This window comes from Tunturiibacter gelidiferens, from assembly GCF_013410115.1.
Taxonomy (GTDB): Bacteria; Acidobacteriota; Terriglobia; order Terriglobales; family Acidobacteriaceae; genus Edaphobacter; species Edaphobacter gelidiferens.
This window is the reverse complement of the sequence record NZ_JACCCV010000002.1, coordinates 287784-345454: the sequence shown is the minus strand read 5'-3', so window position 1 is coordinate 345454 and position 57671 is coordinate 287784. Positions and strand designations below refer to the sequence as shown.

Genomic DNA, 57671 nt, shown 5'->3' with positions numbered 1-57671 from the left:
CTTCTTCACCACTCGCAGCACCGTGGGTACCGGCATTGGATTGTTTGTGGCTAAGCAGTTTGTCGAAGGTCACGGTGGTCAGATCGAGATCGAAAGCAGCGATGCCCCGGAGAACCACGGCACGACGATCCGTATCTTTCTGCCGAAGGTCACTGCCTACCAAGACTAGGGCCGATCATGCCCGGGCTTGCCGGTGTCACACATTCGGTCCGTAGTTCAAACCCGCTCAATCCATATCGACGAAAACGTATTCGGCTCCGTGTCCACCCCCCGATAGTCCGACACCACCCTGCGCAGAAACCCCTCGTCATAATGGCGAATCAGCGGAGCCGACAGCGTCACCGCAAACTGACTGCTTCCACACAGAAGCGCATGCAGCAGCATCGACTCGTTCCACCACATCGGCCACACACACTCATAGATCCAATACTCCGCCGGATGTGGTCCGTGGTAAGGAAAAGGAATGTCGTGAACGTGAATCACGGCTCCAGGAGCCATCGCAGGCAGCACCTCCAGAAACAAGAACGGCACATCTCCATCCAGCCGCACGATGTGGCTTGAGTCGATAAACAGCACGTCATTCCTGCCCAGCGACGTGAACAGCTCAACTCCCACATCCTGTACCTCCTGTTGCAGCACTCGGATCTCCGGTATCGCCCACAAAGCTTCAAACGGATAGGGTTCAACACATGTAATCCTCATCGGACTGCCTTCACGCTCATTTCGCTCCGCCGCGAGACTTGCGTAGTAGGTCGATAAACCAGACCCAACCTCGACATACCGCTTAGGTCTCTTCCAACGCAACATCGCATACAAAACCATCGCATCCACTCGTGGATAGCCGTGACCAAATCCGCGCTGCAACACCTCCTCATAGGGTGTCAGCTCAAGAAACTCCTCCTGATACAGAGCAAGCAGGTCGGCCAGCGTACCCTTCATCCCCGCCAGATCGTACTCAATCCCGCGCATGGCACTAGGCCTGTCCCACCGTTCCCGCGTTGTCTGCAATCTCCACCGCGAAGGCAGCGGTGAATAGTAGTCGCTCTTCCTCGCCACCACAAAACCGCACCGATCCATCGCCCACTGAAACGCGCGAACAGGAGACCTCTTCACGTTGCGAAGGGCCACATACACGTCAGGGGGCAATCTCCTTCGCAGCAGTGCTCTAACTGGCGTCTTTGTCGACATAAAGCAATACATTTCCCCCAGGATCCAGAGACCCAAGAGGAACCTATCACCCAGTCAGCTTCGGCCTTGTCATACCCTGGTCACTCAAAGGTCAAATCTTCGTTTGTACCCGAAACCCAAGGAAACCGATAACGCGCCGCGAGACGATCCACCGGCGACCTCAAGAAAAAATCAAATTTCCACAGAAAAGTTGAGTTATGGTGGCGCATTTTTCAGCTTCAAAAAACAGCCATCCAAAACACCACGTCCACCACGCAAAACACCACAGCTTCACCACCAAAAAACCACCATCAAACGCTGCTTTTCCCAAAACACCCCTCAAAACTCCAGCAAAAACAGCAAGGCCCCGGCTCTCACCGGGGCTCCACTTTTTTTCTTGAAACAACTTCTTAGTACATGCCGTCCATACCGCCGCCGCCATGCTGATGTCCGCCGCCCGCAGCTTCCTTCTTCTCCGGGATATCAGCGATCATCGCCTCGGTGGTCAGCATCAACCCAGCGATCGAAGCCGCGTTCTGCAGAGCAGTACGCGTCACCTTCGTAGGATCGATAACGCCAGCCTTCACCAGGTCCTCGTAGGCGCCTGTCGCGGCGTTGTAGCCGTAGTTCGCCTCCTTCGATTCATGGATCTTGCCGATCACAACCGCACCCTCTTCGCCGGCGTTCGAGACGATCATGCGCAAAGGCTCTTCAATCGCGCGACGAATGATCGTGGCGCCGATCTTCTCATCGCCTTCGAGGCTCTTGATCACTGCCTCAACCGCAGAGGTGCAGCGAACAAACGCCACACCGCCGCCCGGGACAATCCCTTCCTCAACAGCCGCACGCGTCGCATGCATCGCATCCTCAACACGAGCCTTCTTCTCCTTCATCTCGGTCTCGGTCGCCGCACCCACCTTGATCACTGCAACGCCGCCAACCAGCTTGGCCAAACGCTCCTGCAGCTTCTCACGGTCGTAGTCGGAGGTGGTCTTGTCGATCTGTGCGCGAATCTCCTTCACGCGTCCTTCGACATCGCCGTCCTTACCGCCGCCATCGACGATGGTGGTGTTGTCCTTGTCGATCGTCACGCGCTTCGCAGTGCCAAGGTCCTCGATCTTCACACCCTCAAGCTTGATGCCGAGGTCTTCCGTGATCGCCTTACCGCCAGTCAGAATCGCGATATCCTGCAGCATCGCCTTGCGACGATCGCCGAAGCCAGGAGCCTTCACGGCAGCGACATTTAGCGTCCCACGCAGCTTGTTCACCACGAGAGTCGCGAGCGCCTCACCATCCACATCCTCAGCAATGATGACTAGGGGCTTTGCGGTACGGGCAATTTGCTCGAGCAAGGGAAGCAGGTCCTTCATCGACGAGATCTTCTTCTCGTAAATAAGGATGTAAGGATTCTCAAGGGCAACTTCCATCCGCTCCGCATCGGTCACGAAGTAAGGCGAAAGATAACCGCGATCGAACTGCATGCCCTCAACGACATCCAGCTGCGTCTCCATCGTGCGAGACTCTTCAACCGTAATAACGCCGTCCTTGCCAACCTTCTTCATCGCTTCCGCGATGATTGTGCCGATCTGCGAATCCGAGTTGGCCGAGATCGTTCCAACCTGGGCAATCATATCGCCCGAAACCGGCTTAGAGAACGTCGACAAAGCACCGCCTACGGAAACACCGTTCTCATCGCGCTTGCCGATGATGGCCTCAACCGCCTTATCGATACCGCGCTTCAGAGCCATTGGATTTGCACCGGCAGCAACCGTCTTCACACCCTCGCGATAGATCGCCTGGGCCAGAACGGTAGCAGTGGTTGTACCGTCGCCGGCGACATCTGAGGTCTTCGAAGCCACTTCGCGAACCATCTGCGCGCCCATGTTCTCGAGCGAATTCGAAAGCTCAATCTCCTTGGCAACGGTCACGCCGTCCTTGGTGATCGTCGGCGAGCCAAACTTCTTCTCGATAACGACATTGCGACCTTTCGGTCCAAGCGTTACCTTCACTGCGTCGGCCAAAATATTGACGCCACGCAGGATAGCCTGACGTGAATCTTCTCCATGCAGAATCTGTTTTGCCATTGTCTTACTCCTGTTGCCAGCGGAATGCTGGTGAAAGTGTTTGTGTGAGGCGCCCGAAGCGCCGATTATGCGGCGAAGCCGCGGTATACGGCACGAAGTGCTACTTCTTGAGGATTCCGAGTACTTCTTCCTCACGCATGATCAAAAGCTCTTCGCCGTCGATCTTGATCTCGGTGCCCGAGTACTTGCCAAACAGAATGCTGTCGCCGGCCTTCACATCCAGCGGGAATACCTTGCCTTCGTCGTTCGACTTGCCCTTGCCGACGGAGATTACTTCGCCCTGCTGTGGCTTCTCTTTTGCTGAATCCGGGATGATGATCCCGCCACGAATGCTTTCGCCCTCTTCTATCCGCCGAACCAGAATCCGGTCATGCAGCGGTGTAAATGATGTTGTCGCCATTGCTTACATCTCCTTGGTGCAATTTTAGGCGAACGGGGAACCGTCCGCGTTGTTGAGCGCAGCCTCAGCCATCGACCGCCGGCCCTAGCTGCAAATAAAAGAGTGGAATAGGCCAAAAGACCCGGCTCACATCAAACTTGCGGACCGTTAGCACTCAAGCCTTCCGATTGCTAACGATAGTCAGCCCGCCTGCAGTTGTCAACTCGGCTGCGTGAAATGTGAGTGAAACTCGCGCAAGCATTTGGGGTTGCGGCAGCACACCAAATCCAACAACCAAACCTCAAAAGTCGTAGAATGAGGCCATGTCGTCACGCCGCACCGTCTGGTCGCTATCGTTTCTCGTTCTCCTCTTTGCTTTCGCATCCAGCCTTCCCGTCAAGGCCCAGGATCAGAGTGCCCCTGTAAAACGGGGCCGCAAGTACAAGTCGCCCCCGGCCACCTCCCACATCGAGGTTACGGTCGTCAAGAAGTTCAACGGCAAGCCCATCATGAACGCCGCTGTTATCTTCAACCCGTCGATGGACGGTAAAGACGAAGGCAACCTCGAGGTGAAGACCGATCCCGACGGCAAGGCCACTATCGACGTCATTCCTACGGGCAGTACTGTTCGCGTGCAGGTCATCGCGCAGGGATTCGCAACCTTTGCCGAAGAGTATGAAGTAACCGAACCGAACAAAGAGATCTCCGTCTCCATGATTCATCCCAGAGAGCAGGTCTCTTCCTACGAGAACAATGATGGCAAAGCCGCAACCAGGAAGCCCGGTGTCCAGGAGCCTGTAAGGCCGACTACGCCCGCCGCCAAACCTGCACCCAGCGCTCCGCCCGCAACTCCGCCGCAGCCTGCCGCTCCCAACTCGACACCCCAGCAATAACGGATAAGTAGCAATAAGGAATTTATGGACAGGCCGCTAACAGGGAAGACTGTGCTTGTAACCGGGGCGGCCAAGCGTATCGGCCGTTCTATCGCCCTGGCCCTCGCCGAGCGCGGAGCTGACGTAGCCATCACCTACCTCGCCTCCCAGGCCGAAGCAGAGCAGACAGTGCACGCACTCGCCGCGCACGACGTCGACGCTTTAGCCATTCGCTGCGACCTCCGCGATCCCGAAGACATCGAGCAGACCGTTGCCGCAGTCGTCAACGATCTGGGCCGCATAGACCTTCTCGTCAATAACGCGGGCATCTTCGCTTCAGAAGCACTCGAAGACATCTCGGTCGACCAATGGGACGCGATGTTCACGACCAACACTCGCGCTCCTTTTCTTATGGCCAAGGCAGCGCACCCGCATCTTCGCGCCGTCAAAGGACGCATCCTCAACATCGGCTCGCTCGGAGGCCTGCATCCCTGGGCCACTCACGCCCACTACTGCACCTCAAAGGCTGCGCTACATATGCTGTCCAAGACCATGGCAAAGGCCTGGGCGCCTGAGATCAGCGTCAACTGCATCGCACCTGGCATGATTGTCCAGGGCGAGGTCGATGAGGCTTACGAACATTTGGCCCGCAAAACACCCATGCAACGCAACGGCACCGCCGAAGATGTAGCCGCAGCAGCGGTCTTCTTCGCCACAGCGCCCCACTTCATAACCGGGCAGCTGATCGCCGTCGACGGCGGCCTCGGACTGTAAAAATATGTCCTGCCGGACGGGCCCACTGCGCGTGGGGCGGTCACTTCGTGACGCGTGTACCGCTTCGCCAGGCGCTCCCGATGGTCGCAAATGACGCTTATTCCGACCAACGGGAGGCTCACGCGAAGCTTTAAAAAGGCGTGCGAACGCCCGCCCCACGCGCAGTGGGCCCGTCCGGCAGGGCCTATCTTCCAAGCGAATCTACCGCCCCAGAAGTTTCCGCCACCAGCTCTTCTCCAGCAGCTCGTCGTAGAGATTCAGCGCTTCCAGCTGTGGCGGCATAGGCTTTCCCAAAAACACGGCCAGTGGGTTAGACACGCACAGCAGGTGCGCATAGTCCGGGCCATACTTCTTCGCCACCAGTTCGAACGCCTCCCGCATCTTCGGCGCGCGGGAGGTCGTATTGTGCGCATCGGTCGCTAAGAAATTTACCCAGCGATTCTCGAGCAGCTCATGTGCCATTCGTTCAGCGTGCTTGCCCATGCGTCCCAGCACAGACGCAGCTGTGACCTGGACCAGCACGCCGCGCTGCAGCCACTCTGCGATTCGATCCTGATCGTTCTGTAGTGTGGGATTCCTCTCCGGATGGGTCAGAATCGGCGTTAGCCCAGTAAGCTGCAGTTGATAGAAGATCTCCGTAAGCCCACGGGGCAGCCCATAGTCGGGAACCTCCACCAGCAAATAACCGAGCCCATTGATGCTGAACTTCTTCGGGTCTAATTTGGCTTCCTGGATATTTTCATACGACATGTGAAAGTCGCATCCCCGGCCCAACTTCACCCCGACCGAGTCGCGATCTAACCGTTCCTGCAACTCGACAATCTTCGCGTCGATGATTGGAGGGTCGTAGAAGTACTGCCCATTCGAATGAGGGGAGCACACGATGTGCGTGATCCCATCGTCCGCAGCCATCTTCGCCATGGCCACCGAGGTTTCAAGGCTCGAAGCACCATCGTCCATGCCCCACAGAAGGTGATGGTGAATGTCAATCATCGCGTGATCAGGTTACCACCGCGTTATTCGATTCGCAGCCCTACCGGGCCGAAGCCAACGACTCTGCCATTCCTTGAAACAGCAGCAAACCATCTGCGGATCCCAGCAGCGTCTCGCTCGATCGATCTGGATGGGGCATCAGACCGAGCACATTTCGACCTTCGCTGAGCACGCCAGCGATATTTTCCAGCGATCCATTGGGATTTGCTGCAGCCGTCACCACACCCTCGCGAGTTGCGTAGCGAAAGGCAATGCGATCTTCCTTCTTCAGTGTTTGCAGCGTCTCCGAATCGCAGAAGTAGTTGCCTTCCATATGCCCAATCGGCATCTGCAGCACGTGCCCGCGGGACAGTCCATGCGTGAAGGGAGAATTGTTTGTTTCGGTGCGTAGGAACGTCTGTTTGCAGATGTAGTGCTGGCTGGCGTTACGCATCAGCGCGCCGGGAAGGAGACCTGCTTCGCACAGAATCTGAAATCCGTTGCAGATTCCCATCACCAGTCCGCCGTCCTGAGCGAACTTCTTCACCGATTGCATTACTGGAGCAAAACGTGCAATGGCGCCGGTTCTGAGGTAGTCACCGTAGGCAAATCCGCCGGGGACGAGGATCGCGTCGCAACCCTGGAGGTCCTCTGAGGCGTGCCAGAGGTAGGTTACGGGCTGGTGTGCAATCGCGTCCACAACATGGTGGGTGTCATGGTCGCAGTTGGACCCGGGAAAGACCAGAACGCCAAATTTCATGGTTTAAGGATAGCATTCGTGTCTCGGGAGCTAGAAAACGGGTGGGAAACCTGGAAAAAAATCTGGTTGTGGTGGCGGGTGCGATTTTAGAGGGGGTTTGTGGTTTTCCACCATGCAAAATGATGGTTCTTTGCTGGTGAGAACGTGGTGATTTGCGTGGCTGACGTGGTGTTTTAGCACCATGTTTTTTACTCGCTAAAAATACGCCACGTTTTGGAACTTTATTTTGGGTAAAGGGTCCTGCCGGACGGGCGCCCTGCGCGGGCGGCGGTCACTTCGTGACTTGTATACCGCTTCGCGTGATGCTCCCGTTGGTCGCAGGCCGGAGCTGGTGCCGACCAACGGGAGGACCCGAGCATTCCTGGCGCCCCGACCGGTACACGTGTCACGAAGTGACCGCTGCCCGCGCAGGGCGCCCGTCCGGCAGGACACCTCTTACACCGGCGCGTAGATGGCAAAGCCGCGCGGAGGAGCAGGGAACTCAGAGCTGCCGTCCGCATCCGTGGTCCGTTCATCCGGGTGGGCGGTGTCGTGCCCGTCCCAGGCGATCGGGGCGAACTTCTGGTTGGCCCACTTCGTCTTGACCGATGTCCCCGACCACTTGTCGCCAAGATTGTTCAGCACGTAGATCAAACCCGGCTGATCGGCCTTGTCGTCCTTGTAGCCTATTCGCTGCATGATGTAGAGATCCGGATCGGCGTGGAGGATCTCCGAATCGCCACCTGCGTACTTGTGATGCGCAATGACCAGGGCGTCGATTCCATTTGGAGTCAGTGGACGCGCCAATCCGTTGTTGTAGTAGTCGTACCAGAAGATACTGGGATACCCCTCATGCACCATGATGAACGAGTAAGCCATCATCTTGTCGTTGATGATGGCGTTGTCGCCCATGTCGTGATTGTCGACGAAGGTAGCGGCGTGCATCGGCCGTTTCATCACCACAGCGCCGCCGTCGGTCAGGTTACGCAGGTCGTAGCTTGGCTTGTCGCAGACGTCCTTCAGCTTGTAGCGAAGAGGAAAGTCGAATGCGGCAATCTGCGTGTCCGTCAACTTGTTTACTTTGTCCAGCCACTGTTCGATATCTTCGCCGCCCGACCACATCTCACCAACAACGTAAGGTGTGAACTCGTTGCCATCTTTTACGTAGCGGTACTTCGCCAGCAGTCCGATGATCCAGGCGCCGAACCCTTTTACGAAGTCGAAGCGGAAGCCGTCGAATCCAAGCTCTTCGATGAGGAAGCGGGCGTACTCGAACATCGCGGTGTAGACGACGGGGTTGCGATGGCAGAGGTGGGGGAATCCCGCGAAGTTCTCGCCTTCCATCATGACCTGCTCATAGCGGCTGGGATGAAAGCAGTTCCAGTCGCGAGGAAACTTGCCGCTCTTGGGGTTGAACTTCGTCCAGCGCTTCTGCCCGTCGAGTGGATTGACCTCTTCTTCGTCAGCGCCAGAGTTGTGGTTGAGCACCATGTCCGCGTAGAGGCAGATTCCGTTGGCGTGTGCCTTCGCAATCAGGGCTTCCAACTCTGCGCGGTTGCCGTAGTAGGTTTTGGTGCCGCCCTTCTGGTCGAAGTCGCCTAGGTCAAAGTAGTCGTAGGGATCGTAGCCCATGGAACTGTGATCGGACGCCTTCGAAACCGGAGGAAGCCAGAGCGCATCGAAGCCGGCTTTACCAAGGTCTTCGACCTTTTCGGCGACGAAGTTCCACCACTCGCCCTCTTTTTTGTCGTGCTTCGGTGCATCCCAGTAAAACGCCTGCATCATGACAGCCATCTTGATCGTGCTCCATTCCAGTGCCGTTCGAGCGAGCGTCTCCATCGCAGCTGCAATGTTCGCATCGAATGAAAGTGGCTTGATTTATAGTTCTGCTTCAGCATGTCAGATGCGCGTGAGGACGGTCTGGTTGGCATGGACATCCGAAACACCAATACGAAGACACATCTCAAGACTGCTGGTGGTGCGCTGCTCAACTGGTGGCGTGCCGCTACGCTCGACGGCCTGATTGTCGGTGTTCTGTGGCTCATCGGGCTTGAACTGATCCGCGTTCCGTTCGCGCCATTCTGGGCGATCCTTGGAGGCATCCTCCAGATCGTCCCGACCTTCGGCGGCATGATTGCGCTCATCGGGCCAGTGCTGGCCGTTGCGTTCAGCGGCCATGACGAGTGGCGCCTCGGGCTTGTTCTCGGCCTCTACGGTCTGATTGTCATTCTTGAAGGTCTCGTCATTGGCCCTTACGTTCTACACCGCACCACCAAGGTGCCTTGGTGGGCCGCGTTCCTAGGCCCGATTGTGCTTGGCATCATTATCCCGTTCTGGGGAGTGTTGCTGGCTCCGCCGCTGCTGGCGATAATCTTTGCGTTTCGTAAAGCTCCGCCCCCGCCGCCTGCTCTGCCTGGGGCCTAGATGTCCTGCCGGACGGGCCCACTGCGCGTGGAGCGGTCACTTCGTGACTTGTGTACCTTGTCTTGGTGAAGTGAAGGGCGCTCGTCCTCCCGTTGGTCGGAAGTTTGGATTCGGGGGTTATCTACTAGCCGCCTAATTTGTAGCGCGTCTCGGCGAGCCTGTAGAGCGGCCGCCATACCAGCCGGTTGATCGTGACTACCATGAGCGCCATTACGATGGTGGCGAGAAGAAGAATCTGAAACTTTCCGCTGTCTGTCGCTGCACTGATCACCGCTCCAAGCCCGACTGTCTGGAGCGTCTGGTTCTTCAACCGAAAGTACTCCGCGATGATGCTTGCATTCCATGCGCCACCCGACGCCGTGACCAAGCCCGTGATCAGAAAGGGAAAGATTCCAGGCAGAATGACAGTCTTCCACTTCTGGATGGTGGTGAAGTGAAAGAGCGTCGCGACTTCCTTCAGATCGGAGGGGATCGCCATCGCTCCCGCGATCACGTTGAACAGGATGTACCACTGCGTTCCGAGCAGCATCAGCGCGATGGAGCCGATGCCCATTCCGCCACCAAACCTCACCAGAGCCAGCAGCAGAACAGGGAACAGCGCAGTGGCAGGCACAGAGGCTGCGATCTGCGCTATCGGCTGTGCGATACGAGCCAGTCGTGGATGAAATCCAATGGCAACACCTGCCGGAATCGTCCATGCGGCTGCGAGGATGAGCGCCACGTTCACTCTGAGGAAGGTAGCCATCGCACCCTTCAGAATCCCAACGAACTCGCCCCCTTGTACCTGCCGCAGAAGCGTCAACGCCTGCCAGGCTGCATAGAGAACCGCAACCGCCGCGATCACGATGACAAGCCCGCGCAGGACGGCAGACACAATGCCGTTTTTCGCCACCAGGCCTTCAGACTTCGCGGTCTTCGCTGCTGCTCCGACGACGCGTTGGTCTGCGAGTCGTCGATACAGGCCCTCCTCCAGAGGAACTACTGTGTGATGCCGCAGGGTTCGCAGTCCGCGAGAGTGCTGCAGAAGATGCAGCAGCGGTGAGCGAACCCGCGATCCGCTCTCTACCTGCTCGAATTTGAACTTGTCGCTCCAAGCGATGACAGGTCGCCAGACAAGCTGATCGGTCGCGACGATAATGGCAATCATGGTCAGCAGACCCCACGTGATGGCTGAGTAGTTTCCTGTGCCGGCTGCGGTCTGGAGATACGATCCCAGCCCCGGTAGCCTGAAATCGCGTGTTCCCAGGACGAACATCTCGCACGCCATCAGGAAGAACCATCCGCCCGCGACCGACACCATCGAGTTCCAGACAAGCCCGATCGCCGCATAGGGGAGCTCTAACTGGATCAGCTTTTGCAGCCGGGAAAACTTATAGATGCTTGCAGCTTCAGAGAGCTCTCGCGGGATGCTCTTGATAGAGGAGTAAAAGCTGAAGGCCATGTTCCAGACCTGGCCGGTGAAGATCAGCACGATCGCGCCCATCTCAACGCCTATCTGCCGTGTGGGAAAGAGCGCAACCATCGCCAGCATCACGCCGGGCAGAAAACTGAGAACCGGGATCGACTGCAGAATGTCGAGTCCCGCAATCATCAACGGCTCCACTCGCTTGCTGTATGCGGCGATGTAGCCGTAGCCGATGGCGAAGACGAGACTCAGCAGGTAGGCGAGCCCGATCCTTACAACCGAATAGAACGCATACTGCGGCAGCGCGCGCGGGCTCTGCGAGATGGTGATCTCCGGCTCAGGATGGCCGAACCAGTAGCGCGCGATCACGACGACTCCATAGAAACACGCCAGTCCGATGCCGGCGACGCAGAGGTCCAGCACCACCGGCCAGCTGCGCTGTAGTACCTGCGAGCGCGCCAGCGTCTCCCGTCCGGGGATGTTGCTGAAGCTATCCGGAAACTTCATCATGCATCGATCTCCGCCGTGGAGCTTGCGTCTGCATCCTGATGCAGTTTTTCAGACTGAATGAAGCGGCGGCGTGAGGCGTCGAAGTCGAAGAGCTCGGCGTAGCGGCCCCAGTTGATGGCGGTCTCAAGCTGACGAAGGGTTTCGTCTTCGCTGAACTGCTCGTCGAGCATGTCGTGGAAGAACTCCTCGGGCACGCTGCGGTCGCTCTTGGACTCGATAGCGCGCACGATCTGGCGAAGGAGCAGAACGTTCTCGACGGCTGCGGTGCGAAAGAGTTCCTTCTGCCGTAGGATCTCGGAGTTGGCGTACTCCGCGCCGGTGGACGTGATCGCAGCGTCGCCTTCTGTAACCGTCAGGAAACCTAATAGCTGCGCCGCGTCGACGATCGGCAGCAGGTCGTCGATCTGGAAGGCGAGGTCGTCGGCGAGGCGATAGATGTCGTCTTTGCCATTGTGATCGAGCACGAGTTCCAGCAGACCTGCGATTCCGCCGGGCCGCGCGTGTGGCAGCATCTGATAGTGCATCTGCCTTTGATCGCGCACCTTCTTTCCTGTGGAAGTCTGCGGTAGCGCTGGCGGCTGGGCATCGGGCTGCGTGAGTACCTTGTAGATGTAGTCGACCAGTTGCGTGAAGGAGGTCGCTTTGCGGTCTCGAGGGTGGGGGATTGAGACGCGGAAGTCGGTTCGTACATGGCCGGGGTTGCGCCCGAGCACGATGATGCGATCAGCGAGCTGAACGGCCTCTTCAATGTTATGGGTGACGATGAAGATCGACTTCGTCGGAATGGTCTTGTTCTGCCAGAGTTCGAGCAGCTCACTGCGCAGGTTCTCCGCCGTCAGGACGTCAAGCGCGGAGAACGGCTCGTCCATAAACAGGACTTCAGGCTCGACGACCAGCGCGCGCGCGAAGCCGACCCGCTGGCGCATGCCACCAGAGAGCTCCTTCGGATAGGCGGCCTGGAAGCCGTCCAGACCGACCGTGTCGAGGATCTTCAGGCTGCGCTTGCGACGCTCCGAGGCCTCCATCCCGTGTGCCTTCAGCGGAGCTTCGACATTTTCGAGTACGGTAAGCCAGGGGAAGAGGGCGAAGCTTTGAAACACAATTGAAACATTGACCTCGGCGGTTGCAATTGGTTTTTCGTGCCAGTAAACTTCGCCAGCAGAGGGCGCGGATAGACCGGTCAACATGCGTAACAGCGTGGACTTTCCGGAGCCGGACGGCCCAAGGAGCGCAACGATCTCTCCGGCCGTGATCGAGAGGTCGGTCGGCGAGATGACCTGGATGCGGTTCTCGCTGGGTTGCGAGTAGTATTTTTCAACGCGTTCTGCACGAATGATGGCTGGCTGCATAGGAAGTTTTGTGAAACTGGAAGCGGCGCTTGAATTTGTGGTGGTTTGTTCGTCAACCACCTCTGCGCTCAGCGTATCATTACCGGGTGGGCGAAATATAAATCCGCCGCCTGCGTACGTCACATTTAAAACTGAACTTTGAACCTTCTACTTTTGGGGAAACTTAGCATGGCAGATTTAACCTCTACCGCAACACCCAAGCCCAAGGTGCTGGTCGCTGACGACGAGCAGGTGATTGCGAATACTCTGGCAATAATCCTCAATCAGGCAGGCTTTGAGGCACGTGCCGTCTTCAGCGGCGAGAAGGCCGTCGAGCTGCTCGAGAGCTTCCAGCCCGACATGCTCATCAGCGACGTCATCATGACTGGCATGACTGGGATCGAAGCGGCAATCATCACCCGCAGCAAGCTACCGAAGTGCAAGATCCTTCTGTTTTCAGGTCAGGCTGCTACTGCGGACCTGCTCGAAAAATCTCGTGCGCAAGGTCACGAGTTCGAAATCCTCGCCAAACCCGTTCATCCGACCGATCTTCTCGCAAAACTGCGCGGATAGGCTCAGGTCGGCCCGGGATGAACGACGAAAATAGCGGGACTTCGGTCCTGCTTTTCTCTGCTCTAAACAGCAGGACTACCTCACGTCCGGTTGGAAGAGGGGGCGGGGAACTGGCGGCGCTCCTTCACTTTGACTGCGGGTACCCCGGCGTACACGGTCCATGGGTCGAGGCTGCGCGTGGCAACGGACCCCAACCCAAGCACAGCGCCCTCGCCTATATTGACTCCGGGCGCGACGGAGGCCCGGGCGCAAACCCACGCATAGGCCTCGATATTCATCGCATAAGCGATCAGGGGGAAGGCGGGATCGTCGTAGTCGTGGGTCGCCCCGCATACGTACGCTTCCTGGGACAAAATAGCGTGCGACCCCAGCGTCACCGGTGCCGGGTTATAGATCTCAACGCCATCGCCGGCCGTAACCTGGTCGGCGCAGATTAAATTCCACGGGGCCCATATCCTGGACCGTGGATAAAAGTGACAGTTCGGCCCCATCTTCGCCCCGAAGAGTCGAAGCAGAAATGCTCTCCAGGAATGTAACGGTCTTGGTGACGTTCTATAGAGAATGGCCCAGCATAAGTTCCAATTCAGTCGCCGCAGCCGGTCTTGCAACGAAAAAGCAGGACGCAGGTAGGGATCCGCGGCCGTCCCCGCCGGGATATGATCTGCCGCGTTGTAATGAATCTGCTTAGGCATTGGCGCTCCTGGCTACTCCGACTCGACTGCGGTAGGGGTAAGAACCGTAGCTGTGCCAAATAGCCGGATGATCGCCTTCGCGTTCTCGCGCATGTCGTAACGGCGATGGAAACACTGGTACGCCAACTCGCACATACGCTGCCGCTCCGCAACCGTCATGCCGATCCACCCCTTCAACAGTTTCAGCGTCCCATCCGGCGTATCCAACTCCATCAGCCCCGCGCCGTCTTCCGCGATCTCCTCGGCGATGTTTACCTTATCGGCCAGCAAAACTGCTTTTCCGCAAGCCAGCGCTTCGGCTACAGCAATGCCGAAGTTCTCCTGGTGCGATGGCAGGATGAAGGCCTCGGAGCCGTAAAACGCCCCCCACTTCGCATCGCCGGTAACCATTCCCGGCCAGAAAACGCGATCCTTAATCCCCAGGTTCGCTGCTGTTGCCTTCAGCTTCGCGCTCCACTGCTGCTGGTCAGGCCCCGCCATCACCAGATAAAGATCTGGATCGTCAGCCGCAACCTTTGCGAAGGCGTCGATCAACATGTCGCAGCCCTTCTTGCGATGGATGCGCCCGAGGAAGACGAGATATCTCTTACCCTTTGCCTCGGGGCACTTCGCAAAAAATGCACGCTTCTGCACCTCAGGATCGCCGTTCGGGCCGCTCGCACCATAGGGCACCACATAGGCATTCCACCGATGCAGCCAGAAGCTCTGCTCCGCGAGCCGCTTCTCAGCCTTCGATGTAAAGAGCACGCGATAAGCTCCGCGCAGAATCCAGTACTCGGCGGGGATCCAGTACAGCCACTTTTTGATGTGTTTCAACGGGAACGCATGCTTGAAGTAAGGGTCCAGCATGCCGTGAGTAAACACGACGTAGGGGGTATTGCCTGCCAGCGTTCGCCATGCAGCGTAACCGCAGTATTGCCAAAGCCCATTCACCACCACGCCATCGAAGCGATGACGGTTATCTCTCAACCAGGGCAACAGCTTGGAGTTGAACCCATAGGTCGTGTTGGTAGGACCAAGCGCGTGGACCGGAAATCCGACATCGTCAAGGTACGGCGCCGAGGGATCGTCGAGCGTGACCACCTCTCCGGTGTAGCCGATGGGCCCGTAACTCAGTAGTACGCGTACCGACTCTGTAGGGCCGCCAGCCTCAGGGTTCAGGGTCCCAATGATGTGCAAAATCCGCATAATTCTTCGACTATCAACTATTAAGCATAGCAGCAGAGGCTGTCCTCACAAGCCGCGCGCACTTAAGTTGTAATCACGTCGACAACCTCCTTGTCACGGCCGCGATTGCTCGTCGAAGCCCGGCAATGTCCTCCTCGTAACTCCACCCAGATATTCTCTTTAGCCCATGTCCTCCCATGGTTGCCGCTGTCTCTGGCCGCTCGAGGACTCTTCGCAGCGCCTCCGTCAGAGCCTTCACATTGCCCACGGGGAACACACACCCTTCGACGCCATCGGTCACCAGATCAGGTTGGCAGCCGACGTCATCCGAGAGGATCACGGCACGCCCCGAGTTCATGACCTCGTTCACGATCAATCCCCATGGCTCATCCTGCGAGGGCAAGACAAAGACCGACGCAAGATAAAAAAAACCTGGCAGCTCCGATTGATTGCGAAAGCCACAAAACCGAACTCCGCTGACTCCACTCTGCGAGACGAGCCTCTCCAGCGCCGCCCGCTCCTCGCCGTCGCCCACGATCAGGAGGTAGGGAGTCGGCTCGCTCCCAACCTTGGAACAAAGACTGAGATAAGCCCTGATCAAGTCTTCGCACCGCTTCCGTCTCTGCAGCTTCGAAGCAAATAGAATGACCGGCCGGGACGCATCAAGACCAAGCTCTCGCTGGAGATCCCCTCGTCGAAGATCGGCCTCGCGGCTGCGGCTCTGAAAGTATTCGTTATCCACTGCATACGGCATCATGAACTGCGGGAGGTTCTCGCCCATAGCATGACGCCAGTAGGCTGCATTCAGACTCCCGATCGGCAACACTCCGTCGACAAGCTGCTTCAATCCGCTAAAGAAAAGGCGCTTCGCCAGCTGCTTTAGAGCACCGTTCTGCTTCCGTCCCAGGCGTGACTCTGCACGAAGCAGCACCGGAATCCCCAGCGCCTTTGCGATCAGCATTCCCTGCAACGTGTTCAGCGTCGAGTAGCCATGCACCCAAAGTACGTCGAAGCCGTCTCTCTCTCTGCTTCCTCGAAGCCGGCTGAAGATGCCGTAGTTCAACTGGCTCGTGGGCCCGGTTCTTCTCTTATCCCATATCGCCGGGAGAAATTCATAACGATAGCCGTCGAGCAGGGGCACATCCCACTTCACATCCACGCCAAATCCCTTGTCGACATACTCCTGCACGGAGAAGTTCGATCCAAAGAAGACGGTCAATTCAATGTCGGGCTCCTGCGCGATTCGCCGCAGCAAAGGGGCCTGGTACTGGATCGGATGGCTCACCAGGTAGGCGACCTTCACCTTCTTCTTCGCGTTGTCCTCTCGGCTTTGCTCAGGAGATCTCATGGAGTAGGCCTGCGTTACGCGATGATCTTTCGTGTCAGTTGCGCGATTGCCTGGCGCAGCGCCTGAATATCCTCTTCAAAGCTCCATGCGTTGATTCTGTCGAGCGCGCGCTGACCCATCTGTGCCGCTCCCTCGGGCGTCGCCAACACGCGTCGCAGCGCTTCGGCGAGCGCCTTTACATTCCGCACGGGAAACACATATCCCTCTGCACCATCTGTCACCAGATCGGGCTGGCACCCGATATCGTCGGACAGAATCACGGCACGCCCTGCGTTCATCACCTCGTTTACCACCAACCCCCAGGGCTCGTGGCGAGCGGGTAAAACAAATACGCTTGCAAGATCGAAGAACCTCGGCAGCTCCGACTGATTGCGAAACCCGCAGAATCGAACCCCCGTCAACCCGCTCGACTTGGCCTTCTCTTCGAGCGCAGCTCGTTCCTCACCATCTCCGACGATCAATAAATAGGGTTGCGGCCGGCCCGTCTCGTCATTGATCAAGCTCATATACGCGTCCATCAGATCGGTGCAGTGTTTGCGCTCCTGCAGCTTTGAAGCAAACAGGATGACTGGTCTTCCGGCCTCAAGGCCAAGCTCTCTTCGCAACTCGTCGCGTGTGGCAGCCGCTTCCAGACTTCGTCGCTGGAAGTAATCGTTGTCCACTGCGTAAGGCATCAGAAAAAACGGGACATCATCGCCCAGGTAGTGGCGCCAATACTCAGCGTTCAGTGTGCCGACCGGCAGGACTCCATCCACCATGTGTTTTAGGAACTGAAAGAACAGCGTCTTCAGAAGAAGCTTCGGCCCACTCCGCGGACGGTCTCGCAACCACATGTCGGCGCGCACCAGCACGGGGATTCCCAGCGCCTTCGCGGCCACCATTCCGTGTAATGCATTCACCATGTTGTAGCCATGGGTCCACAAGAGATCATAGCCGGGCTCTCCCTCGCGGCCGCGAAGCTCGCTGAAGATGCCGTAGTTCAGCGGGGTTGTCACCGTCTGCGTGCCATCGTCACGAATCACCGGCAGAAATTTATGACGGTATCCATCGAGCAGCGGCACGTCCCACTTCACATCGACGCCGAAGCCTTCATCCTGGTAGCTGCGGAGCGAAAAGTCCGAGCCGAAGAAGACGGTCAGGTCGATGTCCGGTTCCTGCGCGATCCGGCGCAACAACGGAGCCTGATACTGGATAGGATGACTCACCAGGTAGGCCAGCCTTACCTTCTTCTTCAAGCCTGTGTCAACGTTCGACGAGGGTACGACCATATCTTTTTGGTTCTCATGCGAAATCTGGCCCGATGCAACTAGGACTACTGTTGAATAGCGAGAATTAGAATCGAAGCAATACCCAACAGCGTTGCGATACCGCCGTTCTTGATCGCCGCCTTCATCGGATTGGTAGGCAGCAACACGATGTCTTCGGCCTGGAGCACAGGATCGGGAACCTTCCCGTTGATCACCTTCGAGATGTCGACTTTGACCATCTGTCGGGTAGTACCGGTGGTCCGAATAATCCGAAGGTCATTGAATCTGCCTTCATAGCCTGGCCCCCCTGCCAACGCAGCTACCTTCATCAAGGTGATGGGAGAGTTCTGTTGGAGCGGGATTGCGCCCTGAGTCTTGAAGGCCCCCAGCAGATAGACCACTCCAACCCGTGGAATGATAATCGTGTCGCGCGGATAGATCGGTATATTGATGAGCGCACTCTTCGCGGGATCGGTGCCGAGGTCGATGACGATCGGCTCCGCTACTCCATAACGATTGATCGTGATGATATGGCTTGCCGTCGCGGGCAGGCCGCCGCCACCGACGACAACCGTCGTTGCCCCACCGCCATTGCCCGCGGCGCCTCCGCCGCCTGCACCGCTGCCCACCGCTGCCAGCACATCGAACAATCGTCGTTCGCCAATCACCGGCACAATCCCGTGCAACTCTCCGATGACAGTGACGATTTGATTTGGAGAGTCTGTGATCTGAATCGCCACCTGAGGATCGCGAAACATGCCGGCTTCTTTCAGCTTCTGCGCGATCAGGTCCTGGGTCTGATGTACGGTAAGGTTGTCCACCAACACACTCCCAATGAGGGGCAGTTGAACGGTGCCATCGAGACCAACGCGTACCAACGGAGTGTAGTCCGCGTTCCCGTAGATCCTGATCGAGAAGACGTCCCCAACTCCCAAATACACATCTCGGGGCCCCGGAAACAAGATTGCAGGATCGGTTGTGATTGTGATGGGGGGATTCACCTCTGAGGTGATTCCAAGCGCTGGACCGCTGAATTGCGCCTCCGCGACGCGGCCGCCGAGAGCCATCAAAAGAAAAATAGCGGAAGCAAGCCAGGCTCTGCGCCAGTCGACCTGATACACCTGCTTCTCGGCCTCAGTCCGGAGATCTTCCTGTTTCTGTCTCATCGCTTCGTCTCCCCGGCGTTGGTGTGATCCCTTGTCGAAGCCGTCTGCGACTCCCAGCTGTCGGAGTCCACACTTGAGTAGGAGTAACCCGAATAGCCGTAGTACCCGTAGTACTCCGGTGAATTCATGTCGACCGCATTCAGCACAATTCCAGTAATGGTCGCCCCCGAACGCAGCAGCAGATCTCTGGCCCGACGCACCACATGCTTGCTCGATTTACCATGACGCACTACCAGCACGACAGCGTCCGCCTGGCGCGCCAGAATCACGCCGTCGGTCACCGAAAGGATCGGCGGCGAATCGATCACGATGTAGTCGTAGAGTTCTCCACAGCGCTTGAGGATGGTCTCCATCGCCGCCGAACTCAACATCTCGGTCGGGAATGGCGGAACCGGTCCACTGGGCAGGATGTCGAGATTTGGAATCTCAGGCACTCGCTGTACCGTCTCCTCGAGCTTGGTTGCTCCGGTCAGTACCGTAGTCAGACCGATCTTTCCGTTCAACCCGAACCGGTGATGAACATTAGGTCGTCGAAGATCTCCATCGATCAGTAGAACCCGGGTGTCTCGTTGTGCCAGGATCGCAGCGAGATTGCTCGCGGCCGTCGTCTTTCCTTCTGAGGGCGTTGCGCTTGTCAGCACAATGTACTTAGGTGGATGCCCGGTGCTAGAGAGCAGCAGCGACGTTCGCAGGGAGCGGAACGCTTCTGCAAACTGCGACTTCGGCTGTGTCAGAATTCCTACGTTGCGTTGCGCGGTGCTGAGCGTTGCGGCCTGATCGACCGATGATCTGCGCGCTCGCGGAATGATAGCCAGCGATGGCAGCTCCGTAATGCTTTCGATCTCCGCGATGCTCCGCAACCCGGTATCCAGGCTCTCCATCAGGAAGGCGACCACGATGCCCGCCAGCATGGCAAAGACCAAAGCCGTTATGATCACCGTCGATTGAGGCCGCAGCACAGGCTCCGCAGGGGGCAGCGCCTGATCCACAACGTCGACCTCGAGAGACTCCAGCCCCGACTGCACGCTCGCAGTTCGCAGACGCTGTTGCAGGCTGTCGTAGAGCGTTCGATTGGCTTCGTACTCCCGTTGGCGCAGGGTGTACTCCACCAGCTGGTCCCGCAACTTGTAAGCATCGGTCTTCTGAGCCTCGAGCGCTGCGGTCGTCTGGTCTTCATTCGCCTTCGCGACCACGTAATTCTGTTTTGCCTGCACAATCAGGCGGTTCTGTTCCTCATCAATCTCTTTGACGTACTCGTCGATCTGAGCCTTCAGAGCCTTCGATTGAGGGTGATTCGGTCCGAGCGAAGACTCCATTGTGGCATAGTTCGCTTTTGCTCCGGCCAACTGTCCTCGCAGCAGGTTGAGCTCTGCTGGCGCCGTTCCTGGAGTCAACTCGATGGTGCCTTCAAGCGTGTTCGGATCCATTCCGCTGACAACGCGGTAGCGCGCTTCAGCGATGATGCGAGCCAGCTTCGCAGTACCTGCCGCTCGGGCAAGGTCATCGAGGGACGTGCTGATCTGATTGTGGGTCGGGTCAAATCCAAGGATCCCCAGACGACGCTGCATATCCATCATCTGTTCCTGCGACGCCTCTACCTCCTGCTTGAGGCCCTCGAGAGTTCCAGAGAGCCAGACAGAGGCGCGCTGCGAGGATTCGTAACGGGTCTGATAGCTTCGCTGAACGTAATCTGAGATGACCTTGTTGACAATATCGGCTGACAGCTTCGCGCTAAAACTGCTGTAGCTGATGCGGATAATATCTGTCTTCGGTACGACGGTGACGTGCAGATTGCTCTGAATACGATGGACCGTGTCCTGCCTGGTTTCTCCGTCCTCCAGACTCGCCCGCGGCTCGGGGCGTGTCTTTTGTTCCAGAAAGTCTGCGTTGTTGGCCAGATCCATCTCGCGACACACGGTCAACATCAGCGAATCACTCTTTATAATCTCGATCTCGCTCAGCAGCTTCGAGCTGGAATCACCGCTGTACTCTTGCACCGTGCTGACTCGGTATTCGTTCGACGAACCCGACCGCACCTGAATTCGTCCGTACGATTCATAGAGTTTGGGCTGCGACTCCGCCTTAAAGATTCCGTATGCCAGGCCCAACAAAACCGCAATGATCAGGACCAGCTTGCGTTTCCGCAGCACAATCAGAGCTTCTGAGAGCGTAGTATCTGTAACCGTTGTACTGAACCCTGCCTGGTTCGTCTCCGGAACACTCACATGCGGCGGCTGCGTATTTTTAGAACCCATTCCCTCTAGTCTACCCGAGCGGCCCTGACGGAAGGAGTATTAGATGAGCTGCAGCCTTCTTATGGTCCAAAAGTGTTACCTGGTCCCGCAGATGACCTGTATTGGTCCAAATTCGGATATCCTCGACCATGAGCCGTAACGCCATCAAACCGATGGCCGATCCAGCAGAATTGTTGTCGCTAAGGCATCTTCTCTCTGCCCTCTCACCTGCAAATCTCAGGCCAGCATATGTTCAATAAGATGAAAGGTATTCATTGATGTCTCGAAGCACTCTCGTCACAGGAGCCGCCGGCTTTCTCGGGTCTCATCTCTGTGACGCTCTTCTGTCAGAAGGAGACAACGTCGTCGGCGTCGACAACCTGAGCACGGGCAACCTGGCCAACCTCAGCCATCTCTCTCGCGATAGCCGCTTCAGCCTCGTCGAACTCGATATCTGCAAGCCCTTCGACACTGGCAAAGTCGACTACATCTTCAACTTCGCCTCTCCCGCCAGCCCAATCGACTACTCCCGCCTCGGCGTAGAAACCCTGCTGGTCGGCTCTGCGGGCACCATCAATACCCTCGACCTCGCCCGCAAATACGGCGCCGGGTATCTCCACGCCTCCACCTCCGAATGCTACGGCGACCCCGAGGTCCACCCCCAGGTCGAGACCTACTGGGGCAAGGTTAATCCCATCGGTCCACGTTCCGTCTATGACGAGGCCAAACGCTTCTCTGAGGCTGCCGTCATGGCCTACCACCGCTACTACGGCGTCGATACGCACCTGGTCCGCATCTTCAATACTTACGGCCCCCGTCTTCAGGCCAACGACGGCCGCGTGATCTCGAACCTCATAGTCCAGGCCCTGCGCGGCGAACCTCTCACCATCTACGGCGACGGCTCCCAGACGCGCAGCTTCTGCTACGTCGCCGATCTCATCGAAGGGATACTTCTCCTCTCGCGCTCCGACGAGCATCTCCCCGTCAACATCGGCAATCCGGTCGAGTGGACCATCCTCGAATGCGCTCGCGAGATCCTCGCCGTCACCGGTTCGAAGTCCGAGATCCTCTTTCAGGACCTGCCACAGGACGATCCCACGCGCCGACGCCCTGACATCACCCGCGCCAGAAATCTCCTCAACTGGGAGCCCAAGATCAGTCTCCGCCAAGGCCTTGAACGCTCTCTCGAATACTTCAGAGCTTGCGTCTCTTCACGATAGCCAAGTAGTGATTAGCGATAGCCGGCTAGTGTCAGCAATAGCGGACTGCTCCAAGCGAAGTCGAATGACGAAGCCCGAACTAGGCTGGCGAAGCCCCGTATTTAGGCCTTTGCTGTCATCCTGACCCTGAGCTTGTCGAAGGGAAGGATCCCGACGAACTCCATCCCGCCCAAACCGCTCATCCCTTCTCACCCACGCTCTTCACGCAGTCGTCTTTAGATTCAGAACACTAGGGAAGTGAAGGATACGTGCGTAACCTCGGATACCAGGTCAGCTGCACTGCAGTTGAAGTATTTTGCTGAAGCCCAGTCTTATAGATCGGCGCCTTCCAGCCCTCATACTGTACCCATGCGTTCAGCTCGACGTCCTTTCCCAGTCGCTTCACAACGCTCGCCTTGAACTGGTTTTGCGTGGTCCCGCCGGGAATGAAGTTCGAAGGCGTCTTCTTATTCAGATACTCCAGTTGGACCCACTCGTTGCCCGAGATGTGATAGGTCAGCCACGCCTGGCCACCCTTTGCCTCGCGCCCGATCCAGTCCCCCATGATGAAGCCCTTATTCGTGTACCCCTGCTTTTGGATGGTCTCCCAGTACGCAAACTGTCCATCGTGAGCAGGCCCGACATCAGGGTCGGTGGATACGGCCTCTACTCTGAAGTCCAACTTTCTGACTCCCGGAATCTGCGAGAGATACAGCCCTGTTCTGAAAGACGCCCGGCGAGGAGCGCTGATAGGAGTCACATCGTCATGCGAGATTGTATCCACGACGAACGTCACATACTTGCGCAGGAAGGGAAGCCGGTAGGAGGCATTGAAGTCGCTGAACCTGGCCCCAGGATCGTCTCGACCTTGTTTTTCATTCCCGACGGTATCGTGGGTGGAGAAGAAACCGCGGAGAAAGGTATGCAGCGTGACCGGCGCGTGGCCCTTTCCTCCGAAGATGATCGTTCGCTCAAACCCAAACTCGAAGTTCTCGGTCGGCCGGAAGGAGAACATCTCCGCATGCACCCACGGGTCTCGCGGAACATTATGTCCTTTCAGGTCCCCATAGAAAAAGTCGTAGCGAAGCGGGCCCATGATCTTTGACACAAAGGGAATGTACAGCGGCTCAACCCTGTTGATGCGGAACGAGTAGATGTTCTCCGCGTTGTTGGACCATGCCATCGAGCTGCCCGCCGCCGGCCCGAGCCACGCGTCGCTCTTGCCCCCGGAGATCTCATGGCCGAACAGATGCACCGACGTATACGCCTCGATCAACCGAAACGGATTCTGATCCGGGATCGGACCCAGCGGGATCGTGTCCTGAGGTCCCGGATACGGATAGATGAGGTCAATGGCAGACAGTTGCTGGGCGAGAGCCAGCGAGTAGCCCTCGGCCGACGGGGCGTGCTGATACTCGCCGCGGATATACATCGAAAACGGCCCCCACTCTCCGAGTCCAGAAGCTCCGACGATGCTGTTGAAACCGCTCTGGTAGGGTCGTCCGAAGTCGTTGTTGATCGTCTGGCCAAGGTGATAGCTGTCGCGCAGAATCGGTCCGCTGATCCCCAGCAGACGCGTGTACGACGAGTCCAGCCCATAGACCACGCCACGTTCGATCAGGCCGCCATCAGGATCCTCTGCGCTTAACTCATACAACAGCTTCGAGAGAATCGACTGAGCCTCTACGTTGTCGCTGTTGGCAATGTCGCCCCGCGAATCCTGAAGCATGTGAAAAACGCTTCGTCGCGTATAAGGCCTCATGCCGAGAAACATTGTGTTGACGAAACCCATGGAGTAGAGCCGCGTCAACGCCGGATACACCCAGCTATCAATCGGAATGTAAGTCGATCCCAGGCGGTCCGGCGGCGGCTTCACCTCGTCGGGAGCGTAGCCGGCATAACCGATAAACGGTTTCTTCGGACTCGTCTGCTCCGGCGGAACCACCGGCTGGGCCGTAGGCGTAGGAGGGCCTATCGAGGGGGTTTGCGGAGGAGGAGTAGTAGAGGGCGTCTGCGCAGGGGGAGCCGGCGTTGGCGTTGGCGACTGTTGCTGCACCGAATAAGGTGAATTGCCGGATGTCGTCCCGTTTGGAACTGGCGTCGGAGAAGAGTCAGAGGCAGGTGGTGGAGCGGCAGTGGTCGTTGGCGTCTGCGCGATCGCTGTCGATGCGGCACATAGACTCAGCGCCGCAAAACAAAGAAAAGCTTTGGTCCGCACTCACACCTCAATCCGGGGCTTTGAAACGCCACTACCAGTGTAACCGCCCCCAGCGTCCGGCCCGGAGTTACCAACTGATGACTGGAAGCTTACTGTGGGGCTCATTGTCAACTCATTGTTCAGTGGATGAAATACGCTTGCGAAGACGCTCCCCAGCCCTTTCCAGCCAGGCCTTGGTGCAAACCTTTCGCCCCAGCAGAAAACTTTTCATCTGCACCAGAGGATCCTGCCTGGAGTCTCCACCCACGCCATCCACCCGATATCCTTTGCATTCAATTAGAACCGGGCCTCCGCCGCCCCGGATCCTCCCCAGGGACTCCTGCGTCACCCGGTACAAAGCCACCGCATCGTTCGCGTCCACCGGGATTCCCGGCATCCCCCACCCGCGGACCTTCGCGCTCAATTGATTCACCCCGTCTTTCTTGTCTCCTCTACTGGGCAAGACGACAAGGATCATCGGCAGATCCAGCTTTGCAACGGACTCGATGATCTCTTGCCACTCCTTCTTGTCTAGCTCCGAACGGCCAACATAAGCGACTACCACGCTCCCCCGTTTCAGCGTCTTGAACGAGAGCGCCGCCCCCATCGCCATTCGTAGCCGGCTGCTCGCATCTTCCACCCACGGCAACACTCGCGCCAGCGCACCTTCCCTGGCCAGCCTCGCTCCGTCGATCTTTCCTGCGTGAAACTCCACCACCCGCCCTAACAGCGAGTCGATCTGCGCCTTCGACTGCGCCCCCGCGATCAGATCCATCACCACGCCAGCCTGCGAGTCGCTCACCAGATCGCCCGGTAGGAGCTCGAGAGCGGTGCTCACCCGGCAAGCCTCCTGCCCCTTAGTAGACTCCAGCCGTCGCCGCGCCTTCACACCCTTCTGCATTCCAGCAATATGCTCGTCCAGAACTCTCGCGTCGGCCATCACGCTATACATCTGCAGCAACTTCTTATTCGGCACCAATGGATTCTCGTACAGCCCCGCGTCGCTCAACAAACCCTCCGTAACACTTCAAGTTACAAAACGAGAGGGGTTCCACAAGGAACCCTCATCGCAATCAAAGCGCTTCAAAAGCTGCTAGGCACGCGCCGGATCAACCGCTTCGACATCCAGCCCCAGCTCAGCCAACGCCTTCTGCGCCGCCTTCGGTTTGAACTTGCCATCGCGAGCGAGCTTCGACAGCGTAGCTCCAACGATCGCCTCAGCACTCACTTCAAAGTGTCGCCGCAGATGCTCGCGGTTATCGCTTCGCCCGAACCCATCAGTCCCCAGCGTCACCAGCCGAGAAGGCAGCCACGGCGACAACAGATCCGGCACCGACTTCATGTAGTCGCTCGTAGCAATAATCGGCCCAGCCGAGCTCCCCAGTGCCTGCAGCACATACGGCACCTTCTCCTTCTCCGCCGGATGCAGCCGATTCCATCGCTCCACCGCCAGCGCATCCCGCCGCAACTCCGTATAGCTGGTCACGCTCCACACATCGGCATGCACGTTGTACTTCGAAGCAAGAATCTCCTGCGCTCGCAGCACCTCATTCAGAATCGGCCCGCTGCCAAACAACTGCACCGTCGCCTCACCGGCAGCCGGCTTCAGCTTGTAGATCCCGCGCAGAATACCCGCAGCCGAACCCTCCGGCATCGCGGGCATCGCGTAATCCTCGTTGTACATCGTGATGTAGTAGAAGCAGTCCTCCCCCTTCTCGTACATCCGCCTGATGCCATCCTGAATCACCACTGCCAGCTCATACACAAACGCCGGATCATACGTCACGCAGGTCGGCACCGTGCTGGCGAGCACAATGCTGTGCCCATCCTGGTGCTGCAACCCCTCGCCAAGCATCGTCGTCCGCCCAGCCGTTCCGCCCATCAAAAAGCCCTTGCCGCGCGAGTCCGCAAACGCCCACACCATATCCCCGATGCGCTGAAATCCAAACATCGAGTAGTACATATAGAAGGGAATCGCCGGCACCTTGTAGTTCACATATGCCGTGCCCGCCGCGGTAAACGAGGCCATCGAACCCGCCTCCGTAATCCCCTCCTCCAGAATCTGCCCATCCTTATCCTCTCGGTAGTAGAGCAGCATATCCGCATCATGCGGGCTGTACTTCTGCCCCTCCGGCGCATAGATTCCCACCTGCCGAATCGCCGACTCCAGCCCAAACGTTCTGCCCTCATCCGGCACAATCGGCACAATCAACTTGCCAATCGCCGGGTCCTTCATCAGGTGTCGCAGTATGCTCACGAAGCCCATCGTCGTCGACACGGCACGCTTGTTCGAGCCCGCCGTCCACTCGCCAAAGTACTCCAGCCCCGGAGCCTTGAAGTTGATCTTCGGCACCTCACGCGTCGGCAGATATCCACCGAGTTCCTTGCGGCGCTCCTGCATGTAAACAATCTCGGGAGAGTCCTGCGCCGGCCGATACGGCGTACCCGACTTCGCCGCCTCCTCCGGAATCGGAATCTCAAACCGCTTCACAAACGCCGCCAGCCCATCATCGGCCAGCTTCTTCTCCGAGTGTGTCGCGTTTCTGCTTTGCGCCGAGCCCAATCCATGCCCCTTCACGGTCTTCGCCAGAATCACGGTCGGGCCGCCCTTGTGCTCCACCGCGCGCTTATAAGCGTTGTAGATCTTCGTCCGGTCATGGCCACCGCGATGCAATAAACCAAGCTGCTCATCGGACATATCCTTCACCAACTCAAGCAGCTCCGGATACTTCCCGAAGAAGTGCTCGCGCAGGTAAGCCCCGCCCTTCGCCTTGAAGGTCTGGTACTCGCCATCGACGCACTCCTCCATCCGCCGCAGTAGCAATCCGGTGTGGTCGCGCTCAAACAACGCATCCCAATCCGAGCCCCATATCACCTTGATGACATTCCATCCCGCTCCACGGAACACGCCCTCCAGCTCGTCGATGATCCGCTTGTTGCCACGCACCGGCCCATCCAGCCGCTGCAGGTTGCAGTTCACCACAAAGATCAAATTATCCAGCTTCTCGCGAGCAGCCACCGAGATAGCACCCAGGCTGTCAACCTCGTCCGTCTCGCCGTCACCCACAAACGCCCACACCTTGCGGTCGGTAGGCTCAATCAGCTTGCGGTTCTCCAGATACCGCATAAACCGCGCCTGATAGATCGCATTCAAAGGTCCGATCCCCATCGATACCGTAGGGAAGTTCCAGAAGTTCGGCATCAGCCACGGGTGCGGATACGAGCTCAACCCCGGCGTCTCTCTCAGCTCATGCCTAAAGTTCTTCAACCTCTCGTCATCCAAACGCCCTTCAAGATAAGCCCGCGCATACACTCCCGGCGAAGCATGGCCCTGAAAGTAAACAAAGTCTCCCGGCTGCTCCTGCCCACCGACGGAGTACTTCGCATGAAAGAAGTGATTGAACCCAACCTCCAGCAACGTAGCTAGCGACGAGTACGTCGAGATATGTCCACCAATCCCGGCGTCCTTTTTGTTCTGACCATGCACCATCGCCATCGCGTTCCAGCGAATCAGGCTCTCTACTCGGCGCTCCAATGCTCTGTCGCCCGGGTATGGCAGCTCGTCATGCTTTGGAATCGTATTGCGATAGGGGGTCGTCAGCTCGCTCGGCGTCGGCACTCCGGCCTCATGCGCGCGCTTCCGCAGAGCCTCCAGCAACTCCGACCCCTGCTCCCAGTCTGCGGCAACGACGTCATCAAACGCCTCAATCCACTCGGAGACCTCTGCGGTAAAGTCCTGCTTGGCGGCTTCTTCCAGTTTCGTTGTCATAGGTCTTCGTTGCTCCCACGCTTATAACGATATAAGGCTTACGCTAAAACGTAAAACCTTGGTCCTGCCGGAGGCGTTCACACGCCTTTTTACTGCTTCGCGCGGTCCTCCCGTCGGAATCAAGATCCTGTTCGCGACCAACGGGAGCGCCACGCAAAGCGGTATACATGTCACGAAGTGACCGCCCCACGCGCAGTGGGCCCGTCCGGCAGGACAGCATCTCTAAGTCGAATAATCCGCATTAATCCGCACATATTCTTCCGTCAGGTCGCAAGTCAGAAACCGGCACTCCGCCTCGCCCAACCCCAGATCCATCATGATCGTGTAATCCCTCGCCTGCATCTCCGCGTGCGCCGCCGACTCCTGGAACGCAGCCGACCGCACCCCAAGTTCAAACACCGGCTGGCTCCCAATCGTGATATTCACCAGCGTTGGATCGAACGCCACCCCGCTGTATCCCGCCGCCGCCAGCAGCCGCCCCCAGTTCGGATCCGCACTCGACCACGCCGTCTTACATAGTGGTGAATGTGCAATCGCCTTTGCAATCTGCTTGGCCTCTGCCTCTGTCCGCGCGCCGGTTATATGCAGCGTCACCACATGCCCCACGCCTTCGCCATCATCCACAATCTGGTACGCCAGCGACCCGCACACCAGCTTCAGCGCATTGGCAAACGGCTCCTGCGTGCGGGCATCGAGCTTCACGCCACTCGCTCCGCTGGCCAGCAGCAGCACTGTATCGTTGGTCGAAGTGTCGCCATCAATCGAGATCGAATTGAAGCTCCGCTCCACCGCCGGCTCCAGTAACCCGCGCAGCTGTTCACTCTCCGCAGCAATATCGGTAAACAGATAAACCAGCATCGTCGCATGCGCCGGCCCTACCGGCGCTCCAAGCTGAGGATGAATCATCCCCGCACCCTTTGCCACGCCGAAGATCCGGACTTCAACTCCATCGACATCGACCGAAGCCCGCGCCACCTTCATCTTCGTGTCGGTCGTCATAATCGCCCGGGCAAACGAGTCCGCGTGCTCCGGCGTTGCACCCATCACCTGCTCCAGCTCAGGCAACGCAGCTACCACCTTCTCTGCAGGAAACGGCACGCCGATAATCCCGGTCGAAGAAGGGAAGACCTCGTCGAAGATGCAACGAAACGTCTCCGCCGCTGCCACACACGTCTGCACACAGGCGTCGACCCCAGGCTGCCCCGTCGCGCAGTTCGCATTTCCCGCATTCACCAGCACCACGCCCACGCGCCCGCCGGTCGAAGCCATATGCCGCCGCCCCACTGTAACCGGCGCCGCCACCACCTGGTTCTTCGTAAACATCGCAGCGCCGTTCGCACCCTTGGCCGCGACCGCAATCGCAACATCTGCATTACCACTCGCCTTGATTCCGGCCTTCACCGCACCCCACACAAACCCCAGCGGCAGTCCCTGCGACTTCACGCCCTCGTCACTCTGCATACTCTCCACTCTACAATCTTCATGCACCTGAACCTGTCACAACAACCATAGTTGCTCCGAACAAACACGCAGCCCAGTCGACGAGCCTGCTTTTTTGCCCATCTTTTTTGTATGCCTTTGCCGCTGCCCTTTCGTCTGCTCTTGCCGTTGCCTGTTCTTTTGTCTGCCTTTGTCGTTGCCTCTTCTTTTGTTGTCATTCCGCAGCGAAGCGGAGGAATCTGCTGTTATCGTTGCGCTGCAATTCCTCCTCATTGTCCGCTGACATCCGAACAACGCCCGAAAAATTCGTGTCAAGCCCCCAAACCGCTAAACCCCGCACCAATTCAGCACATAAACCGGGGCTTTTCTTTGGAAAAGAGCACCAAACCTCTAACCTGTTTGTTTAGAAGAATTTGCCTATAACCCTTTGGTAATGGATAGCTTGCGGAGACCTATTCGTAAATTAAACAAACAAAACGAGTTACAAAACAGATATCCAGAGGGCCTATTAGAAGGAGATCGGCAGCGTACGTCCCTCCAGAGAACTCTGCCTGGCCATCTCGAGCAGCTTGATGGTCCGATAGCCGTCCTCGGGCTTTACCGCCAGCTCAGCCGTTCCGTTGATCGCATCGCGAACGTTCGCATAGTAGTTGCGGTAGTCTCCCAGCTCCGTTTTCATTTTGGTGCGGGTCAGGGTGCCAGGGTCGTTGGGGTTAGGCGCAACCGTCAGAGTGCCCCAGTGCTCCTCGGCGTCGGCCAGCCACTCCCCTTCGCCCATGCGAGGCAGCTTCGCTCCACCAAGCAGCGCAGGCTCCTGCGGATCGAGGCCAAACTTCTTGAAGCTTCCCTTGGTCCCATGCAGCAGAAACCTCGGTGCAGCATCGCAGGCCAGCATGCTCGATCGGCAGTGAGCCCGCATCTTGGGGTACTCGAGCGTGATATCGAACGCATCTTCGATATCGGTCGAGTCCCGATCCATTCTGACGCTCGCAGTGATCCCGTCCGGAACGCCAAAGAGAGCGAGCACCTGGTCCACAAGATGAGGCGCCAGGTCGAACAGCAGTCCATTGCAGCCGCTGGCGCCCTCCTTCCACGTATTCTCGCGAGGCACCGGCCGGAACCGGTCGAAGTGAGATTCGTAGGTCACCAGCCGCCCAACCGCCTCGTCTTTCAAAATCTTCTTCACCGTCAAGAAGTCGCCATCCCAGCGCCGATTGTGAAACGGAGCGAGCACCAAGCCCTGCTTCAATCCAAGCTCCTCTAGCTCTAAAGTCTGCTTGCTGGTCGCAGCAAAAGGCTTATCGACGACCACATGCTTTCCCGCCAGCAAAGCCTGCTTCGCAAGGTCGAAGTGAGTCTCATTCGGCGTTCCCACTACGACAAGCCGCACCGCAGGATCGTTCAACGCCTCCTCAACCGACCTGAGAATCCGCGCCGAAGGATAAGCCTTTCCAGCCTCATCGCCCTTGCGCTGGACGATCGCCTCCAGCTTCAGCCCAGGGACAGCGCTCACAAATGGAGCGTGAAACACCTGCCCCGCCAATCCAAACCCAACCACCGCAACGCCGATCTCAGCAGCCATTCCTAACTCCTCGCAATCTCACCCGAACGCCAGCTTGATCCGGCGATACGGTTTATAAGCCTCATCCATCACAGCTCGGTCTTTGTCACTAACTTAGACAAAAAAGCAACAAAAACTTCTTCGCGCAAGCTGAAATCCCGAAACAAAGGTGATCAGAGTGTACCGAAAGCATCTTTTGAAGATTTTTCACAACCGACTGCATCAGTAACACATACATGTAAGTTTGTGACAAAGCCAATAAGCTCCTACCGTTATGACGGTGTTGCAATAAACTAGTCCGTGAATCTAATCAAGATGCAGGTTACGATTAACCGTATGAGCAAAAGCAAAACAGCGGGCGCTGCTCAGGCGTCAGTTCGTTATCTCGGGTTGTGCCTATTTCTAGCCTGCAGTCTGTCGCAGGCGCAAGGGCCAGGCGGCCAGACGAGGCAGACCCCAGCCAGCGGGCCCAGCACAGCCACAAACAGCTCCACCGTGGCGAACGCCCAGCAAAATCTTTACACCGCATCCGGCCAGAACGGCGCCCAGCCGACGCAGGACTCCTTCAAAGGCAGCGTGGTGACCGGTAAAGCTACCGAAGGGGTTTTGGACCTCTCGCTTGACGATGCCATCCAGCGCGGTCTGCGGCAGAACCTCGGGCTCATCCTGCAGACCTCCTCGGTAAAGAACGCTGCAGGTCAGCGTCTCGAGGAGCTGCAGCCACTCCTTCCCACCGTTACGGCATCGGCAAGCATCGAGGTGGAGCAGGTTAACCTCGCGGCCTTCGGCATTAAGTTCCCTGGTCTCCAGCCCATCATCGGGCCATTCCAGGTGGTCGACTTCCGCGCCTACCTGACCCAGAATCTAGTCAACGTCTCAGCTCTCAAGAACTACCTTGCAGCGAAGCATAACTTCCAGGGCGCACGTCTTACCGCAGAGGACGCCCGCGACCTGGTAGCTCTCACTGTGGGCAACGCCTATCTGCTGTGTATCGCGGACGCCGCGCGCATCGAGGCGGTCACGGCCGAGTTAGCCACGTCAAAGGTTTCGCTCGACCAGGCCGTCGCGGCACACGATGCCGGAACCAGCCCCAAACTCGACGTGCTGCGCGCCCAGGTGGACTACCAAAACGAAGAGCAGACGCTGATCTCGGCGAAGAATAACCTTGAAAAGGACAAGCTTGCCCTGGCGCGAACTATCGGGCTGCCCCTTGAACAGGTCTTCCGGCTGACCGACCTCGTTCCCTTTCAGGTGCTCGACAACGTCGATCCGCAGGCCGCGTTTCAGCAGGCGCTCAAGACGCGGAAAGACCTGAAGGCTTATGCCGAACAAGTGAAGTCTGCCAGCGACGAAAAGACCTCGGCATGGGCCTATCAAATTCCCGTCGCAAGCTTCTCGGGGGACTACGGCGATATCGGGACCACGCCGGGCCACTCGCATGGAACCTTTAGCGCGACTGGCCAGGTAAGCGCACCAATCCTTCAGATCGCCAAAACCAGGGGACAGGAGCAGGTTGCCGACGCCCAGTATGAACAGGCTCGCGCGAAGCTTTCAGACCAGGTCCAGCAGGTCAACCAGGATGTGCACGACAGCCTGCTCGATATTCAGTCGGCGGCCAAGCTGGTCGAATCCACTCACTCAAATGTGGATCTCGCCAACGAGGCCCTCAGCGAGGCGCAGCAGCGCTTTCATGCCGGAGTTTCGGACAATCTCCCCGTCTCTCAGGCGCAATCGCAGACAGAGCAGGCGAACGATCAATACATTAGCGCGCTCTACCAGCACAATGTCGCCAAGCTTGCCCTGGCCCGTGCCCTTGGCGTCGCGCAGTCCAACTACAAAGATTATCTCGGAGGAAAGTAAACTTGCCAGACCAATCAGATCAGCAGCAGGACGGCCAGACCGCGCAGATCAGCGGCACCGTGCAAATCAAGCAAAACGCTGGTGAAAAACAGCCCCCAGCCGATTCGCACAAACAGGAAGAGGACGACGCTCCGGAGAAAAAATCCGGCCGCAAGTTTATTGTCATTGCGGTCATCATCCTGCTTGTCATCGGCGCGGGAATCTTCTACTGGCGTTCGACCTTCAGCGAGGACACCGACGACGCTCAGGTTGACGGCGATCTTTATCAGGTGAGCTCGCGAGTAACTGGTCAGGTCATCAAAGTTTACGTTGAAGACAATCAACAGATTAAAGTTGGTGATCCTATCGCCGAGATCGACCCCCGGGATTATCAGGTGGCGCTCGAGCAGGCTCAGGCCAATCTCGCCAGCTCGCAGGCTGCCGCAATTCAGGCTACGGTGAACGTGCCAATCGTCGGCGTCAATGTAAACACCAGCGTCAGCACAACCGGCTCCGATGTTACCGGAAGTTCCGCCGCAGTGGAGCAGGCCCGCAAGCAAGCTCAGGCCGCAGAGGCTCGCGTCGTTGCAGCCAAGGCCACCGCGGTCAAATCGCATCTCGACGTTGAACGTTACACTCCGCTGGTCGAGAAGGACGTCATCTCCAAGCAGCAGTATGATGCCGCCGTCGCTACCGATGCCGCGAATCAGGCGTCTGTGCTGGAGGCCGAAGCCACGGTCATCGGCTACCAGGCTGCGGTCAGTCAGTCAATCCAGAAACTCGCCCAGTCACGATTTCAAGCGGCACAATCCGTGAAAACCGGCCCCGACCAGGTAAGAGTCCAACAGGCGAAGGCAAACTCAGCTCTCGCCGACGTCAAGCAGGCCCAAGCCAAGGTCGATCAGGCCGTACTTAATCTTGGCTATACCCACATCACCGCTCCCACCACCGGTATCGTCAACAAAAAGAACGTTCAGGTAGGTGCCAATCTCAGTATCGGGCAGGATGTCCTAACCATCATTCCGCTGACCAACCTCTGGGTGACGGCAAACTTCAAGGAGACACAGCTCGCCAAGATGAAGCCCGGGCAGTCAGTCACTCTCAAAGTGGATGCCCTTGGCGGCCGCAAGTTCCACGGCAAGGTGACTCAAATCGGCGGCGCTACCGGATCGAGGCTCTCCCTGTTTCCCCCTGAAAACGCTACTGGAAACTATGTCAAGGTTGTCCAGCGAATTCCCGTTCGTGTCGATTTCACGAATCTGCAACAGGAGAACGGCGACTATGCCCTGCGTCCAGGCATGTCGGTGACGCCGGAGGTAGAGGTCAAATAATCGAGGGAAACCGACTCGTTCTCTGCGGCATCTGACAACTGAAAGCCAATTTTTACGAGGTGGATGATGGCAGTTGCAATTAAGAAAGCAAGTTCGAGCGACGCGAACGTAGCGCCGCACTGGCACGCACACGCGAAGGAGATTCAGAAGTACGGCTCCGTGGTCCAGGATATGCCTCACCCGTTGAGCGCGAAGGTCCGGGCTGACATGGTCGCCCAGCTCAATCAGCTTCTCGCCGACTCGATCGTACTGCGCGACATGTACAAGAAGCACCACTGGCAGGTTACCGGGCCGACCTTCTACCAGCTTCATCTCCTCTTCGACAAGCACTTCGACGAGCAGGTCGAGATGGTCGACACCATCGCCGAGCGAGTCCAGCTTCTCGGCGGCGTCACCATCGCCATGGGGGGCGACGTTGCGGAGATCACCCGCATCCAGCGACCGCCGCGCGGCATAGAAGAGGTTCCGGTGCAGATCTCCCGCCTCCTTGAAGCCCATAAGGTCATCATTCAAAGCTGCCTGGATATCTCAGATCTAGCCGATAAGGCGGGCGACCAGGGCACCAACGATCTGGTCGTCAGCGATATCCTCCGTCCCAACGAACTGCAGTCCTGGTTCATCGGCCAGCATCTGGTCGAGATGCCTTTGATCCTTGAAAAATAATCCCTTGAAAAATAATCGAGGGGTAGTAGCCGGGCGGTAGTTCGAATCCTGGCTTTTACGCTTCAACGAAACAGCCCGGTCGCGCGAAGCGTCCGGGCTGTGTATGTTAATGTCAGTTGGGTTCGCATCCAACCGCCAGCTCCAATCATCTGTAAGAAGTACACCTTTATGCCGATCGCACTCGCATTCTTCGTCCATTACGCCTACCTGATCGTCTTCCTTTGGGTATTGGTGGAGCAGGTCGGAATTCCCATTCCAAGCATCCCTGTCCTGCTCACTGCGGGCACTCTCAGTGCGACTCACACCGTCAGCCACCTCTATGTCGTCATCGCGGTCCTGTTTGCCTGCCTCATCGCGGACACCATCTGGTTCGCGCTCGGTCGGCGCTTTGGCAACAGCGTTCTGAAACTGCTTTGCCGGCTGTCGTTTGAAGCCTCCACCTGCGTCAGTAAGACAGAGGGTTACTTCACCCGCCGCGGTCCGGTCACTCTGCTCTTCGCGAAGTTTGTCCCCGGGCTCAGCACCGTCGCCGCTCCCATCGCCGGCCAGACCGGCATGCCCTATCCCAAGTTCCTCATGTGGGATCTCGCTGGCTCTTTCATCTGGGGAGAGACCTTCATCCTCGCTGGCCGATTCTTCGGCGATGTCGCCAAGAAGAGCGCGCCCTTCCTTCACTGGCTCGGTCACTTTGCCTTCTTCATCTTCGCCCTGATGGTCCTCGGCTTCCTGGCTCACCGCATCTGGAAGCAGCGCAAGTTCCTCCAGCAGGTCCGCGAGCTGCGCCTCGAGCCAACCGAGCTGAAGGCAATGCTTGACGCAGCCGAAGCCAGCGGGAATACACCTCCCTTCATCGTCGACCTGCGCCATCCCCTCGACTATCTTCCCGATCCGCGCGTGCTTCCCGGCGCACTTCGTATCGGCCCGAATGAACTCAAAGCGCACAGCGAGATTATTCCCCGCGACCGCGATGTCATCCTCTACTGCACCTGCCCCAGCGAAGAGACCAGCGCCAAGCTTGCCTTGCAGTTGCACAAGATGGGTGTCTATCGAGTTCGCCCTCTCCGCGGCGGCTTCGATGGCTGGAAAGAAGCAGGCTTCCCGTTGGTCGATTACGTCACCGAGGCGCCAAGCGCCGATGTCGTCCAGGAGATTCTTCCGGCTGACTCCAAATCCGCCGTCCCCTCCATGTAAGTCGAGGGCAGTATCCGACAGTATCCCGACCAACGGGAGGGCCATGCCGCTCATCGTTGCAGGACAAGGTACACCCGTCACGAAGTGACCGCTGCCCGCGTAGGGCGCCTGTCCGGCAGGACCCGGTTGCTTCAGACCCCCATCCGAAAATTGACCGTAATCGTCGTCTGAACATCCACAGCCTCCCCGTTCAACCGGTAAGGCCGGTATCGCGCCGCTCGTATGGCATCCATCGCTGCGCTTTGCAGCATCACCGGCCCGCTGAGTACGTGCAGGCTCTCGATGGTTCCGCCTCGCGAGATCACCGCCTCCACGACCACCGTTCCCTCCACATGAGCAGCCCTGGCAATCGCCGGATACACCGGACGAATCGGCTCAATCAACAATCCCTGCGAGACCCCTGTCGAGACATCAATCGTCTTATGCAGAGCTCCCCCCGAACCAACTCCCGGCCCCACAGACACACCCGGATGCGGCCCACACTCTCTCACGCTAAGCCCAATCGGCAACCCATAGGGCATCCCCATGCTGCCGGGATCGAGGAGCGAAGGCTCTTCCACCGCCCTAACCCCTCTGCCCGGTAGCCGCGCCGGAAGGATCGCCGGCTGAGGCGGAGCCGCCGTTGCAAAACTCGTAGCGGCCTCCGTAACCCGCTGCACCCGCAACGGAGGCGCAGGCGGCTTCGGCAGCAACGGCAGCAGCATCTTCGGAGCTTCCACAGAAAACGGCAGCACCTCCGGATGCATCAAGGGCAAAGCGACCACTAAGCCGGCAACGGCAAACTGCAAGCTGATCGACGCTGCCGTCGTCCACCGCTTGCTCGCCGAGACTTCTCCTGCACGCGACTCCACAAGACTTTCCTCAAACATAGAAGCACCCTCCAACGTTCGGATCCAAGGTGCGCATCCAGCGAGGAATACGGCCGTACTCTGTTAGACACCTCCAACCTGTTTATGTTCCAGCAACGCCGTCCCACCATAGTTCAGCGTCCGTCCATGCCGGCAGAGTTCTTGAAAACGATGCAGGAAATCATCATCCTCTGAAATGCAATCCACGGGACTTGACACAACCAACCCCTCGCAGCAGCTAAACTGAAGGAGAGACAAGAGTTCAGTCCACTTGGAGAACACATCTAAGCCATTTGGATCGAAGACTTTGCATACTTTTCGGGGGAGTGGGGATACCTGCTTCACCGCACCGGCATGAGCCAGGAGAGGGAATTGGCCTACAACGATCTACGCGAATGGATTAAGCAGCTTGAGAAGGCCGGAGAACTGAAGCGCATCACAATCGAGGTCTCTCCCGATCTCGAGATGGCAGAGATCGCCGACCGCACCGCCAAACTAGGTCGAGGCACAGCCAAGGCGGGCGGCCCCGCGCTCCTCTTCGAAAACGTAGAAGGCTATCCCGGCGCACGTGTTCTGATGAATCAGTTCGGCAGCGAACGCCGCATGAGGCTTGCGCTCGAGACCGACTCGCTCGACGCTATCGCCGACCGCATCCGCACCCTCATCAAGCCGCAGATGCCGACCAACTTCATGGACAAGCTCAAGCTCCTGCCGACGCTGGCCGAAGTCGGCAGCTTCTTCCCCAAGGTAGTCTCCGCCAAAGACGCTCCGTGTAAACAAGTCATCCATCGCGGTGAAGAAGTCAATCTTCTTGAACTACCCATCCTCAAGACCTGGCCGCAAGATGGCGGCCCGTTCATCACCCTCCCTTGCGTCATCACGCGCGACCCCAAATCCGGCAAGCGCAACGTAGGCATGTACCGCATGCAGGTCTACGACGGCAAGACCACCGGCATGCACTGGCAGCGCCAGAAAGTCGCCGCCGAACACATGCGCGAGCGCCTTCGGGAGGCCTCTCCCGACTCCGCCGCCCGCGTCGACCTGATGGCTATCACCTCTGGCGGAACCGCTGCCGCATCCTCCCTCGACACCCTCACCACCACGACCGTCACCAGGATTCGCGAAGACCGAATGGAGGTCGCCGTAGCCATCGGCACCGACCCCGCCACGACCTTCAGCGCCATCGTGCCCGCTCCACCCGACGTCGAGGAGTACCTCATCGCCGGCTTCCTCCGCCAGAAGCCGCTCGAACTCGTCAAGGCCGAGACCGTGGACCTCGAAGTCCCGGCCAACGCCGAGTACATCCTCGAAGGCTATGTCGAGTTAGGCGAACTCCGCACCGAAGGCCCCTTCGGCGACCACACTGGCTTCTACACCATGCAGGACGAGTACCCCGTCTTCCACATCACCTGCATCACCCATCGCAAAGATCCCATCTACGCAGCCACGATCGTTGGCAAGCCGCCCATGGAGGACGCCTGGATGGGCAAAGCCGTCGAACGCATCTTTCTCCCGCTCATGCAACTGACATTGCCGGAGATCGTCGACGTCAATCTTCCCGCCGAGGGTGTCTTCCACAACCTCATGATTGTCTCGATCAAAAAATCCTATGCCGGCCATGCAAGGAAGATCATGAACGGCATCTGGGCCATGGGCCAGGCGATGTTCACCAAGTGCATCATCGTCGTCGATGAAGACTGCGACGTGCAGGACCTCGCTGAGGTCACCCTCCGCACAACCAACAACATCGATCCCGAGCGCGACATCCAGTTCACTCTCGGGCCCGTGGACTCGCTCGACCACGCCAGCCGCCTGCCTAACTTTGGCAGCAAGATGGGCATCGATGCTACGCGCAAGTGGGCCGCCGAAGGCTTTACTCGCCCATGGCCGCCGATGCTCACAATGGACGCGGAAGTAAAGACCAAAGTCGATGCTATCTGGAAGAAGCTCGGCATCGAGTGAGACCCGGTAAGTTTCCCCGCGAACCACTCAGCTTATGGTTTGTGTTGCAAGTGCAATCGACACTTGATCATTGGGCGTCTTGGTGGTGCCCCCGTCGCTCTGCGGATGATATTCCACGGTCATCGTCGTCGCATTGACGATCACACGAAGGTATCCGAAGTCGGTCGTATCGTAGCTCTCGAGAGTCAAAGTGTTGTCGATCTTGAAAGGTGTTCGGAAGGTGCCCCGCATCGCCGAAAGCGGATTGTGCCCTCCGCAACCTGCGACGATAAACGGTATCTGGAGTTTGTTGACTGTGCGCGTGTAACGCTGGTAGTTGTGCGCATGGCCGGAGAAGACCGCATGCGGCCACACTCCCGCCGCTGTGCAGGCTGCGTCAATATCCACCAGCATCAGGGGACTACCTCCGTGCTCCACGCCTCCAGTGAACGGAGGATGATGCACTGCGATGATCACTGCGCCGGCAAACTTTTCAGTCTTCACCCGCTTGAGCGCCGCCGTTAGAAATGCAATCTGTCGGTCGTCGAGCACAGTGTTGTTCCCGTTCTCGCCGGAGATAACGCCGGGATCTTCCAGCACATTGCTGTAAAGGCCGAGGATTCGAACGAATGGAGCCTCCAGCGTGAAGTACACCCCGGGCTGGATCATCGTGGTGCGCAACAGGTTTCCCGAGTCCGGCGATTGAGCTGCAGTAGGCGAGCAGAAGTTGCGCAGGAAGGCGTCCAGCGTAGGCGACGGATCCTTCGGGTACACCACCCCATCATGATTCCCCGCGATCGCAAAGATGGGTGCGGGATAGTCGCGGTAAGGCTCGAAGAACTGGTCGTAGTAGTAGGTAGCTTCGCCGAAGTAATAGACGACGTCGCCCAGGTGGAAGAAGAACGACGGAACGTCGGCCGCGTTTGCTTCGCTGAAGTCGGACACCATCTTGTCGGCAACCAGCGACTGGGTTGCCGGTCCTGTCACACTGCCGGTGTCCCCAACCGAGTGAAAGACAATCTGCTTCGCCTGCTGAATCGCCTTGATGACTCCAGCTCCTGCCTGCCCATAAACCTGCTCCAGAGTCACAACTGGCTCGACCGCACCTCCGGCCGGCTGGGGCACGGGCTCAACGCTGGCAATTCCTCGATATTTCTGGTCGGTGACCGGATCTTTGAAACCGATCGGGTCGGGAGAAGGCTTAGGCTGCGAAAAGATTGGCTGGTCGTTGGCCGCGGCGCCCGATTGCAGTGGCCTGGCGTTTGCATCGAAGCTCTTGGTGGCATAGTGCAAAGTCTGACGAGGTGTTTTTTTTCGCATCGCGACCTCCAGCGGTCAGAAAACTGCCACCCAGAATACGCGCCAGCGTGAAAGAGGAGTGTGAAACCTGGAACATTTTGGTGCCACTTAAAAAGTTGCATCACAAAGCTGTCCTCTACTCCGCGCTCTTCACTGTAATCGCACTCAGATTCCGCACCCACCGCTGCGGCTTTTTGTCTTCGCTATCGACCAGCTTGAACATCCCGTCCTCGCCCAACGGTTTGCCTCCCATGCTGGTTGCAACGATCACTGTGCCGTTATGTTCCGATCCTTCAATTTCGGTGACCGAATAAACCACCCAATATTTATCCATCCCCTCAGCGACGAGGTAGCTCCGCAACATCTTCTGGTGGGTCGTCTTGTCGACGGGTAACCCATACTTCGCCAGCACTGCCCCCAGCAGCACGCCGGAGTAGGTCTCATCGGTCTTCGTATGTTCGTTGTGGACAGTTATCGTCGTCTGCGGCATTGCCGACAGATCTGCCACAGATAGCGTCGTCGCCTTACCGTCCAGAGTTAGTACCAATCCTGTTGAAGGCTGCGTAGGAGGGTGCTGATGCTCCGCCATCACCCCCATCGGAACAGTCTGAGAGATTGCAGCTGAAAAGCTTATTCCAGCAAAGCACAGGCCGAGCAGGAACGGTATGGAAACAGCGGCTCTTTTCATGGCTTTCAGCCTACCGCGCCCCCGTCGTATACTCAAGGCATGTCTATCGTCCGCGACGCCGCAGCCATTGCCAAAGGTATGAGCATCACGCTGAAGCAGGTCTTCCAGCCGACCGAAGTCGAGAACTATCCCGACGGCAAAGGTCCCATGCGCGGAGCCAAATTTGAAGAGCGCTTCCGCGGCAAGCACCAGCTGCAGCGCGACGAGAATGGCCTCGAAAAGTGTGTCGCTTGCTTCCTCTGCGCCGCCGCCTGCCCCTCGAACTGCATCTATATCGAGGCCGCCGAGAACACCGAAGAGACGCGCATCTCCTCCGCTGAGCGTTACGCCAAGGTCTACAACATCGACTACAACCGCTGCATCTTCTGCGGCTACTGTGTCGAAGCATGCCCCACCGACGCCATCACCCACGGTCACGGCTTCGAACTCGCCAGCCTCAACGCCACAACCCTCGTCATGCGCAAGGAAGATCTTCTCATTCCTACCCCGATGCTTCCGGACGCCGTGCGATCTCAGAAAGATCAAGCAGAGATCCTCGCCTAAAAGATTCACGTTGATGTGTGAAAACCAAACGGTGAGCCTTGGTGGCTCTCCGCACTACGACGGGGCGCGACAGTGCACCGCGCAACGAGTGAGGGACATCAGATAGAAATGACTACAGCGAGCCAACATCCTCTTGAAAAGATCTTCGAGAGCCGAATCGCCATCATCGACGGTGCAATGGGCACGACGATTCGCACCTACGGCATGAAGGAAGCTGACATCCGCGGGGAGCGATTCAAGGGCTCGACAAAGGACCTGCTCAACAACGGCGACCTCTTCTCCCTGACGCAGCCGAAGATGATCTCCGACATCCATCGTCGATTTTTGGAAGCCGGTGCTGACATCATCGAGACCAACACCTTCGGCGCGACCAGCATCACCCAGAGCGAATTCTTCGTAGACGATCCGCGGGAGCACGGCGGCCGAAAGGATCCGGAGTTCTACCAGAAGATCATCGACGATCCGATGCTTAACAATCTCGCCTGGGAGATCAACGAGCAGTCCGCACGCCAGTGCCGCGAATGGGCAGACCGCGTAGCGAACGAAACCGGCCGCCAGCGCTTCGTAGCAGGCGCAATCGGTCCGCTGACCGTCTCTCTCTCCAACTCACCCGATGCTGACGATGCGGGCTTTCGGGTTGTCACCTTCGATCAGGTAAAAGCCGCCTACATGCAGCAGGTTCGTGCCCTCATCGCCGGCGGCTCCGATCTGCTGCTGGTCGAAACGATCTTCGACTCCCTGAATGCCAAAGCGGCACTCGTCGCCATCCGCGAGGTCTTCGATCAAGATGGCCTTACCGCGAACAACAAGGAGCTGCCAGTAATGATCTCGGCGGCAGTCGGGCGTGGTGGCGAGACACTAATCTCCGCGCAGACCACAGAGGCATTCTGGAACGCAGTCCAGCACGTCAAGCCCTTGTCCGTAGGGCTGAACTGCTCACTCGGTCCCGATCTGATGTATCCCTTCCTCGACGAGTTGGCGACGAAGGCGGACGTGGCGATCTCCTGTTACCCAAATGCCGGTCTGCCAAATCCTCTCTCCGAGACCGGCTTCGATCTCGGGCCGCAGGATATGGCTCGTTATCTAGGCGACTTTGCACGAGCCGGCTTGATCAACATCGCCGGCGGCTGCTGCGGCAACACGCCCGAGCACATCGCAGCCATCGCGAAGGCGCTCGAAGGCCAGCCACCGCGGCAGTGGGCTCGTCAGATCGAGCGTGCCGCGTGAGTGTGAGCGCAACCGAGCCGACGCACCCCAAGCCGCTTCGCCTGTCAGGATCACAGCCGTTTACCCAGCAACCCGGCGTCTTCATCATGATCGGCGAACGCACCAACGTGGCCGGTTCACCGAAGTTCGCCAAGCTCGTCAAAGAGGGTAAATACGAAGAAGCGGTTAGCATAGCCCGGCAGCAGGTCGAGAGCGGCGCCAACGTCCTCGACATCTGCATGGACGAGGGCATGATCGACGGGGTCGCAGCGATGACGCGCTACCTGCAATTGCTGGCAAGCGAGCCAGAAGTCGCCAAGGTTCCCTTCATGCTGGACTCCTCCAAGTGGGAGGTCATCGAAGCCGGGTTGAAATGCCTGCAGGGCAAGGGCATCGTAAACTCGATCTCGCTCAAGGAAGGCGAAGAGAAGTTTCGCCACAACGCCGCGGCAGTGCTGAAGTACGGCGCAGCGGTCGTCGTGATGGCCTTCGACGAGCAGGGCCAGGCTGCAACCTACGAGGAGAAGATTCGCATCTGCGAACGCGCTCACCGTATCCTCGTCAACGAAGTCGGCTTCCCGCCCGAAGACATCATCTTCGACCCAAACATCCTCACCGTCGCCACCGGTATGGAGGAGCACAACAACTACGCGGTCGACTTCATCAATGCGACGCGCTGGATCAAAGCCAACCTGCCGCACGCGAAGGTGAGTGGCGGCGTCTCGAACATCTCCTTCAGCTTCCGCGGCAACAACAAGGTTCGCGAGGCCATGCACTCCGCCTTTCTTTATCACGCCATCGCCGCGGGCATGGACATGGGAATCGTGAACGCGGGAATCCTCGAGGTCTACGAGGAGATCGACCCCGAGCTGAAAATCCTGGTTGAAGACGTTCTTCTCAACCGCCGTCCGGACGCGACGGAGCGCCTGGTCGAATACGGCGAAGCTCTGAAAGCCGCAGGCGTCGACTCGGTAGCAAGTGAGAAGAAGGCCGAAGAGTGGCGCAGCGGCACGGTCGAGGAGCGCCTCTCCCACGCTCTGGTTAAGGGTATCGACACCTACATCGAGCTCGATGCCGAAGAAGCCCGCGTTAAGCTGGGTCGGCCGCTCCTGGTCATCGAAGGGCCGCTGATGGATGGCATGGGCGTGGTAGGCGATCTCTTCGGAGCCGGAAAGATGTTCCTGCCCCAGGTCGTCAAGTCGGCTCGCGTCATGAAGAAGGCCGTCGCGCACCTGACACCCTTCATGGAGGCCGAGAAAGCTGAGATGGCCGCCTCTGGCCAGGTCGTCAAAGCCCAGGGAAAGATCCTGCTCGCGACCGTCAAAGGCGACGTTCACGATATCGGCAAGAACATCGTCGGCGTCGTCCTCGCCTGTAATAACTACGAGGTCATCGACATGGGTGTGATGGTTTCCTCCGAAAAAATCCTCGAACGCGCCAAGGCAGAGAAGGTGGATCTGATCGGCCTCAGTGGCCTCATCACACCCTCTCTTGACGAGATGGTGCACGTGGCCCGCGAGATGGAGCGCCAGGGTTTCAAACTGCCTCTGCTCATCGGCGGCGCAACCACGAGCCGAAGACACACCGCCATCAAGATCGCACCGCACTACAGCGAGCCGGTGGTTCACATCCTGGACGCCAGCCGTGCAGTGCCCGTGACGACCAGCCTGCTCAGCGACGAAGGGAAGCCTGCGTTCGTAGCCCAGCATCGCTCCGAGTACGAGGCTCTGCGCACCGCCCATGCCGCGCCGCGCCAGACCGTGATCTCGCTCGAGGCCGCTCGCGCCAGACGAACTCCGATCGAGTGGCGTTCTGAAGATCTTCCCACACCTGCATTCACTGGCGTTCGAGTGCTGGACAACTTTCCGTTAGCCACACTGCGTGAGTACATCGACTGGTCGCCGCTCTTCCATGCATGGGGTCTGAAGGGTGTCTACCCGCGCATCCTCGAGCACGAGCAGCAGGGAGAGCAGGCGCGACAGATCTTCGCTGACGCCAACACTCTGCTGGATCGCATCATCGAGAAGAACCAGATCACTGCGCGCGGCGTCTACGGCTTCTTTCCCGCCAGCGCCGTCGGTGACGATGTGGCGCTGTACTCAGACGACACGCGGAAAAACGAGCTTGGGCGCTTTCACTTCCTCCGCCAGCAAGCAAACAAGGAAGGCAGCGAGCCGTGCCGATCGCTCTCTGATTTCATCGCGCCCGAAGAGACCGGACTGGCCGATCACATCGGCGCGTTCGCCGTGACCAGCGGCATTGGTTTGAAGGAACTCTGCGACCGCTTCCGGGCCGAAAACGACGACTATAACGCGATTATGGCGGAGGCTGTCGCAGATCGTCTGGCGGAAGCCTTTGCAGAGTGCCTCCACAAGCGTGTACGGGATGAGTGGGGTTACGGGCTCGAGGAAGGTCTGAATCCCGCGGATCTCATCCAGGAGAAGTATCGCGGTATCAGGCCTGCTGCAGGTTATCCGGCCTGCCCGGATCACACCGAGAAAGGCACGCTCTGGCGCTTGCTCGACGTGCAGGCCAACACCGGCATGCTCATCACGGAGTCGTTTGCGATGTGGCCCGGCTCAAGCGTCAGTGGACTCTACTTTGCGCACCCGGAGTCGCGTTATTTCAGTCTCGGCAAGATCGACCGCGATCAGGTCGCCGATTACCACGAGCGCAAAAGAATGAGCGTGGCCGAGGTCGAGCGATGGCTTGGACCGAACCTGAACTACGATACCGAGTAGAAATCCGCCAAGCCGCGAAGAGACTCAAACGGTGCCTTCGCCGCTCAATCGTTGATAATGCGGCGAGATAATTGTGACGGAACGAGGGCCCTCCTTGTAGGCGGCCCAATGCTTCCGATTTACCAGCGGAATTGGCCGAACCTCCGGTAAAATAAGGGCTACGCTTCCAGATCCGGTTGCTTTGGGGCATATGCTCAGCCTGATCAGCATGTTCTCTCGAAGATTGGAGACTGGACGTACGGCCACGGTGAAACTAGAAAAGCAATGGAAACCCCCATCGGCAGCACTCGATCCATCCTGCACATCTGCACCCGCGAAACCATTCGTCCTCTTCGCGACCAGGTTCTTCGGCTCTCAGGATTTAATGTTGACTCCACCCTCGACCATGCGGAAGGCCTATCCATGTTTTGGTCGCGCCACTACGATCTCGTCCTGATCGACGTAGAAGGCGAAGAGGGAATCCCCCGCGCCGAACGCATGTGCTCCCAGATCAAGACCGCCCAGCATCAGCAGCTCGTCGCCTTCGTCTGCAACTGGCGCGTCGCTATTCTCACCGACTGCCCCGACGAGATCGTTCGCACAGAGTTTGACCCCGCCGCCTTCGCAAAGGGAGTCAACGAAATCGTCCCGCTGCCGTCTGATACCACTTCAAACTAAATCTGGGGAATCGGAATCGTCCGCTTATCTGCGCTGACCATGGTCTTTGGTTTGGTGGTTGTCGTCGCAGTCGTCGCCGCGACACCGCTCGTCTGGCCACTAGCAGCGGGAGTCGCCTGGGCATTCGCAGCCGGTGCCGCGCTCTGAGCCGTGGCACTAGTCGCCACCGCAGTAGTCGTCGTCGCCGCACCCGGCTTCTTCGCCTTCACCGTCGTAGCACTCTGCGCTACCGCGAACGAGCCAGCCAGCAACAGCACGGTCATTGCAAAACTCCCAACAAACTCGATCTCTCTCTTCATCGGCGACCTCTCCTCAACCAGATTTGCGCGCTTGCCACCTGCCCAGTACACCCACCCACCCCCAATCCGTCGATACAACTTCCGCGTCAAAAATATCTCCACAAGTTGCGGCCCTGCCCGGCCTGTGGTACAAACAATACATTCCAGTCTGCTTCGGCAGATTTGAATTTCATGCAGAGTGGTTGAGGGACGAGCCCTTTGACGCCACGACAACCGGACAGAACAAAGGCGTACCGGTGTCAACTCTCTCCTGGGGGCCTTTTAGGCTGCTACAGGGAACATGAGATTCGGAGCACGCAGGCCAAAATTCCAGGCTTGCACCCGCATTTCACCTTCCCAGCCTATCCGGCGACCCCCAAAAAAGAGAGTAAGCGCAAAAAGTTCAACCTTTCCCCTCGGAAAGAGCACGATGAACTATTCCTGTAGCCGATACGAACTGAAGTGCAACGAGTGCGGCAAGAGGTTTGGCAACCAACCCCTTTCCGCCTGCCCAGACTGCCTCGCCCCCCTTGAAATCGCCTATGACCTCGAGGCCGCCCGAGGCATCTTTACCAGGGAAAATATCGCAGCCGGCCCGGCCAACATCTGGCGTTACGCCGCTCTCCTCCCCATCCCCGAAGGCTTCGAGCCCGATCTCCCGGTAGGCTTCACCCCGCTCGTTCGCGCAAAGAATCTCGGCAAGCGCATCGGCGCTTCCAATCTCTACATCAAGAACGACGCCGTCTGTTTCCCGACTCTTAGCTTCAAAGATCGTGTCGTCTCCGTCGCGCTCGCCAATGCGCAGAAGTTCGGCTTCGAGATCGTCGGCTGTTCCTCGACCGGCAACCTCGCTAACTCCGTCGCCGCGCAGGCCGCCCGTCTCGGCCTCAAGGCCACCATCCTCGTCCCCGCCGACCTCGAACCCGCCAAGATTCTCAACACCCTGGTCTACGGTGCGCGCCTCATCCGCATCGACGGCAACTACGACCACGTCAACCGACTCTGCACTCAGATCGCCGACGAATACACCTGGGGCCTCGTCAACGTAAACCTCCGCCCCTACTATGCCGAGGGTTCGAAGACCGTAGGATATGAGATTGCCGAACAACTGGGCTGGCGTCTCCCCGACAACGTCGTCGTCCCTATGGCCGGCGGCTCGCTCATCCGTAAAATCCGCAAGGCCTTCAACGAACTCATCTACCTCGGTCTTGTCGACGAGAAACCCGTCCGCTTCTTCGGAGCGCAGGCCTCAGGCTGTTCACCCATCTCCGTCGCGGTCAAAGAGGGAACTGACTACATCGAACCGCAGCGCCCCAACACCATCGCCCGCTCTCTCGCCATCGGCAATCCAGCCGACGGCCCCGCCGCCGCGAAGATGATCCGCAGCACCGGCGGCTGGGCAGAGGATGTCTCCGACGTAGAGATCGTCTCCGGCATTCAGGAACTCGCCGAAACCGAAGGCATCTTCACCGAAACCGCCGGCGGCGTCACCACCGCAGTCACTGCGCGCCTCTATGCCGACGGTCGCATCTCCCCCGGCGAGATCACTGTGACCTGCATCACCGGCAACGGCCTCAAAACCACCGACGCCCTCGCCCACAGCTACTCGCATCTTAACGCCCGCGCCGTACGACCGCGCCTCGCAGACTTTGACGCTTACCTCCGCGAACTCGACGGAATCACAGAGCCAGAACTGGCCACCGCAGGAGCCCTCTAATGTCTATCAAAGTCACTCTTCCGACTGCCTTCGTCCGCCACACCGATGGCCGCAAGCAATTCAACTCTGCGGCTTCCAACCTTCCCGGCCTCATCGCCGATATCGACCAGACCTTCCCCGCGCTCTCCAACCAGATCAAGGACGAAGAAGGAAAGCTCCGCCGCTTCATCAACATCTATGTCAACGACGAAGACATCCGCTTCCTGGGCGGAGAAGCCTACGCCTTCCAGGACGGCGACGAGATCATGCTCATCCCGTCGATCGCCGGCGGCTGCGTCTAAGCGTCACTGCGTTGGCAGCAGTCCAAAGACCGCAACACCATTCTGCGTCCCAACGTACACCTTGCCGTTGACGATCATCGGTGTAATAAATTTATTGCCGTTTCCGAAGCTGTCCCGACCATTGGCCGCCTGGCCGCTGTTGTAAAGCTCATGCGTGAGGTTCGACGGGTCATACGCATGCAGCACGCCCGCTGAACTAAGGCCCGACTCCAGCGCCCACACGACTCCATTCTGTGTTCCGTTAGCGGAGATGGAAGGCGTTGGTCCCGGATGCGGAAACCTTACAGCCGTCGTGCTCGACGGGCTAGTGGCCAGCACCGCATTCGTCAATGGAAACGCCTTCAGCGTGTCCCCGTCTGATGAGTAATAAACCGTCCCATTGAAGTAGGCCGGAGTGGAAAAGACCTGGCCCTCCATAGCTCCAGGAATCTCCTGATAGATGTTGCTGTCCATTGGATTGTTGGCCGGGTTGAACTTGCCTAGATTGTCTCTGTCCGCGAGATAGATGTTCCTATCTTTGCCTGCGCCAACAATCAAATGATGCACGTGTCCAGTGGCGTCCATCTGATCGGGCAGGAGTATTTCACCGCCTGAACCAAGGTCCAGATCTTGAGTCGACTCGGCGACCCCGTTATAGGTCTCGAAGTAATCTGCTACAGCCAGCTTCCCACTGGTTGAGAGCTTCACCATCGCGTTGCCGTAATCTCCCAAGGCAGGAAATCCATTCGAGTCCAGCGTCGTATCGAAGGTCCCATTCGCCTGTAGCAGATAGATGAACCCGCTGCTGTCGGCAGCCAAACCATCCCCGCTCATCCAGATCGAACCCTCGTGGCCGTTCGGCGAGAGGTTCAACACCTGCGTCTGTGCAAGCGTCGATTCGCTATAACCAATCACCCACCCCGTATAAGGCCCCGAGTCGCAGTGCGAGGTCCAGCCCGTGTAGATGTTGCCGCTTAGAAGCAGCAGCGCTGCGCGCTCCGCATATTGCGCAGGGTTGAAGACCACACTGCCATTCTGGCTATTGTCTCCTTTTCCCGGATAGGTCGCGGCAATCTCCGTCGAAGCTCCCGTATCCACGCCCGTCGTAAGGTCCAACGCATGCAGCCTCTGATGGTATTCCCCATTCGCATCCTTGCTCATGCCGATGGTGAACAGGCTTCCATCTGTCCCTTGTTTGCGGTCGATCACCGGAGTCGAGGTGATGCCGATCTCCGGTGTAATCTGCGAGCAGCCGTGGTCGTCACTCGTTGTCTCGCCGTTTCCAAGGATCGAAGTCTTCCATAACTGTGTTCCGCTATCTGCATCGAACGCGTAGACGCTGTCGTGTTCGGTCGCCACATACAGCACATTGTGCAGCTGCCCTCCGATAAACACATTCGCAAGGAAAAGTGGTTGTGCGTCCACCTTGCCGTCGACAGCATCGAAGCCAATCTTGCCGAACTGCGTCGAGTTCACGTTACTCTGCGTCAGGATCGTCTCCTGCGCATTCAGTCCGTCTCGCGCAACGTCATAGTGGAAGGTCGTCACGTCCGGTGCGTTGGTCATCGCAATGGACTGCACGGTCAAAGCAAGCGTCGTCGAATGGGTAAGGCTGCCAGATGTCCCCGTGAACGTGACCGTCGCAGTGGCCGCAGCTGCAGTTGGCGCTGCCGTAAGCAGCACGCTTTGCGCAGTCCCCGGAGTCAGGGTCAGAGTGGCTGGATTTGCAGTCACACCCGCAGGGAGGCCCGTGATCGCAACCGCCACTCCACCTGTAAACGAGTTAACCGCCGCAGCGGTAACACTCACAGGCAAACCAGCCGAGCCGCCAACAACCGTCAAGGAAGCAGGCGCCAGCGTCAATGTGAAATCCGGAGGCGGTGCAGAGACCGTTGCCGCGACCGTAGCGCTGTGCGTTAGCGGTCCCGAAGTTCCAGTGAGGGTCAGCGTAGCGTTTCCAGCAGCGGCTCCCGCCGACGCCGTAACCGTTATGCTCTGCGCTGTCCCAGGGGTCAACGTGAGTGTGGATGGCTGTGCGGATACGCCGCCGGGCAGCCCCGAAATGGCAACCGTCACCATCCCTGTAAAGCCGTTGGCGGCGGTCGCACTCACGCTCACCTGCTGACCCGGTCCACCCGGAACGACGGTGATTGTCGTCGGCGTAGAAGCCAGAGAGAAGTCCGCTGGCGTAGACTCGGGCGCAGGCTTAGATCTTCCGCCACACGACACCAAACCCACACAAAAAAACAGACCGAGGCAAGCGCCCAAGACCTTCCGGAAAGTGCGACCCATCACAAACCTCCAAATGACCACCAAACCCCGACACACTACCATTAGATTCAAACCGCAAGATCAGGTCGAACCTACGCCGATCCCCCACAGGATTTGTCACGCAGATGTCATTTGTTTGACCGAAGAAGTGGCCGTATTTCAGTCGATCCTGATCCCTCCCGACGCCACTCCCATCACTCTTACTTGAGCAATATCTTTAACCGGAGCAACGAATAGGGAGCATTCTAGCTCTTATGACCTGTAGACATTCGCGCATGACGCGCAATTCTGTTCTGAGAAAGAAGGTCCCCCATGTTCCTCATTCTTGCCGTCGTACTAGTGCTGCTTTGGCTGGGTGGTTTTTTCGTACTTCATGTCAGCAGCTTTCTAATTCATCTCCTGCTGATTTTCGCTTTGATCTCAATCATCATGAACTTCGTCAGCGGCAGACGAGCGGTCTAAGCGCCTGCGAATCCTGGGAATAAAAGAGGCCGAACCTGTTTGCAGGTCGGCCTCTTTACTTTGACAAACGCTCGTCTTTTACTGATGCGCCGCAGGTTGCGGAATTTCGATCCCAGCCGCAGGTATTACGCTCGCTAGCGCCTCCGGGGTCTCTTCCTGCAACTCAGGCAGATTGCCCTCGAGAGCCAACTTCAGCACCTGGTCCATCTCCTCGACAAAGTGCAGCTTCATGCTGGTCTTCAGCAGCTCCGGCAGATCCGCCATATCCTTGCGGTTCTCCTCAGGCAGAATCGCCTCAAAGATACCTGCGCGATGCGCCGCCAGCAGCTTCTCCTTCAGACCGCCGATCGGAAGCACCTTGCCCCGCAGTGTGATCTCACCTGTCATGGCAATATCGCGCCGTACCTTGATCTTCGTAAGCGCACTCGCCAGCCCGGTCGCCAACGTAATGCCAGCCGACGGACCATCCTTCGGAATCGCTCCCTCCGGCACGTGAACATGAATATCGACGTTCTTATAAAAGTCCTTCGCCAACCCAAGATGATGCGAGCGCGAGCGAATATAAGTCAGCGCAGCCTGAGCCGACTCCTGCATCACATCGCCGAGCTGCCCCGTCGCCGTCATCTTGCCCTTGCCGTCGAGCACCTGCACTTCGGTCTGCAGAATCGTTCCGCCCATCTCTGTCCACGCAAGGCCTGTCACAAGACCGACCTCACTCTTCTCGTGCACCTGTGAGTCGCGGAACTTCGCCACGCCAAGAATATCCCCAATGTTCTGCCCGGTGATCGTCTCCTTGTGCTCCGCGCCGTTCTTCACCACGCGCCGCGCCACCTTGCGGCACACATTACCGATCTCGCGCTCCAAATTCCTGACGCCGGCCTCTCGCGTGTATCCGCGAATGATCTGCCTCAGCGCATCGTCCTCGAAGACGATCTGCTCTTCCGTCAGGCCCGTGCCCTCTCTCTGCTTCTTCACCAGGTACTGTTTGGCGATCTCCAGCTTTTCGATCTCGGTGTAGCCGTGCAGCCGCAGAATCTCCATGCGGTCCTGCAGCGGCCCGGGAATCGTGTGCAGAACGTTCGCCGTGGCGACAAACAGAACCTGCGACAGATCGTACTCAACATCCAGGTAGTGATCCTGGAATGAAGTATTCTGCTCCGGATCTAGAACCTCAAGCAGGGCGCTCGCCGGATCGCCACGGAAGTCCGAAGCCATCTTGTCGATCTCGTCCAGCATGAACACAGGATTCTTCGTCCCGGCCTTCTTCATCGATTGAATGATCTGCCCTGGCAGCGCGCCAATGTACGTCCGCCGATGCCCACGAATCTCCGCCTCGTCCCGAACCCCGCCCAGCGACATCCTCACGAACTTACGACCCGTAGCCTTCGCGATCGACATCCCCAGAGAAGTCTTACCGACACCCGGAGGCCCAACAAAGCAGAGAATCGATCCCTTCGGATTCTTCACCAACTGCCGAACTGCAAGGAACTCAAGAATCCGCTCCTTGATCTTCTCCAGCCCATAATGATCTTCGTTCAGAATCTGTTCCGCATGCTCGATCGATCGAATCTCCTTCGACCGCTTCTTCCACGGCACAGCAAGCAGCCAGTCCAGGTAGTTCCGCGACACAGTCGATTCAGCCGACATCGGAGGCATCGCCTCAAGCTTCTTCAGCTCCTGCAGCGACTTCTCAAGAACATCCTTCGGCATTCCAGCGGCTTCAATCTTCTTCTTCAGCTCATCGAACTCGGACTTCTCTCCGCGACCAAGCTCCTTCTGAATAGCCTTGATCTTCTCGTTGAGGTAGTACTCCTTCTGAGCCTTCTCCATCTGCCGCTTCACGCGCGACTGAATGGTGCGATCCATATTCAGTTTCTCGATCGCCACATCCAACACATCCGCAACCTTAGTCAGCCTGTTCTCCGGATCGAAGACCTCAAGCAGTTGCTGCTTCTCTTCAATCGAGAGCTGCAGGTTTGCTGCAATCGTGTCCGCCAGCTTGGCAGGCTCATCCGCACGCACACTCGCCGCCATCGTCTCGTAGTTCAACGACTGCTGCAGCTTCACATACTGCTCAAACAGCGAGTGAACCCGCTGCATCAGCTGCTCCACCTGCGGCGTCATCTCCAGCTGTGTCTGGCCCGTGCGTACCGTCGCGACAAAAAACCCGTCGACATCATTAATCTCGGTGGCATGCGCCCGTTCCACACCTTCAACCAGCACTTTAATATTTCCGTCCGGCATCTTCACGCTCTGGACGATGTTGCCAATCGTTCCCGTCTCATAGATATCGTCGGCGTTCGGCTCATCCACGGAAGCATCGTGCTGAGTAGCGAGAAAAATCTTGCGATCACCCGAAAGAGCTTCTTCCAAAGCCCGAACGCTGGACTCACGTCCAACGACGAACGGCGTCATCATATGAGGGAAGATGACCATGTCACGTATGGGCATCATCGGAAGCTTGCGAACATCGCCGCTTAGCGCTTTTTTTGGTTGATTTGTCATCTCTCTCCAATTAGACGTTAAAACGCCGGAAATGATGCATCGGCGTTGCGGCTTCAGGTGATTGTAATTCCTCGGACCTCATAAAGGTATTCCACAAATACAACCGACAGGGAATTGAAACATATTCAGCTCTTTAAACAGCAATCGCAACGACAATCGACGTCGTTGCGACCCACTGAACATCAAAGTAATCCCTGTTCCTCTCAAACAATCTGTGCACCAGACGAGTACTTTTAACTAACCTGCCTTTTCCAGTAGCATCGGCAGCGTCAGACTGTGTTTCTTCACCATCTCCGCCGTGATGGACAACTCCTTGACCTTCTTGTTGCCTGGAACGTAGTACATCAGATCCAGCATCAGCTCTTCCAGAATCATTCGCAGACCACGCGCTCCAACCTTCCGTTGCAGAGCCTCGCGAGCGATCTCCCGCGCAGCCTCGTCGGTGAAGATCACCTTCACCCCTTCGAAGTCGAAGAGCTTCGTGTACTGTTTCAAAATCGCATTGCGCGGCTTGGTCAGAATCTCTACCAGGGCCGCCTCATCCAGTTCGTCGAGGATCCCCAGCACCGGGAGACGGCCAACAAACTCCGGAATCAGCCCATACTTCAGCAGATCCTGGGGCTCAGCCTGACGAAGCAACTCAGCATCTCGCTGTGCCCGAATCGGAGTCACATCTCCGTCCTTCGCATCGGGATCAGCAATCGCCTTGAATCCAAGCGCCTTCTTGCCAATTCGTCGCCCGATCACCTTCTCCAGCCCGACAAAAGCCCCGCCGCAGATGAAGAGGATATTCGTCGTATCAACAGCAGTGAACTCCTGGTGTGGATGCTTTCGTCCACCCTGGGGTGGCACGTTGGCAACCGTACCCTCGAGCAACTTCAACAGCGCCTGCTGGACACCCTCACCCGAAACGTCACGCGTAATCGAGGGGTTCTCGTCCTTGCGACCAATCTTGTCGATCTCGTCGATGTAGATGATCCCGCTCTGCGCCCGCTGCACGTCGCCATCGGCAGCCTGCAGCAGCTTCAGGATGATGTTCTCAACGTCTTCGCCTACATACCCGGCCTCGGTCAGCGTCGTCGCATCCACAATCGCAAACGGCACGTCCAGCATCTTTGCCATCGTTTGAGCCAGCAGCGTCTTGCCCGAACCGGTCGGCCCTACCAGCAGAATATTCGACTTCGCGAGCTCGACATCGTTGCCTCGCGTCTTGTTCATCTGAATCCGCTTGTAGTGGTTATAGACCGCCACCGCGAGTTTTTTCTTTGTCTGATCCTGCCCAATGACGTACTCATCCAGAAAGGCTTTTACTTCCTGCGGCTTAGGCAGGTGAGCCGGCGCAGCGCCTGGCTGCGTCTCGGTGCGATCGTCTTCCAGGATCGAGTTGCAAACCGCCACGCACTCATCGCAGATATACGCCCGCGGATAGTCCGAGGGCGATGAGATCAACTTGGCAACGGCGTCCTGCGATTTATGGCAGAAAGAACAACGAAGAGATTCGTCTGAGCCCCGTGAAGTTTTCATAGATGCGACTACTCCTGAGTCGTACGCGTAACAAAGTCTTACTGTAAGTTTACACCCGATTCAACTTACAAAGCTTGTTCCGGGGTGCACGGCAGTACCCCGAAATAGTCATATACGCAAGAGCCCGAACCAGTGGCCCGGGCTCTCGCAACAGTACTGTGGTAACTACGTTCGGGGCCGATCGATGATGTCGTCGATGATCCCGTACTCCTTCGACTGCGCGGCCGTCATGATGAAATCGCGCTCCACATCCCGTTCGATCCGCTCCAGCGTCTGGCCCGTGCTGGCGCTCATCAGCTTGTTCGTGATCTCGCGAATCCGCAGAATCTCCCGCGCATGGATGTCGATATCGGTAGCCTGTCCGCTCAGCCCGCCCATCGAAGGCTGGTGGATCAGAATCCGCGAGTTCGGCAGGGCAAAGCGCTTGCCCTTCTTGCCCGCCATCAAAAGAAACGCACCCATGCTGGCAGCCTGCCCGATACAGAAGGTCACCACATCGTTCTTGATGTACTGCATCGTGTCGTAGATCGCCAGACCGGCCGTGATCGATCCGCCCGGCGAGTTGATGTAGAGCTGAATGTCCTTCTCCGGATCCTCACCGCTCAAAAACAGCATCTGCGCAATAATCACATTGGCAATGTTGTCATCGATCGGCGTGCCCAGAAAAATGATGTTGTCCCGCAGCAGACGGCTGTAAATGTCGTAGGCGCGTTCGCCCCGGCTCGTCTGCTCGATCACCATCGGTACTAGTCCCATAACACTCTCTTTCTTTCTGTCCGTTAGCAATCCGACAACTTCACTCTACGAAGCCAGCTTCTCGTAGAGCACGCTTCCAGTCTTCTCGCGCCGCATCTGCTCGCGAATCCGGTCCAGCCCGCCATCGTTCGACAGCCTGTCACGAAGCGTCTCCAGCGGTTCACGCGACTGAATCGAGAGCAGCAGAAGTTCGCGCTCCAGATCCTCTTCGCTCAACGTGACGCCCTCCACCTCGGCGATGCGATCGAGGATCATCGAAACCTTCACCTCGTTCACCGCCAGGTCGCGCTGCGAGGCACGCAACTGAACGAAGTCCAGCTTGCGCATATCCTCAACCTTCATGCCCTGTTGAGCCAACGCACGCAGCCCGCGATCCAATCGAGCTTCGATCTGCTGCTGCACGAACGCCTCGGGAATAGGGAACTGGAACTTCTCCACGAACTCGCCGAGCATCTTGTCCTTTGCGGCATTCTCAAGCGCGTTCTTCTTGCGATCCGAAGCATGCTCGCGGAGCTTGGTCTCGAACTCCTCCCAGTTCTCGTAGTTGCCCAGCTGCTTGGCGAACTCTGCATCGCGCTCCGGGTAGCTCTTGTGCTTGATGCCCTTCACAGTCACGTCATAGCTGACCGTCTGTCCCGCCAGTCGCCGCTCGCCGAAGTCCGCTGGATAGTCCACCTCGAACTTCAGCTCCTGCCCAGGCTTGGCTCCACGCAGCGCCTCGTTGAATGCAGTCAGCGTATTCTTCCCGCCAATCTCGATCAGCACATCCTCGCCCGTAATCGGCTCGCTATTCGAAACGCTCTGCACTCCATCCTCGGTCACCGTCTGCGCCAGGTCTTTTACCTCGCCGCGGAACTGAATCTCCGCCCAGTCGCCATCTGCCAGCGGACGATCCTCTTCCACCGGCTCAACGGTCGCATGGCTGTCCAGCACGCGTGCCAACTCTGCGGCGTACTCGTCGTCGGTCAGCGCAGCCTCAGGCTTCGTCACCGAAACACTGTCATAGCCCGCAATGTCGATCTCCGGCGCAACCTCAAACGCAGCCTTGAACTTCAACGGCTGTCCATCGAAAAGCTGTAGGTCCAGCAACTGTGGCTCCGACACCGGACGCAGCTTCTGCTCGTCGATCGCCTTGCGGAAGCGCTCCGACACCAGGCTCTCCAGAACCTCCTGCCGAACTTCCTTCGCAAACTTCGAACGCACCAGAGTCTCCGGCACCTTACCCGCGCGGAAGCCGGGGATCCTCGCCAGCTTCTGGTACCGCTTCACCACGGTCTTGAAGCTCTTCGACACCTCATCCGCGCCAACCTCAACGTCAATCTCTCGGGTCAGTTCCGGATTCAGCGCAGGTGCGTGCTGATGCGTGTGTTCATGGTCATGAGCGTGGTCATGATGCTCATGATCATGCGTAGTCGCTACTTCTGGCTGCAGCTCTGCAGTCTCATTGGTCTCTGTCATCTCAGTCGGGGTCAAATCCATGCCTTCCAAAGTGCGCCTGTGTATGCCGCGCCGTCGCCGTTACCCTGACGAGCGCGATCCACGCCTCTTATCTACTGTACGAGTCCCGGTACGAGGGGGTCAAACCACGCATCGCCGTTCGCGCTGGTCCGGATCTCAGCAAACCCCGTTCCGCAACTGCAGACCGTAAAAATGCAGCACTAAAAGCGTTCCGGCGGCGCCGAGCCCAGGGCAAATATCTCCAGC

Annotated in this window: 48 protein-coding genes and 1 riboswitch (2 of these 49 cut by a window edge); of the genes, 18 read left to right on the top strand and 30 right to left on the bottom strand. The window is 58.0% G+C overall.

Translation table 11 applies throughout. The features are described from left to right. Nucleotides 1-169, top strand: the final stretch of a protein-coding gene (locus HDF12_RS13535; RefSeq protein WP_179584180.1) for a PAS domain-containing sensor histidine kinase. 1811 nt of this gene lie to the left of the window's left edge; 169 of the gene's 1980 nt are visible here — the last part of the coding sequence; its start codon lies off the left edge, out of view; the stop codon is at nucleotides 167-169. 47 nt (nucleotides 170-216) lie between these two features. Here the strand turns inward: HDF12_RS13535 and HDF12_RS22925 are convergent, their stop codons facing one another. The 4 genes from HDF12_RS22925 to HDF12_RS13515 form a co-directional block, all read right to left on the bottom strand. Beyond that, on the bottom strand, nucleotides 217-1134 hold the full coding sequence (locus tag HDF12_RS22925) for a class I SAM-dependent methyltransferase (RefSeq protein ID WP_179584178.1): 918 nt from the start codon (nucleotides 1132-1134) through the stop codon (nucleotides 217-219). A 214-nt stretch (nucleotides 1135-1348) separates the two neighbouring features. Next, on the bottom strand, nucleotides 1349-1609 hold the full coding sequence (locus HDF12_RS13525; RefSeq protein WP_179584176.1) for a hypothetical protein: 261 nt from the start codon (nucleotides 1607-1609) through the stop codon (nucleotides 1349-1351). Then, nucleotides 1578-3251, bottom strand: coding sequence for a chaperonin GroEL (groL, locus tag HDF12_RS13520; protein ID WP_179584174.1), 1674 nt, complete (start codon nucleotides 3249-3251; stop codon nucleotides 1578-1580). The genes HDF12_RS13525 and groL overlap by 32 nt, the downstream gene beginning before the upstream one ends. Nucleotides 3252-3351: 100 nt before the next feature. Next, a complete protein-coding gene (locus HDF12_RS13515) occupies nucleotides 3352-3651 on the bottom strand; it encodes a co-chaperone GroES (RefSeq protein WP_020713919.1) in 300 nt (99 codons plus the stop codon). Nucleotides 3652-3953: 302 nt separating this feature from the next. Here HDF12_RS13515 and HDF12_RS13510 point away from each other — a divergent pair, with 302 nt between their 5' ends. Continuing rightward, a complete protein-coding gene (locus HDF12_RS13510; RefSeq protein ID WP_179584172.1) occupies nucleotides 3954-4523 on the top strand; it encodes an Ig-like domain-containing protein in 570 nt (189 codons plus the stop codon). A gap of 24 nt (nucleotides 4524-4547) precedes the next feature. Continuing rightward, a complete protein-coding gene (locus HDF12_RS13505; RefSeq protein WP_179584170.1) occupies nucleotides 4548-5276 on the top strand; it encodes an SDR family NAD(P)-dependent oxidoreductase in 729 nt (242 codons plus the stop codon). Between the two features lie 201 nt (nucleotides 5277-5477). Here HDF12_RS13505 and HDF12_RS13500 read toward each other — a convergent pair whose 3' ends face one another. From HDF12_RS13500 to HDF12_RS13490, 3 genes are all read right to left on the bottom strand, one after another. Continuing rightward, a complete protein-coding gene (locus HDF12_RS13500; RefSeq protein WP_179584168.1) occupies nucleotides 5478-6269 on the bottom strand; it encodes a tyrosine-protein phosphatase in 792 nt (263 codons plus the stop codon). Between the two features lie 40 nt (nucleotides 6270-6309). Continuing rightward, entirely contained in the window at nucleotides 6310-7008 is a 699-nt protein-coding gene (purQ, locus tag HDF12_RS13495) for a phosphoribosylformylglycinamidine synthase subunit PurQ (protein ID WP_179584166.1), read from the bottom strand. 435 nt (nucleotides 7009-7443) lie between these two features. Further along, nucleotides 7444-8826, bottom strand: a complete 1383-nt coding sequence (locus HDF12_RS13490; protein WP_257025659.1) for an alpha-amylase domain-containing protein — start codon at nucleotides 8824-8826, stop codon at nucleotides 7444-7446. Between the two features lie 90 nt (nucleotides 8827-8916). On the opposite strand from HDF12_RS13490, the gene HDF12_RS13485 reads away from it, so the two are divergent. Then, nucleotides 8917-9411, top strand: coding sequence for an AI-2E family transporter (locus tag HDF12_RS13485; RefSeq protein ID WP_179584164.1), 495 nt, complete (start codon nucleotides 8917-8919; stop codon nucleotides 9409-9411). A gap of 124 nt (nucleotides 9412-9535) precedes the next feature. Here the strand turns inward: HDF12_RS13485 and HDF12_RS13480 are convergent, their stop codons facing one another. Beyond that, complete coding sequence (locus tag HDF12_RS13480; protein ID WP_179584162.1) at nucleotides 9536-11326, bottom strand: ABC transporter permease; 1791 nt, start codon at nucleotides 11324-11326, stop codon at nucleotides 9536-9538. Further along, nucleotides 11323-12675: an ABC transporter ATP-binding protein gene (locus tag HDF12_RS13475; RefSeq protein WP_179584160.1), complete on the bottom strand. Its 1353-nt coding sequence runs from the start codon at nucleotides 12673-12675 to the stop codon at nucleotides 11323-11325. Before HDF12_RS13475 ends, HDF12_RS13480 begins: the two co-directional genes overlap by 4 nt. 168 nt (nucleotides 12676-12843) lie before the next feature. On the opposite strand from HDF12_RS13475, the gene HDF12_RS13470 reads away from it, so the two are divergent. Further along, nucleotides 12844-13227: a response regulator gene (locus HDF12_RS13470; protein WP_179584158.1), complete on the top strand. Its 384-nt coding sequence runs from the start codon at nucleotides 12844-12846 to the stop codon at nucleotides 13225-13227. An 80-nt stretch (nucleotides 13228-13307) separates the two neighbouring features. Here the strand turns inward: HDF12_RS13470 and HDF12_RS13465 are convergent, their stop codons facing one another. From HDF12_RS13465 to HDF12_RS13440, 6 genes are all read right to left on the bottom strand, one after another. After that, nucleotides 13308-13919 (bottom strand): LbetaH domain-containing protein, encoded by a 612-nt coding sequence (locus HDF12_RS13465; RefSeq protein ID WP_179584156.1) that lies wholly within the window; start codon nucleotides 13917-13919, stop codon nucleotides 13308-13310. 12 nt (nucleotides 13920-13931) lie between these two features. Then, on the bottom strand, nucleotides 13932-15107 hold the full coding sequence (locus HDF12_RS13460) for a glycosyltransferase (RefSeq protein ID WP_246373412.1): 1176 nt from the start codon (nucleotides 15105-15107) through the stop codon (nucleotides 13932-13934). A gap of 73 nt (nucleotides 15108-15180) precedes the next feature. Next, entirely contained in the window at nucleotides 15181-16434 is a 1254-nt protein-coding gene (locus tag HDF12_RS13455) for a glycosyltransferase family 4 protein (RefSeq protein WP_179584154.1), read from the bottom strand. 14 nt (nucleotides 16435-16448) lie between these two features. Further along, the gene (locus tag HDF12_RS13450) at nucleotides 16449-17702 is read right to left on the bottom strand and encodes a glycosyltransferase family 4 protein (protein ID WP_179584153.1); all 1254 of its coding nucleotides are present in this window, start codon (nucleotides 17700-17702) and stop codon (nucleotides 16449-16451) included. A gap of 44 nt (nucleotides 17703-17746) precedes the next feature. After that, nucleotides 17747-18847, bottom strand: a complete 1101-nt coding sequence (locus HDF12_RS13445; protein WP_179584151.1) for a polysaccharide biosynthesis/export family protein — start codon at nucleotides 18845-18847, stop codon at nucleotides 17747-17749. Next, nucleotides 18844-21102 (bottom strand): GumC family protein, encoded by a 2259-nt coding sequence (locus HDF12_RS13440; protein ID WP_179584149.1) that lies wholly within the window; start codon nucleotides 21100-21102, stop codon nucleotides 18844-18846. The genes HDF12_RS13445 and HDF12_RS13440 overlap by 4 nt, the downstream gene beginning before the upstream one ends. A gap of 257 nt (nucleotides 21103-21359) precedes the next feature. Between HDF12_RS13440 and HDF12_RS13435 the strand changes: the two genes are divergently transcribed. Then, nucleotides 21360-22301, top strand: a complete 942-nt coding sequence (locus tag HDF12_RS13435; protein WP_179584147.1) for a UDP-glucuronic acid decarboxylase family protein — start codon at nucleotides 21360-21362, stop codon at nucleotides 22299-22301. A gap of 229 nt (nucleotides 22302-22530) precedes the next feature. On the opposite strand, the gene HDF12_RS13430 is transcribed toward HDF12_RS13435, so the two are convergent. From HDF12_RS13430 to HDF12_RS13410, 5 genes are all read right to left on the bottom strand, one after another. Further along, nucleotides 22531-24498: a capsule assembly Wzi family protein gene (locus HDF12_RS13430; RefSeq protein ID WP_373563928.1), complete on the bottom strand. Its 1968-nt coding sequence runs from the start codon at nucleotides 24496-24498 to the stop codon at nucleotides 22531-22533. Between the two features lie 112 nt (nucleotides 24499-24610). Further along, nucleotides 24611-25486: a thiamine pyrophosphate-dependent enzyme gene (locus HDF12_RS13425; protein WP_179584145.1), complete on the bottom strand. Its 876-nt coding sequence runs from the start codon at nucleotides 25484-25486 to the stop codon at nucleotides 24611-24613. A gap of 84 nt (nucleotides 25487-25570) precedes the next feature. Next, the gene (gene aceE, locus HDF12_RS13420; RefSeq protein WP_179584143.1) at nucleotides 25571-28246 is read right to left on the bottom strand and encodes a pyruvate dehydrogenase (acetyl-transferring), homodimeric type; all 2676 of its coding nucleotides are present in this window, start codon (nucleotides 28244-28246) and stop codon (nucleotides 25571-25573) included. Nucleotides 28247-28468: 222 nt separating this feature from the next. Continuing rightward, complete coding sequence (gene argJ / locus HDF12_RS13415; RefSeq protein WP_179584141.1) at nucleotides 28469-29707, bottom strand: bifunctional glutamate N-acetyltransferase/amino-acid acetyltransferase ArgJ; 1239 nt, start codon at nucleotides 29705-29707, stop codon at nucleotides 28469-28471. Nucleotides 29708-30194: 487 nt separating this feature from the next. Next, nucleotides 30195-31268 (bottom strand): Gfo/Idh/MocA family oxidoreductase, encoded by a 1074-nt coding sequence (locus HDF12_RS13410; protein ID WP_179584139.1) that lies wholly within the window; start codon nucleotides 31266-31268, stop codon nucleotides 30195-30197. Between the two features lie 315 nt (nucleotides 31269-31583). On the opposite strand from HDF12_RS13410, the gene HDF12_RS13405 reads away from it, so the two are divergent. The 4 genes from HDF12_RS13405 to HDF12_RS13390 all read left to right on the top strand — a co-directional run bounded on the left by HDF12_RS13405 (nucleotide 31584) and on the right by HDF12_RS13390 (nucleotide 36271). Beyond that, nucleotides 31584-33107 (top strand): TolC family protein, encoded by a 1524-nt coding sequence (locus HDF12_RS13405; RefSeq protein ID WP_179584137.1) that lies wholly within the window; start codon nucleotides 31584-31586, stop codon nucleotides 33105-33107. 2 nt (nucleotides 33108-33109) lie between these two features. Continuing rightward, entirely contained in the window at nucleotides 33110-34417 is a 1308-nt protein-coding gene (locus tag HDF12_RS13400) for an HlyD family secretion protein (protein ID WP_179584135.1), read from the top strand. Between the two features lie 63 nt (nucleotides 34418-34480). Further along, on the top strand, nucleotides 34481-35080 hold the full coding sequence (locus HDF12_RS13395) for a Dps family protein (protein ID WP_257025658.1): 600 nt from the start codon (nucleotides 34481-34483) through the stop codon (nucleotides 35078-35080). A 168-nt stretch (nucleotides 35081-35248) separates the two neighbouring features. Next, the gene (locus HDF12_RS13390) at nucleotides 35249-36271 is read left to right on the top strand and encodes a VTT domain-containing protein (protein WP_179584133.1); all 1023 of its coding nucleotides are present in this window, start codon (nucleotides 35249-35251) and stop codon (nucleotides 36269-36271) included. 131 nt (nucleotides 36272-36402) lie between these two features. Here the strand turns inward: HDF12_RS13390 and HDF12_RS13385 are convergent, their stop codons facing one another. Beyond that, nucleotides 36403-37140 (bottom strand): energy transducer TonB, encoded by a 738-nt coding sequence (locus HDF12_RS13385; protein WP_179584131.1) that lies wholly within the window; start codon nucleotides 37138-37140, stop codon nucleotides 36403-36405. Between the two features lie 351 nt (nucleotides 37141-37491). Here HDF12_RS13385 and HDF12_RS13380 point away from each other — a divergent pair, with 351 nt between their 5' ends. Continuing rightward, a complete protein-coding gene (locus HDF12_RS13380; RefSeq protein ID WP_179584129.1) occupies nucleotides 37492-39081 on the top strand; it encodes a UbiD family decarboxylase in 1590 nt (529 codons plus the stop codon). A 27-nt stretch (nucleotides 39082-39108) separates the two neighbouring features. Here the strand turns inward: HDF12_RS13380 and HDF12_RS13375 are convergent, their stop codons facing one another. Together HDF12_RS13375 and HDF12_RS13370 are read right to left on the bottom strand one after the other, a co-directional pair. Beyond that, nucleotides 39109-40380: a metallophosphoesterase family protein gene (locus HDF12_RS13375; RefSeq protein WP_179584127.1), complete on the bottom strand. Its 1272-nt coding sequence runs from the start codon at nucleotides 40378-40380 to the stop codon at nucleotides 39109-39111. A gap of 115 nt (nucleotides 40381-40495) precedes the next feature. After that, nucleotides 40496-41047: a molybdopterin-binding protein gene (locus tag HDF12_RS13370; protein WP_179584125.1), complete on the bottom strand. Its 552-nt coding sequence runs from the start codon at nucleotides 41045-41047 to the stop codon at nucleotides 40496-40498. A 39-nt stretch (nucleotides 41048-41086) separates the two neighbouring features. Between HDF12_RS13370 and nuoI the strand changes: the two genes are divergently transcribed. From nuoI to HDF12_RS13350, 4 genes are all read left to right on the top strand, one after another. Next, nucleotides 41087-41590 (top strand): NADH-quinone oxidoreductase subunit NuoI, encoded by a 504-nt coding sequence (gene nuoI / locus HDF12_RS13365; protein WP_179584123.1) that lies wholly within the window; start codon nucleotides 41087-41089, stop codon nucleotides 41588-41590. A gap of 108 nt (nucleotides 41591-41698) precedes the next feature. Continuing rightward, nucleotides 41699-42817, top strand: a complete 1119-nt coding sequence (locus HDF12_RS13360) for a homocysteine S-methyltransferase family protein (protein WP_179584121.1) — start codon at nucleotides 41699-41701, stop codon at nucleotides 42815-42817. A 2-nt stretch (nucleotides 42818-42819) separates the two neighbouring features. Then, nucleotides 42820-45537, top strand: coding sequence for a methionine synthase (gene metH, locus HDF12_RS13355; protein WP_373563927.1), 2718 nt, complete (start codon nucleotides 42820-42822; stop codon nucleotides 45535-45537). 264 nt (nucleotides 45538-45801) lie between these two features. Next, on the top strand, nucleotides 45802-46194 hold the full coding sequence (locus tag HDF12_RS13350; RefSeq protein WP_179584117.1) for a response regulator: 393 nt from the start codon (nucleotides 45802-45804) through the stop codon (nucleotides 46192-46194). Here HDF12_RS13350 and HDF12_RS13345 read toward each other — a convergent pair. After that, entirely contained in the window at nucleotides 46191-46583 is a 393-nt protein-coding gene (locus HDF12_RS13345) for a hypothetical protein (protein ID WP_179584115.1), read from the bottom strand. The two genes, HDF12_RS13350 and HDF12_RS13345, sit on opposite strands and share 4 nt — an antisense overlap. Nucleotides 46584-46659: 76 nt before the next feature. Further along, nucleotides 46660-46780: riboswitch (SAM riboswitch) on the top strand. A gap of 122 nt (nucleotides 46781-46902) precedes the next feature. On the opposite strand from HDF12_RS13345, the gene thrC reads away from it, so the two are divergent. Then, nucleotides 46903-48189 (top strand): threonine synthase, encoded by a 1287-nt coding sequence (gene thrC / locus HDF12_RS13340; protein WP_179584113.1) that lies wholly within the window; start codon nucleotides 46903-46905, stop codon nucleotides 48187-48189. Beyond that, the gene (locus tag HDF12_RS13335; protein ID WP_179584111.1) at nucleotides 48189-48470 is read left to right on the top strand and encodes a MoaD/ThiS family protein; all 282 of its coding nucleotides are present in this window, start codon (nucleotides 48189-48191) and stop codon (nucleotides 48468-48470) included. Before thrC ends, HDF12_RS13335 begins: the two co-directional genes overlap by 1 nt. Nucleotides 48471-48473: 3 nt before the next feature. On the opposite strand, the gene HDF12_RS13330 is transcribed toward HDF12_RS13335, so the two are convergent. After that, the gene (locus HDF12_RS13330; protein WP_179584109.1) at nucleotides 48474-50741 is read right to left on the bottom strand and encodes a hypothetical protein; all 2268 of its coding nucleotides are present in this window, start codon (nucleotides 50739-50741) and stop codon (nucleotides 48474-48476) included. Between the two features lie 291 nt (nucleotides 50742-51032). Here HDF12_RS13330 and HDF12_RS13325 point away from each other — a divergent pair, with 291 nt between their 5' ends. Continuing rightward, entirely contained in the window at nucleotides 51033-51182 is a 150-nt protein-coding gene (locus HDF12_RS13325) for a lmo0937 family membrane protein (RefSeq protein ID WP_158941405.1), read from the top strand. Between the two features lie 78 nt (nucleotides 51183-51260). Here HDF12_RS13325 and lon read toward each other — a convergent pair whose 3' ends face one another. The 5 genes from lon to HDF12_RS13300 form a co-directional block, all read right to left on the bottom strand. Continuing rightward, nucleotides 51261-53687: an endopeptidase La gene (gene lon, locus HDF12_RS13320; protein ID WP_179584107.1), complete on the bottom strand. Its 2427-nt coding sequence runs from the start codon at nucleotides 53685-53687 to the stop codon at nucleotides 51261-51263. A 237-nt stretch (nucleotides 53688-53924) separates the two neighbouring features. Further along, on the bottom strand, nucleotides 53925-55211 hold the full coding sequence (clpX, locus tag HDF12_RS13315) for an ATP-dependent Clp protease ATP-binding subunit ClpX (RefSeq protein WP_179584105.1): 1287 nt from the start codon (nucleotides 55209-55211) through the stop codon (nucleotides 53925-53927). Nucleotides 55212-55376: 165 nt separating this feature from the next. Further along, nucleotides 55377-55997, bottom strand: a complete 621-nt coding sequence (gene clpP, locus HDF12_RS13310; RefSeq protein ID WP_256369948.1) for an ATP-dependent Clp endopeptidase proteolytic subunit ClpP — start codon at nucleotides 55995-55997, stop codon at nucleotides 55377-55379. 15 nt (nucleotides 55998-56012) lie between these two features. Further along, complete coding sequence (gene tig, locus HDF12_RS13305) at nucleotides 56013-57425, bottom strand: trigger factor (protein WP_179584103.1); 1413 nt, start codon at nucleotides 57423-57425, stop codon at nucleotides 56013-56015. Nucleotides 57426-57625: 200 nt separating this feature from the next. Further along, nucleotides 57626-57671, bottom strand: partial view of an aldose epimerase family protein gene (locus HDF12_RS13300; protein ID WP_179584101.1) — the 3' portion only. 1286 nt of this gene lie beyond the right edge of the window; only the last 46 of its 1332 coding nucleotides appear in the window; the start codon falls outside the window, past its right edge; its stop codon occupies nucleotides 57626-57628.

Coding starts and splice junctions, on each gene's coding strand:
- HDF12_RS13525 (WP_179584176.1), bottom strand. CDS start 1,609: ATGGCGGCGGCGGTATGGACGGCATGTACTAAGAAGTTGTTTCAAGAA.
- groL (WP_179584174.1), bottom strand. CDS start 3,251: ATGGCAAAACAGATTCTGCATGGAGAAGATTCACGTCAGGCTATCCTG.
- HDF12_RS13515 (WP_020713919.1), bottom strand. CDS start 3,651: ATGGCGACAACATCATTTACACCGCTGCATGACCGGATTCTGGTTCGG.
- HDF12_RS13510 (WP_179584172.1), top strand. CDS start 3,954: ATGTCGTCACGCCGCACCGTCTGGTCGCTATCGTTTCTCGTTCTCCTC.
- HDF12_RS13505 (WP_179584170.1), top strand. CDS start 4,548: ATGGACAGGCCGCTAACAGGGAAGACTGTGCTTGTAACCGGGGCGGCC.
- HDF12_RS13500 (WP_179584168.1), bottom strand. CDS start 6,269: ATGATTGACATTCACCATCACCTTCTGTGGGGCATGGACGATGGTGCT.
- purQ (WP_179584166.1), bottom strand. CDS start 7,008: ATGAAATTTGGCGTTCTGGTCTTTCCCGGGTCCAACTGCGACCATGAC.
- HDF12_RS13490 (WP_257025659.1), bottom strand. CDS start 8,826: ATGGAGACGCTCGCTCGAACGGCACTGGAATGGAGCACGATCAAGATG.
- HDF12_RS13485 (WP_179584164.1), top strand. CDS start 8,917: ATGGACATCCGAAACACCAATACGAAGACACATCTCAAGACTGCTGGT.
- HDF12_RS13480 (WP_179584162.1), bottom strand. CDS start 11,326: ATGATGAAGTTTCCGGATAGCTTCAGCAACATCCCCGGACGGGAGACG.
- HDF12_RS13475 (WP_179584160.1), bottom strand. CDS start 12,675: ATGCAGCCAGCCATCATTCGTGCAGAACGCGTTGAAAAATACTACTCG.
- HDF12_RS13470 (WP_179584158.1), top strand. CDS start 12,844: ATGGCAGATTTAACCTCTACCGCAACACCCAAGCCCAAGGTGCTGGTC.
- HDF12_RS13465 (WP_179584156.1), bottom strand. CDS start 13,919: ATGCCTAAGCAGATTCATTACAACGCGGCAGATCATATCCCGGCGGGG.
- HDF12_RS13460 (WP_246373412.1), bottom strand. CDS start 15,107: ATGCGGATTTTGCACATCATTGGGACCCTGAACCCTGAGGCTGGCGGC.
- HDF12_RS13455 (WP_179584154.1), bottom strand. CDS start 16,434: ATGAGATCTCCTGAGCAAAGCCGAGAGGACAACGCGAAGAAGAAGGTG.
- HDF12_RS13450 (WP_179584153.1), bottom strand. CDS start 17,702: ATGGTCGTACCCTCGTCGAACGTTGACACAGGCTTGAAGAAGAAGGTA.
- HDF12_RS13445 (WP_179584151.1), bottom strand. CDS start 18,847: ATGAGACAGAAACAGGAAGATCTCCGGACTGAGGCCGAGAAGCAGGTG.
- HDF12_RS13440 (WP_179584149.1), bottom strand. CDS start 21,102: ATGGGTTCTAAAAATACGCAGCCGCCGCATGTGAGTGTTCCGGAGACG.
- HDF12_RS13435 (WP_179584147.1), top strand. CDS start 21,360: ATGTCTCGAAGCACTCTCGTCACAGGAGCCGCCGGCTTTCTCGGGTCT.
- aceE (WP_179584143.1), bottom strand. CDS start 28,246: ATGACAACGAAACTGGAAGAAGCCGCCAAGCAGGACTTTACCGCAGAG.
- argJ (WP_179584141.1), bottom strand. CDS start 29,707: ATGCAGAGTGACGAGGGCGTGAAGTCGCAGGGACTGCCGCTGGGGTTT.
- HDF12_RS13410 (WP_179584139.1), bottom strand. CDS start 31,268: ATGGCTGCTGAGATCGGCGTTGCGGTGGTTGGGTTTGGATTGGCGGGG.
- HDF12_RS13405 (WP_179584137.1), top strand. CDS start 31,584: ATGAGCAAAAGCAAAACAGCGGGCGCTGCTCAGGCGTCAGTTCGTTAT.
- HDF12_RS13395 (WP_257025658.1), top strand. CDS start 34,481: ATGATGGCAGTTGCAATTAAGAAAGCAAGTTCGAGCGACGCGAACGTA.
- HDF12_RS13390 (WP_179584133.1), top strand. CDS start 35,249: ATGCCGATCGCACTCGCATTCTTCGTCCATTACGCCTACCTGATCGTC.
- HDF12_RS13385 (WP_179584131.1), bottom strand. CDS start 37,140: ATGTTTGAGGAAAGTCTTGTGGAGTCGCGTGCAGGAGAAGTCTCGGCG.
- HDF12_RS13375 (WP_179584127.1), bottom strand. CDS start 40,380: ATGCGAAAAAAAACACCTCGTCAGACTTTGCACTATGCCACCAAGAGC.
- HDF12_RS13370 (WP_179584125.1), bottom strand. CDS start 41,047: ATGAAAAGAGCCGCTGTTTCCATACCGTTCCTGCTCGGCCTGTGCTTT.
- nuoI (WP_179584123.1), top strand. CDS start 41,087: ATGTCTATCGTCCGCGACGCCGCAGCCATTGCCAAAGGTATGAGCATC.
- HDF12_RS13360 (WP_179584121.1), top strand. CDS start 41,699: ATGACTACAGCGAGCCAACATCCTCTTGAAAAGATCTTCGAGAGCCGA.
- HDF12_RS13350 (WP_179584117.1), top strand. CDS start 45,802: ATGGAAACCCCCATCGGCAGCACTCGATCCATCCTGCACATCTGCACC.
- thrC (WP_179584113.1), top strand. CDS start 46,903: ATGAACTATTCCTGTAGCCGATACGAACTGAAGTGCAACGAGTGCGGC.
- HDF12_RS13335 (WP_179584111.1), top strand. CDS start 48,189: ATGTCTATCAAAGTCACTCTTCCGACTGCCTTCGTCCGCCACACCGAT.
- HDF12_RS13330 (WP_179584109.1), bottom strand. CDS start 50,741: ATGGGTCGCACTTTCCGGAAGGTCTTGGGCGCTTGCCTCGGTCTGTTT.
- HDF12_RS13325 (WP_158941405.1), top strand. CDS start 51,033: ATGTTCCTCATTCTTGCCGTCGTACTAGTGCTGCTTTGGCTGGGTGGT.
- lon (WP_179584107.1), bottom strand. CDS start 53,687: ATGACAAATCAACCAAAAAAAGCGCTAAGCGGCGATGTTCGCAAGCTT.
- clpX (WP_179584105.1), bottom strand. CDS start 55,211: ATGAAAACTTCACGGGGCTCAGACGAATCTCTTCGTTGTTCTTTCTGC.
- tig (WP_179584103.1), bottom strand. CDS start 57,425: ATGACAGAGACCAATGAGACTGCAGAGCTGCAGCCAGAAGTAGCGACT.